This is a genomic window from Cupriavidus sp. PET2-C1 (genome assembly GCF_054515855.1).
In genome coordinates this window covers 2958238-3015908 of record NZ_CM137260.1, presented here as the reverse complement: position 1 = coordinate 3015908, position 57671 = coordinate 2958238, and the positions used below count along the sequence as shown (strand labels likewise).

36 protein-coding genes and 7 pseudogenes (1 of these 43 running past the window's edge) are annotated in these 57671 nt (G+C 58.3%); 15 read left to right on the top strand and 28 right to left on the bottom strand.

From position 1 onward, the window contains the following. Positions 1-22 precede the first annotated feature (22 nt). Together ACX12D_RS33395 and ACX12D_RS33390 are read right to left on the bottom strand one after the other, a co-directional pair. Positions 23-3334: a DEAD/DEAH box helicase gene (locus ACX12D_RS33395; protein ID WP_459375219.1), complete on the bottom strand. Its 3312-nt coding sequence runs from the start codon at positions 3332-3334 to the stop codon at positions 23-25. Between the two features lie 141 nt (positions 3335-3475). Next, on the bottom strand, positions 3476-10063 hold the full coding sequence (locus tag ACX12D_RS33390) for a DUF3320 domain-containing protein (protein ID WP_459375218.1): 6588 nt from the start codon (positions 10061-10063) through the stop codon (positions 3476-3478). Positions 10064-10510: 447 nt separating this feature from the next. On the opposite strand from ACX12D_RS33390, the gene ACX12D_RS33385 reads away from it, so the two are divergent. Next, complete coding sequence (locus ACX12D_RS33385) at positions 10511-10885, top strand: hypothetical protein (protein ID WP_459375217.1); 375 nt, start codon at positions 10511-10513, stop codon at positions 10883-10885. Between the two features lie 44 nt (positions 10886-10929). Here ACX12D_RS33385 and ACX12D_RS33380 read toward each other — a convergent pair whose 3' ends face one another. After that, positions 10930-12114, bottom strand: coding sequence for an FRG domain-containing protein (locus ACX12D_RS33380; RefSeq protein ID WP_459375216.1), 1185 nt, complete (start codon positions 12112-12114; stop codon positions 10930-10932). Positions 12115-12677: 563 nt separating this feature from the next. Here ACX12D_RS33380 and ACX12D_RS33375 point away from each other — a divergent pair. The 7 genes and pseudogenes from ACX12D_RS33375 (at position 12678) to ACX12D_RS33345 (ending at position 17079) form a co-directional block, all read left to right on the top strand. Next, entirely contained in the window at positions 12678-13064 is a 387-nt protein-coding gene (locus tag ACX12D_RS33375) for a hypothetical protein (RefSeq protein ID WP_459375215.1), read from the top strand. Positions 13065-13069: 5 nt separating this feature from the next. Beyond that, positions 13070-13411, top strand: coding sequence for a hypothetical protein (locus tag ACX12D_RS33370; RefSeq protein WP_459375214.1), 342 nt, complete (start codon positions 13070-13072; stop codon positions 13409-13411). 26 nt (positions 13412-13437) lie between these two features. Continuing rightward, positions 13438-13908 carry a hypothetical protein gene (locus tag ACX12D_RS33365; RefSeq protein ID WP_459375213.1) on the top strand — a complete coding sequence of 157 codons (471 nt, stop codon included), beginning with the start codon at positions 13438-13440 and terminating at the stop codon, positions 13906-13908. Positions 13909-13921: 13 nt separating this feature from the next. Further along, positions 13922-14558 (top strand): annotated as a pseudogene (locus tag ACX12D_RS33360) (SOS response-associated peptidase). Beyond that, positions 14551-15369 carry a DUF5677 domain-containing protein gene (locus tag ACX12D_RS33355; RefSeq protein ID WP_459375212.1) on the top strand — a complete coding sequence of 273 codons (819 nt, stop codon included), beginning with the start codon at positions 14551-14553 and terminating at the stop codon, positions 15367-15369. Before ACX12D_RS33360 ends, ACX12D_RS33355 begins: the two are co-directional and overlap by 8 nt. Positions 15370-15748: 379 nt before the next feature. Continuing rightward, positions 15749-16615, top strand: coding sequence for a hypothetical protein (locus tag ACX12D_RS33350; RefSeq protein WP_459375211.1), 867 nt, complete (start codon positions 15749-15751; stop codon positions 16613-16615). A gap of 98 nt (positions 16616-16713) precedes the next feature. Further along, a complete protein-coding gene (locus ACX12D_RS33345) occupies positions 16714-17079 on the top strand; it encodes an ATP-dependent DNA ligase (protein ID WP_459376607.1) in 366 nt (121 codons plus the stop codon). Positions 17080-17225: 146 nt separating this feature from the next. Here ACX12D_RS33345 and ACX12D_RS33340 read toward each other — a convergent pair. The 15 genes and pseudogenes from ACX12D_RS33340 to ACX12D_RS33270 form a co-directional block, all read right to left on the bottom strand. After that, positions 17226-17300, bottom strand: a pseudogene (locus ACX12D_RS33340) (HU family DNA-binding protein); the annotation flags it as partial. 271 nt (positions 17301-17571) lie between these two features. Next, a pseudogene (locus ACX12D_RS33335) lies at positions 17572-17730 on the bottom strand (LuxR C-terminal-related transcriptional regulator); the annotation flags it as partial. Positions 17731-17901: 171 nt separating this feature from the next. Further along, positions 17902-18099 (bottom strand): annotated as a pseudogene (locus ACX12D_RS33330) (response regulator transcription factor); the annotation flags it as partial. Positions 18100-18264: 165 nt separating this feature from the next. Further along, positions 18265-18444 (bottom strand): annotated as a pseudogene (locus ACX12D_RS33325) (hypothetical protein); the annotation flags it as partial. 619 nt (positions 18445-19063) lie between these two features. After that, positions 19064-19495: a hypothetical protein gene (locus ACX12D_RS33320; protein WP_459375210.1), complete on the bottom strand. Its 432-nt coding sequence runs from the start codon at positions 19493-19495 to the stop codon at positions 19064-19066. 954 nt (positions 19496-20449) lie between these two features. Then, positions 20450-22225 (bottom strand): dihydrolipoyl dehydrogenase, encoded by a 1776-nt coding sequence (gene lpdA / locus ACX12D_RS33315; protein WP_459375209.1) that lies wholly within the window; start codon positions 22223-22225, stop codon positions 20450-20452. A 277-nt stretch (positions 22226-22502) separates the two neighbouring features. Further along, positions 22503-24131 (bottom strand): dihydrolipoyllysine-residue acetyltransferase, encoded by a 1629-nt coding sequence (gene aceF, locus ACX12D_RS33310; RefSeq protein WP_459375208.1) that lies wholly within the window; start codon positions 24129-24131, stop codon positions 22503-22505. Between the two features lie 532 nt (positions 24132-24663). Then, positions 24664-26262 (bottom strand): IS66 family transposase, encoded by a 1599-nt coding sequence (tnpC, locus tag ACX12D_RS33305; RefSeq protein ID WP_276288187.1) that lies wholly within the window; start codon positions 26260-26262, stop codon positions 24664-24666. A gap of 70 nt (positions 26263-26332) precedes the next feature. Beyond that, complete coding sequence (tnpB, locus tag ACX12D_RS33300; protein ID WP_276288186.1) at positions 26333-26671, bottom strand: IS66 family insertion sequence element accessory protein TnpB; 339 nt, start codon at positions 26669-26671, stop codon at positions 26333-26335. Beyond that, positions 26668-27063: an IS66-like element accessory protein TnpA gene (gene tnpA / locus ACX12D_RS33295; protein WP_459375207.1), complete on the bottom strand. Its 396-nt coding sequence runs from the start codon at positions 27061-27063 to the stop codon at positions 26668-26670. The genes tnpB and tnpA overlap by 4 nt, the downstream gene beginning before the upstream one ends. 315 nt (positions 27064-27378) lie before the next feature. Further along, a complete protein-coding gene (locus ACX12D_RS33290) occupies positions 27379-30813 on the bottom strand; it encodes an adenylate/guanylate cyclase domain-containing protein (protein WP_459376606.1) in 3435 nt (1144 codons plus the stop codon). A gap of 308 nt (positions 30814-31121) precedes the next feature. Further along, the gene (locus ACX12D_RS33285) at positions 31122-32240 is read right to left on the bottom strand and encodes a porin (protein ID WP_459375206.1); all 1119 of its coding nucleotides are present in this window, start codon (positions 32238-32240) and stop codon (positions 31122-31124) included. Between the two features lie 223 nt (positions 32241-32463). Beyond that, positions 32464-33828 (bottom strand): MmgE/PrpD family protein, encoded by a 1365-nt coding sequence (locus tag ACX12D_RS33280; RefSeq protein WP_459375205.1) that lies wholly within the window; start codon positions 33826-33828, stop codon positions 32464-32466. A gap of 212 nt (positions 33829-34040) precedes the next feature. Then, positions 34041-34997, bottom strand: a complete 957-nt coding sequence (locus tag ACX12D_RS33275; RefSeq protein ID WP_459375204.1) for a tripartite tricarboxylate transporter substrate binding protein — start codon at positions 34995-34997, stop codon at positions 34041-34043. 775 nt (positions 34998-35772) lie between these two features. Continuing rightward, complete coding sequence (locus ACX12D_RS33270; protein WP_459375203.1) at positions 35773-37524, bottom strand: hypothetical protein; 1752 nt, start codon at positions 37522-37524, stop codon at positions 35773-35775. Between the two features lie 245 nt (positions 37525-37769). On the opposite strand from ACX12D_RS33270, the pseudogene ACX12D_RS33265 reads away from it, so the two are divergent. From ACX12D_RS33265 to ACX12D_RS33255, 3 genes and pseudogenes are all read left to right on the top strand, one after another. After that, positions 37770-38149, top strand: a pseudogene (locus tag ACX12D_RS33265) (IS3 family transposase); the annotation flags it as partial. Between the two features lie 203 nt (positions 38150-38352). After that, complete coding sequence (locus ACX12D_RS33260) at positions 38353-39828, top strand: pyridoxal-phosphate dependent enzyme (RefSeq protein WP_459375202.1); 1476 nt, start codon at positions 38353-38355, stop codon at positions 39826-39828. A gap of 112 nt (positions 39829-39940) precedes the next feature. Beyond that, entirely contained in the window at positions 39941-40438 is a 498-nt protein-coding gene (locus ACX12D_RS33255) for a DUF3830 family protein (protein WP_459375201.1), read from the top strand. 320 nt (positions 40439-40758) lie between these two features. Here ACX12D_RS33255 and ACX12D_RS33250 read toward each other — a convergent pair whose 3' ends face one another. Next, positions 40759-40947: a transposase gene (locus ACX12D_RS33250; protein WP_459376605.1), complete on the bottom strand. Its 189-nt coding sequence runs from the start codon at positions 40945-40947 to the stop codon at positions 40759-40761. A gap of 197 nt (positions 40948-41144) precedes the next feature. Here ACX12D_RS33250 and ACX12D_RS33245 point away from each other — a divergent pair. From ACX12D_RS33245 to ACX12D_RS33235, 3 genes and pseudogenes are all read left to right on the top strand, one after another. After that, positions 41145-42104, top strand: a pseudogene (locus tag ACX12D_RS33245) (Tn3 family transposase); the annotation flags it as partial. A 610-nt stretch (positions 42105-42714) separates the two neighbouring features. Then, the gene (locus tag ACX12D_RS33240) at positions 42715-42978 is read left to right on the top strand and encodes a hypothetical protein (protein WP_459375200.1); all 264 of its coding nucleotides are present in this window, start codon (positions 42715-42717) and stop codon (positions 42976-42978) included. A 178-nt stretch (positions 42979-43156) separates the two neighbouring features. Continuing rightward, positions 43157-44551, top strand: a complete 1395-nt coding sequence (locus ACX12D_RS33235) for an MFS transporter (protein WP_459375199.1) — start codon at positions 43157-43159, stop codon at positions 44549-44551. A 354-nt stretch (positions 44552-44905) separates the two neighbouring features. Here the strand turns inward: ACX12D_RS33235 and ACX12D_RS33230 are convergent, their stop codons facing one another. The 8 genes from ACX12D_RS33230 to mdeB all read right to left on the bottom strand — a co-directional run bounded on the left by ACX12D_RS33230 (position 44906) and on the right by mdeB (position 54270). Then, positions 44906-45124: a hypothetical protein gene (locus tag ACX12D_RS33230; protein ID WP_459375198.1), complete on the bottom strand. Its 219-nt coding sequence runs from the start codon at positions 45122-45124 to the stop codon at positions 44906-44908. Between the two features lie 117 nt (positions 45125-45241). Then, positions 45242-45490 (bottom strand): hypothetical protein, encoded by a 249-nt coding sequence (locus ACX12D_RS33225; protein ID WP_459375197.1) that lies wholly within the window; start codon positions 45488-45490, stop codon positions 45242-45244. Positions 45491-45814: 324 nt separating this feature from the next. Further along, positions 45815-46291 carry an Lrp/AsnC family transcriptional regulator gene (locus ACX12D_RS33220; protein WP_459375196.1) on the bottom strand — a complete coding sequence of 159 codons (477 nt, stop codon included), beginning with the start codon at positions 46289-46291 and terminating at the stop codon, positions 45815-45817. Positions 46292-46888: 597 nt separating this feature from the next. Further along, a complete protein-coding gene (locus ACX12D_RS33215; protein WP_459376604.1) occupies positions 46889-47362 on the bottom strand; it encodes an Lrp/AsnC family transcriptional regulator in 474 nt (157 codons plus the stop codon). Positions 47363-47637: 275 nt separating this feature from the next. After that, positions 47638-48921, bottom strand: coding sequence for a pyridoxal-phosphate dependent enzyme (locus ACX12D_RS33210; RefSeq protein ID WP_459375195.1), 1284 nt, complete (start codon positions 48919-48921; stop codon positions 47638-47640). Then, on the bottom strand, positions 48918-50114 hold the full coding sequence (locus ACX12D_RS33205) for a M24 family metallopeptidase (protein WP_459375194.1): 1197 nt from the start codon (positions 50112-50114) through the stop codon (positions 48918-48920). The genes ACX12D_RS33210 and ACX12D_RS33205 overlap by 4 nt, the downstream gene beginning before the upstream one ends. A 22-nt stretch (positions 50115-50136) precedes the next feature. Continuing rightward, a complete protein-coding gene (locus tag ACX12D_RS33200; protein ID WP_459375193.1) occupies positions 50137-50946 on the bottom strand; it encodes an IclR family transcriptional regulator in 810 nt (269 codons plus the stop codon). A gap of 696 nt (positions 50947-51642) precedes the next feature. Beyond that, positions 51643-54270, bottom strand: a complete 2628-nt coding sequence (mdeB, locus tag ACX12D_RS33195; RefSeq protein WP_459375192.1) for an alpha-ketoglutarate dehydrogenase — start codon at positions 54268-54270, stop codon at positions 51643-51645. A gap of 447 nt (positions 54271-54717) precedes the next feature. Between mdeB and ilvB the strand changes: the two genes are divergently transcribed. Next, complete coding sequence (ilvB, locus tag ACX12D_RS33190) at positions 54718-56475, top strand: biosynthetic-type acetolactate synthase large subunit (protein ID WP_459375191.1); 1758 nt, start codon at positions 54718-54720, stop codon at positions 56473-56475. A gap of 766 nt (positions 56476-57241) precedes the next feature. Here ilvB and ACX12D_RS33185 read toward each other — a convergent pair. Beyond that, positions 57242-57671, bottom strand: partial view of an Ldh family oxidoreductase gene (locus tag ACX12D_RS33185; protein ID WP_459376602.1) — the end only. Its footprint extends 530 nt past the window's final position; only the last 430 of its 960 coding nucleotides appear in the window; its start codon lies off the right edge, out of view; its stop codon occupies positions 57242-57244.

Sequence of the window (57671 nt, the reverse complement as noted above, 5' to 3'; positions counted from 1 at the left end):
TCGCGCAAATCCATGATCTGGTTCAAGCAGTCGTCATATGCTCTCTGACTTCAACCTCCGCTCTCACGTCACCGCAATAAACATGCAACGGAACCTGATATGTTTCCATCAGGAACTTTTCCGTAACGCCCAGCAGGGCAAGCTGATGTTCAGCCGCTCTGGACTTCGCAAGCCCAGGTTGAACGATGAAAACCCTGAGCTTTATGGCACATGTTCGACTTATCTCGCGCAGCTGCACAAGTCTTTCCCGGGTGCCAAGTTCTATACGCGTTGGCTTGCCCGCCTCCACCCTTGCAGCTTCTCGCTTCAGTAGATGAGCGAATAGGTCTGTTCGCCGGTCCTTGTTGTGCAGCCACATGACGCTCCTCTGCGCTTGTCCACAGACGACGTACATATCGTCGATCCGAGCTCCGGGAGTGTCGCCTTCAGAGTATTTGCAGTGAACAAGGTCAACGGTTATGACTCGCGGCAGGTCGGCGTTGTCCAGACGAATACCGACAATGTCAGCCGCCTCACCAGCGCCATCGTCATCGACGAGTACGTCGTACGCAAACGCTGCCTTAAGCGTCTCAATGGCGCGAAACTGTACAGAATCTTGGTGACGCTCCTCACGCTGCGACTCCTTGCGGATATTGACGCCGTCCCATTCAATGGCTTCCAAACGCTCCCGTGAGAACAGTGGCGCGGTCACCCTGAGCTCCGTGTGCATGTTTCCTTCGAGCTTGGAACCGTCAGCGAACCAAAACGTTGGTGGGAACTCGGTAAAGAACTCACACAGGTCGCTCGGCTTCCCTCGGTGAATTTCTGCCTTATTTGTACCTTCGTAGGTAAACGAGAAGTCCGCCTGAGCGCCTTGTCCGACGAAGTTCAGACGCACTCGAACTTCACTCGCCTCAGAGAAAACTCGAACCGCCAACGGTGCCGTCCCGGAATTCTCCACCAGTTCAATTCCGACGTTCGTGAGGTGTTCCCTTTGCGTGAAGCCGAACGAGATTGTAGTCGCGGACTCCACATGACTGAGCAGCTCGACAGGCCAATCCACTCCGATGACGACCGCCGCCGGCCGGCCTGCAACCATTTTTGGAATTAGGGTGCCGCGAAGCACCTCTTCCGGATCGATGCCGTCGTCCGAAATCTTTTCTCCCGCTCGCTTGCACCAATCGGCAAATGTGTTCATTCGCAATCGCAGGTTCGACCAGACACGCCCTCGCTTACCAGCACCCATGCTCGTTTGCTCGCCTCGTTCGAAGCCCACACCCGCCAGCACCGCCTTTGTTGTTGTGCCTAGCGTAGCTTCCGAAATCCGTGCGCCAACATCGGGGCCCATGCGTCCCGTGTATCGTATTTGCCGTCCAAGTTGCTCATCCAGACCGACATTCGTCAGCATAAGCCGGTTGATACCTCCGAATACACGGAACACGTCCGGGGCCGTTACTAGCGAAACATCATTCCCACACAGGGCCTTTGCGAATTCGCCGTAGTTGCCATTGTTCGTTGAGCCGTGGATGTACAGTAACGCTCGTGGCCGATCCCAGACCGCGATGCATAGCTCCCAAATTGTGCTTTCAACCGCCGCAATGTCCGTCCACGGGACGCCTTGCCGCCTCGCCGCGACGACAACGAGCGTCCGCTCAGCGTTGTTAAGAATCGGATAGATTCCTTCCGCATTGGAACTACCGCGGAATGCCTTGTGATAATTGTTCGGCTCCCACTCTGTGCAACGGGTTCGATACACCACCATGCTTGCAGCCGGGTGGATTTCAGCCAGGGGAATCTCTTCAAGTTCGCCCACGAACCCCTGTAAGAACTCTTGCGCCTCGACTTCCTGTCCGATTGCACCTTCACTCAGGTCCGGCAGCAAGAGATTCCAGTCAGGGTCTTGGGCATATAGGGCTCTCAGTTCCTCTCGCAGATTCACATCGGCTGTATTCGCGATAAAGACGGGGTCACCAAGATCCGTTCTAGCTCGTGTGAAACGGCCAGCGAGCTGCAGCGTAACTGCCAAGCTCTTTCGAAGGTCGTGGAAAGCTGCAATCTTCAGCTCGGGCATGTCGAAACCTTCGCCCAGCATGTCGACGCAAACGACGATTCTTGCTTGGCCACTCTCCAGCGTGTGACGCGCACGCTCCAGCTCCCGCAGTGGCATGGAGCTGTGAAGCATAACCGGGTTGTACTGACCCAGCTCTCGATAGATTTCCAGAATCTCCGCGGCACGAGCTTTCGTCGAAACACGAGCCATTGCTACGTGCTTCCCGGTCTGATCTGCGTGGAGTTCCTGAACAACCCTCGTTGCGATGTCCCGGTCAGCACGCGCGGAATTGAAAGCGTAGACGGGCCTGAATTGGATGGGACGGAAGTAGCCATCTTGCTGCGCCATCCTCAGCGGGTAGACGTACACAATCTTTCCGTCTAAGGGCGCTCCGTCTTCACGAAAGGGGGTCGCGGTGAATTGCAGTATCGGGCGACCTCGCAACTTGAAGGGCGATTTGAATTGCTTCCATGTCGGGGCCTCAACGTGATGAGCTTCATCTATGAAAAGATGCGAGCACAATTCAGCCATTCGCCCCTGAACCTCGTCAGAGCAGCCGCCTGCAAGCGCGCTGGTCGTAACGATGACGTTGCAGCGATCGAAGAGCTCATCCACTTCCGCCATTGTGGTTGGCCTCCGCGTCAGCGTCGCGACAACCGGCCTCGCGACGGCAGAGTCAAGCACAACACAATCTGGATGCTTCAGGATCCCGAGGGTGATGAATTTCTCTGCAACCTGACGACGCAGCGCGTCGGTGGGAACTAGAACCAATAGCCGCGAGCACATTGCTGTCACCAATGTCGCTAGCATCGTCTCGGTCTTGCCAGTTCCGGTGGGCATGACGACCGTTGCAACGCTAGCACTGGTGGACCAATGCGCATGAATCGCGTGAAGCGCCCCGATCTGAGGCTTGCGAAGGCCGATTCGCCCTTCCCCTGCCTCGGTCTCTCCAACATACTTGAACGAAGTGCGCCAACTTGCTCTGGCTGCGTCTCGGGGACTTGCGAGTACGGTTTGTTGCACCGGTAGCCATTTGGCATTGCGAAGATCGACTTCGCCTGCTTCGCCTGGTATCTTTCCAATAATTGTGGCGCCATCGCTCGGAACGTGGTCTGGCAAGGGTGCGCGTGGGAACACATAGAAAACCTTACCGCTATCCGCTTCAAACATCCATCCCGCCGCCGACGGGACGGTGAACCTTGCCATGCGTGCTTCTACTTCTTCAGGCGGCCGTATAAGTTGCTGGATAACGCCGTTCGAACATTTTTCATCCACACCCAGTACTGGCGGCAACAGCAACCTCATATTTTCCCCGGCATCTTGATTTTCTAGTGACAAACGTTCTGGCAAGATTGAGCAGCGGCGACCGCGAGAAACTAACGATACCTCCGCGATCGTAGATAGCAGCAAGGCGTCATTGGACCTACCTTGCTGCGTGAGCCAGTCTTATTGAGCATTCCCGCTCTGGCTCCAAGCGATTTGCAGGCGTTCTCGACTAGCAATCCGCAGCTTCAACAGACCCAACTCCCGGGCCATAAGCGTCAACGCCGACTCCTCATCGTGCCCCTCCCTTCGAAACTTTGAAGCAAGAGACGTCAACTCCGAAAGGGAGATTTCGTCTACTGAGCGCGCATTCCCCACTGGAGAGCGCCGGAAACCAATGACCTCCGCACCGCCGCTCCCCTTCGCCCAGAAAAAGACTCCGACATCCTCCTTCTTAGCGATGAAATGCCTTTCGGCAAGTCGAACGACTCGATCCTGAATACGGGAACCGGTCCGTGACCAGCTATGTGCCCGAGCAATTCGGCGGGCAAGCACTTCATCTTTTACCGGTCCCTCCACTCGAATGACGTGCTCGATCATCCCAAGCAGCGTCGCGTCATAACCCGAATCGAAGAAGTCATCTGGAGTAATCGCATAGCCGCCGGTTGCCAAATCTGCTTCCACAAAGATCTCGTCGTCGGCTGCGCTAGGCAAAGGTTCGACCGCGTAGTTCGAAGCATAGACTGGCTCCGCTACCTCGCAATTAGCGTCAACAACCATAATCGCATCCGCTGCTTCCGGAGGCTGGGGCGACCCCGAGGCAGGCTTTGCCATGGCCGCTTCGATTGCGGCTTTAGCTAGCTGCTCTGCCAGCTCTTGCTCCAAGGTACGAGCGGCACGCTTTGTCGACAACAGTGTTGAGAGTTGTTGGTGAATCTTCTCGGCGACACCATCGGCATCGATCCACCAGTCAGTGGACCATATGCGCACAATGTCCCATCCGAGCCCGCGAAGCACATGCTCGCGCAGCTTGTCGCGGTCACGCGCAGTGGCAGAGCGATGATAGGTCGCACCGTCGCATTCCACGCCAGCCAGATAGGCACCAGGCGCATCGGGATCCACAACGCCAAGGTCAATACGGAACGACGAAACACCTACCTGCGTATGAAGGTTCCATCCCTTCGCCGTCAGAGCGGCATGGACTGCCTGCTCGAAAGGACTATCGAAACCACCCAAGCTCCCCGCCACTGCCTCACCAAGTGCCCGAACACCCCGCTCGGCAAACTCCATGAAGTGCTTGAGATCGCGGACGCCCGCCGCTTGAGTGCGTGAGAGGTCCAGTTGTTCTGGGCGCAAGCTGGAAAATACCCGAAGTTCGTGCCGAGCACGCGTAACGGCCACATTAAGTCGGCGTTCCCCACCCTGCTTGTTCATCGGGCCGAAGTTCATCGAGGGCTCGCCATTTACCGTGGGGCCGTAAGTGAGCGAGAAGTACATGATGTCTCGCTCGTCGCCCTGAACGCTCTCGAGGTTCTTGACGAAAATTGGTTCCAGCTCGGTCTCCATGAAGAACGGCTCGATGCTGGCGTCCTTACGGCGCTCTTCGTCCAAAAGGTCTAGGATGAGCGTCTGCTGCTCGGTGTTGAAAGTGACAACGCCTATCGTTAGCCCAGATTCGCGGAATCCTGGCTGCTTCAATCGAGCGACAAGGTCCGCAACCAGGGCTTTCGCTTCTGGCTTGTTGATGCGCGCGCCACCCTTCTCATACAAGCCTTCCTTGATGATGTGGAAGCTGACGGCTCGATCGTTCGTAACCGGTGATGGGAACGTTACAAGACCACCCTCATAGTAGCGATGATTCGAGAACGCTATGAGGCTTTCATGGCGGCTACGGTAGTGCCACGACAGATTCCTAGTGGGTAGATTTGCCGCAATACACTCGTCGAGGATGCTTTCGAGGTCGCTTTCCACGTCGATGTCTTCTGAATCCGACTCTGCGCGGTCAAAGAAGCTGGTCGGGGGAAGCTGCTTCGGATCCCCGACCATCACGACCTGCTTGCCGCGGGCGATTGCTCCAATAGCGTCCCACACCGGAATCTGCGATGCTTCGTCGAAAACGACCAGGTCGAAATCCGCCGACTCCGACGAAAGGTATTGGGCGATGGACAGTGGGCTCATCAAGAGGCACGGAGTCAACGACAGCACCGCACTTGGAGCTTGGCTCATCAACTCGCGAAGAGGCAGATGCTTGCTCTTCTTGTTCATCTCGTAACGAAGAACGCCCCACTCCGAGTCGCGCGACACGCTCTTCTGTGTCGGAAGGCCGGAAGATAGTCGAGCCCTGACCCAAGCTTGTGTCAGCTTGGTGAAGCGCTCGTCAAGCTCACGGAAGTCCCGGATGCACTTTTCGTGCTCAGCCGACACGAAATTGCGAAGAACTTCATCGGCGTCCACGACGGCATTCAGCCACCAGCGAGCATATGCCGTATCAAACATCTCGCGAATGTTTCCGCCCGCAACAGCGCCATGCTCAACGGCCGCAACCAGCGATGCGAGGCCCAGCGAAATAGCCTGGCTGCGCGCCTTACGCCATGCGCACCAAGCATTCAAACGACCTTGAGAACGAATGACTTGTGATGCCTTCTCGCCAAACTCCGCCGGCGTCAGGTTGAGTATCGACGCATCGTCGCCAGCAAGGCCACTGGCGACCGCAAAGTCGTCAACTGCTGCATCGAGGGATGCCTTAGCTTCTCCATACTGGCGCCCCGCAGCAGCTACAGGACCCCCGGCTTCCAAAAGCATGTTTCCAGCGCCGAGCACGCGTCCGAGACTTTCTCTTACTGCCGCCACGCCTTCCGCCGTGTTGGCAAGCGGCGCCAGTGCAGCCAGCAGAGACGTATAGAAATCGTGTACCGCGGTAACGTCCGCGGCCTTCGTTCTGAGACCGGCCCAGAGATTCGACGTCTTCTGCGCCAGGTCCGCAATGCCATCGAGCTCCCGTTCCAGGCGAACCAGCTTCCGCATGCTAGCAAGGGTACGTGCAGGCAGTTCACCGCACTTTCCCATCTCTACGAAACTCAGGCCACTGTCCGTCCATTTGCTTCCACCCTTGGCTTCGTGGAGCGCCGACTGGTACACCGAAAACGATATGGCCGTAGTGAGGTCCGTCTGAAATCCTGTCCAAATGCCGGGCATATCCGACGCGACAGAGTCGAGGCGAGCCAGCTCAGCATCAAGATTCCGCAACTCCCGCATCCGCCCAAGGTCTGAACGGGCAACGTCGCCACAAATGCCTTGAGCTACTGCCTCGAGCCCGATGTCCTCCCATTGCGCACGAGTGCGAGCAGCTGCAAGGGCCTTCTGGAAAGAAATGGACGCGCGAGCTACATCTACATCCGTTTCCTGCGCGGTCCATACGCCACCAGTAGAGTGCTTGAGGTCAGTAATATCGATGACCTGCGTACGGAGGTCGTCAATCTTGGCCAAGCGCTGAACGTCGTTCTCGATGTTCGGCTCTCCGGGACCGTCGGCTGCCTCCTTCAGCTTTTTGTTGAGCGCCTTACGCTTCACCCAACTCATCGGCCACGCGGCCGCTTCTACCTCGTCCAGTTCGGACTTCAACTGTTTGATATAAGCGCTTGTCAGCTTCGACTTGTATGGCAGCGATAGCTGGCGTGTCTCATCCGCGATCGCGGAGACGAGTCCAACACCACGCCGCAATTTTTCGAGCACTGTGGCCGGCCAAGGCTCCCCCAACTGCTCAGTAAGCTCGCGATGTCGTGTGAGGGCAGCAATCGCTTGTCGGATGTTGTCTACGCGCTGGGCGTCCACCGGTGCGGGCAGCGCGGCATGGACTTCCGTGTGCTCCTGGACCAGTTGCACTGTTCGATGCAGGCCCTCAAAAATTTGCTTCGCATCGGGCTTCAAGACAAATTGCCAATCCCGACCAGCAGCGTCCGGAAGGATTTTGGCCAGCAAGCCGAGCGCGGAGCGAACCTTTCCGTTTAGTTCGACTTGAGGCAGACCAACCGCGCGAACGTACTCCGACGCAGCTGCTTGATACTGCTCCACCTCAGGTTGCAACGCTGCACTTTTAGATAGCAACGTCGCTTGCCAGCCGGGTGACCACTCGCTATGGGTTACATGAGCCAATGGTGAGGTTGTCAGATTGCGCTCGCCGATGGCTGTCACGTTCACATCGAGCAAGTCAGCTGCATTGCGCAGCTTGTCCAGTGCACTTCTATCATGCGACTGCGGGCCAGGCCAAGACAGCTCAACCAATGGCAGATCCCTTCCCGCAACAACCAACCCAATCGCGTTGTAGGCGCTCAATCCGTTTGAATAGCGAGCGTGGAGACGTTCGACATAGCGGTTCAGCTGCGCACGCACTGCACCCAAGCGTTCTGCTTCAGCGATCCAGTCCTCCGGCTCAATCGCATTGGCCGCGTCCCATGATTTACGGAGCTGTTCCAACACCTCGAATTTGCGAGCCTTACTGGAATGCAGCTCAAGGCAGAATCCACCGAGTCCAACATCTTTGAGACGGCGATAGACGACATCCAACGCCGCCATCTTTTCGGAAACAAACAGCACGCGCTTGCGCTCTGCCAGACATTGCGCAATGAGGTTCGCAATGGTCTGGCTCTTGCCAGTACCGGGAGGCCCAATAAGCACGAAGTCCTTGCCCTTGCTCGCGGCAGCGACCGCCGACAACTGAGATGAGTCAGCGGGGAGTGGGCAAAAGGTGTCCTGGGGTGGGAGTTCGCGGTCGAGGTTCCTTGCTTCCGGAAACTCTATGGAGCTCGGGTACACATCTCGCGGCGTGTCGATGAGATGCTTGACGACCGGACTCTGCTTCAATTGGTCTGTCCGCTCGACCAAGTCCTTCCACATCAGATACTTGGCGAACGAGAACGACGAGAGCACGACGTCGTCCACCACCTCCCAACCCTTGATGTCTTTGACAGCATCCGAAACCCTATTCCAGATAGCTGCCACATTGAGGCCGGAGTCATCCTTCGGAAGCTCACCTTCAGCAACATCCAACGTCAGGTCGAAGTCCTGGCGGAGCATCTCAATCAGCGTCGGATTGAAACGCGGCTCGTCGTCATGCAGCAGGATGCTGAATCCTGATCGAGCGTTTTTGCGCTCGAGGCTCACCGGCACCAGGATGAGCGGTGCTCGGAATCGCTTGTCATCTGTGTTTTCCCGAGTCCACGACAGAAAACCCAATGCCAGGAACAACGTGTTGGAGCCCCCCTCTTGGAGCGCAGCCCGAGACGACCGGTACAGCTCGGTCAAGCGAGCCTCCATGTCATCCGGCGAGATGCCGACGAAGACTTCCTTTCGTTTGAGGGCATCCAGGGCATGTTGGCGACGTACGTTCTCACGCTCCCGCGCCTCGTGGATCGCCTGGCTGCGCGGATCATTCCCGTCCATGAGCTCGGGCCGCGGAAGCAGCTTGATTGTGTGCCCCTCGGACAACAGGTCTTCAAGCTCGTTGGGGTCAAGCGCATCCAGCTTCACTGCCTTCTTCGTCGCTTTGAAGTTCAGCAGGTTGTTCCGCAGCGAGAGGTCAAGCAACTTGCGTTGCCAGCGCGTCAACCGGTCTTCCGGTCGCTCCGGCATTTCCTCATTTGAAGCCTGATGGATGTCCTCTGGTAGGTCCGGCGCATCCTCGAAGTCCGGCTCAACAGCGGCTTCCTGGGCGGGCACATCAGTACGGGCAGCCACCTCGCTACTTGCCAACGGCTTGATACGCTGGAGGCGTGCGCGCCGAATATCCACAGCAAGTCCGAATTTCTCTTCTTCAGCTTCCGAGATTTGCTCGGCGCCCTTCTCCACCGCATAACTGAACTTCGGCATCGGACGGTGGGTCACGAGCGTGGTTTCGAAGAGCACCAGTTCCTTGAGCCTAACCCGCTTACGCAAAGCGGTGACATCGTCGACGACCGCGGTTGTGAACTCCTCGGCCTTCAACCATGCACCTGCAAAGGCATGCCCATGTGTGAAGACGACGATAGGATGCAACCCAGCCTGCTCGAGCGCGGCGCAGAACAATAGTGTGAGGTCCAGACAGGTTGCCAAGCCTGACTCGGCAATTTGCGCCGGCCCACGTACTTTTTGGCCCGTCCGCTCAAAACTTGCTGGCGGGAGGGCATAGTCCAGCCCCATGGCTCCGACAGCAGTCCACACTGCCGAAGCGAGCTCCCATGCTCGTTTCGCTCCGCCCGAGTAGCCATCGATTGCACCGCTCTTCCCAGCTTTGCGGAGAACCTCCGATGTTTGCTTCAGGAGCCGTTCTACGGCCGGCTCGTTGGGCTGAACAAACGCAGCGACCATGTCCGGCAGGTACGATATTCCGCCCCATTGATTTCGGGGAAGCAACTCGACCGGCAGCTCGGCAGCTGCCAACTCCTCTGAGCCTTGGGTAAGCAGCCGGAACGTGACCACCGCCTTTTCGGCTTCCGTAAGCCGGCCCAGTAGCGGCCCATCCAGCGGAATATCGAGGTCGGAGACACGAATGGTCTGCTCCGCGCCAAGTCGGTCGATGTGCCAAATCTTCGTCTTGAGGAAAGCCGGCTCAGACGTCGCGACCAGGCGCAAAGATTGATAGTCGACCTTGGTATCGTTCAAGACAGTGAGGTCGCGGATGGCAGGTACGGCGTTCTGGAAGTCCGCCAGGTTGATCTTGCCCGCCAGTGTGGCGACGACCTTTACGCGCGGCTGCTCTTCTGCCGCCGGCGCCTGTTCGGGATTCGTGTTTTCCATCCGGCCCCGTCCAATGCTTCACCTGGCCCGCCCACGAACCAGGAAGCGAAAACTTGTTGAATCGGTCAAGCTGGATACTGCTCAGTTAATGCATTGAATCCAATACATTTCTTCTGCTCAGCAGTCGCTCGCCGAGTTATGAGGACCCCCCAATCGGGGAGAATGTTTGCACATTTTTGATGCGCGTTCCATACCACGTTCGGAGTGTGCAACAAGCGCTCTAGCGCTGGCGCAGCAGGCTCCACGTGCCGCCATGAGTACTAAGGACTCGCAATTGTCTTGCTTGAATCACTTATATCATTTTGTCGGTGCACACAAAAGCAAATGAGGCGCAGCCTCCGGGATTCTGCGTAGTCCGTCGCAGAACGATGGGCCGCTTGGCGTCGAGTGCAAAGCGTTTTATCCCAAGGGATAGGTCGGTCTGACAGCCGTCTCTCGGACGGCCACATGAAGGTGGGTGCGAAGAATGTCTACAAGACCAAGCGCGTCATCGTCGGGCTTGCCGGCGATCTCAGCTTGCTTGCCCCGCTGCGGAGGCTGGTGAACGGCGACTTGGACGCTGGTGCCCTGCTCGTGAAAGAGGACTTTGAGGGGTTCGCCCTGTACCCGACGGGGCGGCTAATGCTGTACGGCCTGTCGCCCCACCCGGTCGAGGTGACGGATCAGTACATCGCGATCTTCAGCGGCGGCATGGCTGCCATGGCCTCGATCGAGACTCAGGTGCGGCAAGGCGCCGAACCCGACTTGGAGCTTGCGTTGAAGGTGGCTTGTGCCATCGACCAAGCAACTGGCGAGCCGATCGCGAGAATCGGCTTTGCTTGAGGACTGGTCCGAGAGGTGCGCGCCATATGGAGGTACCCAGGCATTCAGATTTCGGCGCCACCTTCTTCCAAATGAGCCGCCGGGGACCCCTGCGGAGCGGTGGCCTCTAACGAAGCAGTTTCAGAGCCAGTGCTGCTCGGCGCTGGCTGCCCGGGTTGCATGCCAGTAACACGCTTAAATGACATCCCGTGCTTCATCATACGGCAGACTCCATCGAGGCCAGGAAACATCGTGGCAGCCGTAACGCCCATGAATGCCAAGTCTTCCAGCGCCACAATTGCCTGCGAGACGGGTATGTCTACAGCGATTAGGTACTTTTTGTCCAGGCTCCGCTCTCTATTGCAAATGAAGGTCTCAAGATCACCGACATTCGTTGCAAGAAATAGCCCCTGCTGAGCGTACAGTCTTGGATTTCCTCGCGGCGAAACTTCCAGTGAAGTGGCATAAGGAACCAAGGAAGGCAGGGTAACAAGGTGCGCCCAATGGTCATTAAAAAATGCCTCAGTCAACCCGTACACGCGGACATACTTGACGCCGGGGCGACTTGCACGCCACTCAAGGGCATCGGTGATCGCGAAGAACGCAGCGACATAAGGGGAGCGGGTCCAATCAAGCAGCGGTGTCGGTAAACCATGGTGCTGCGCCAGCCCCAGCAACCGCGAAATATCGCTAGGGTTCGCCATGTCGATTTCAGTTCCCAGCACGGCTTCGACGTGCATGCGAAAAGCTGGGATCGTCTGATTCCAGTAGCGAGGTAGGTTTGCTCTACCTTGCCGGAAAAGCGTTGTTTCCAACCGAAATCCGTTGCTTCCGTGCCCTCGGAACGCTGTGGCTCCATGCTCGTCGCGGACCGTCTCAACCCATTTCTTGAACTGCCCCCACGTCCGGCACTGCTTAACGTGCGCGATACCGCCGTTGCGAACTAGAGGCTTCAGTGCGATATCGCCCCCAATATGCCCCGCTCGCCACTTTCCTATAACTCCGTCCCCCTCAGGGCGAAGCCAGACGCGAAGCGCTTTGGCTAGCTCAACTTGCTCCGCATTCAAACTAGCGGCTACCGTCGCTCCATTTGCCGTACTCGTCAGGATCTCGATCGCGGAAAGCTCCATAACCCCATCCTCACCCAATGCGACTGCGGCACGCATCGCGAACGGGCTCGGCTTCGGCAAGTTTACAGTCGGCACGACGATCCAGTGAAGCAATGCCTCAGTCGGCAGGTCATCGTCCATGCACAGCATGCCTTGGGCTAGTCCATCCGGCGTCTCAACCGTGCCAAAGAGTTGCCTTTTCATAGATCCCCGTGTTCGAACAAAAAGGATCAAATCATATAGGGATGCAGTTTCGCTGGGCACCCCGCCGTTGTATTAGGTCCCACCAGTAGAAAGTACCGTACGGTGAGTGACGAGGACATTTGTGGGATTGCGCGTTGGTACCGCCGATGCCGATGCAGTGCGAGTTGCTCGCTTCCCGAACGCCAAGGGGCGGGCTATACTGTATATTCATACAGTACTTTGCCACCCTATGCAGCCCGAACTAGTAGACTGCCCGGTCTGCCACGCCGCCGCCGAACGCTCGCGCCAGCGCGGCGGCCGGGGGTTCACGTACACATGCCCAACCTGCGGATCCTATGAGGTGACATCCGCCCTTCTGGGCTGTGGCACCCGGTTGCCTGCATCGGCCCGGGACGATCTTGTCCGTCTGCGTGCCTACGGCTACCAGCCGCTCGTGGAATTCAACATCCACGACGGCATCCGGATCGGTCCGTCCAAGTCGGCCGGGGACTGAACCTGCCATGCCGCCCAACACCCCCGAGAACTGGGTACACGCCTTGCGCCACGCCGTGCGCGGCGGCACTCCGGATTTCTATGGCGACCGGTTCCTGACGCGGCTATTCATTCTTGGCCCTTCCGGAGACCCCGTAGAGGAACTTGTGCCGGATATTCACCAGGACTTCCTGACGGGCTGGTTCAAACGGTTTGTGCTGCGGACGGATCTGCTGGACCAGGGTACCCACGTCTGGACATGCTTCTGCCCATGGGACACGCCAGTTTTCCTGACCCACCTGATTGCGCCCAGCGTCGACAAGATCTTCACGTCAGCCAACTGGGAGGAAGCACAGGACAGGCATCAACGCGTCGCGGAAAAGGCCGAGCGCGTGCTGCCGCGCGTGGCGAAGTGAGCACCATGGCCCCCAAGTTCCCTATCGGCCCGGACGGCCGGTACCAGTACCCAAAACGCACGGCCGCCGAGCTGCGCGCCATCTATGAGCGCAACCCGTGCCCCGAGGTCCGGGACCTGCTGTGGGAAATCCACCGTCTGCAGGTCTTACTGCTGAGGGCCAACCAGCTGCAGAAGGCATACGGTGGCGGCAGCCATACCGGGTACACCCAGATCCTGGAAACGTTCCGAGCCGAGATCCGTGGCGAACCCTGCATCGAGGAACGGGAGGCTTGGGAAAAAGAGTTCTTCGGACCACCCATGCAGAGCGTTTACACTCGACAGCGGACCCAGAACCGCGGCGGATAGCGCACGCAGAGCCAACAGGAGGCACCGTGGACGTAGTTGCAGCATTCACACTAGCAAAAACAGCCATTGACCTGGCGAAAGGGATGTCGTCGCTGACCAAGCAGGCTGAAATCGCCGCAACGGCGATCGAGTTGCAGCAAATCATTATGAATCTGCAGCAAAAGTTCGCCGAAGCCGCCTCGGCCAACGACCAGATGGCGAGGGAGATCAGAGACCTGAAGGACGAGTTGAAGGCAAAGGCAGACTTGAAAAGGTACCAACTGGTTGGCTTGCCCGGGGGTGCCAAGGTGTATGGTCTGCCTCAAACTCAACTAGACGCAACTGGTGAACTCAGTCATTTCCTGTGCCCCACGTGCTATGCCCAAGGAAAGAAGCTCGTGCTGCAGGGAAGCGCTGAATCGGAATTTCTCAATTGCAATGACTGCAAGAATTTTTACAGGCAACGGCCGGCAACGCCGCTCTCCAAGCGCAGAAGGACTATTTCGACGGTCATATAGTGAGTCAAAAACTATGTGCAATAACTACGCTCCGGTCCAGCGGCAGCTCCTGCGCGATGTCTATGGCGTAGAGCCGCCGCCCCTCGAATATCCGCCGGAGACTTGGCCGGACTATGCCGCACCGCTCATCGTGGGCAACGTCGACGGCAGCCGCCAGGCGCTGGTGGGCACCGAAGAGCCGTATCCCGCCGGGCGTGGCTAAGTTCGACACGACCAACGCTAGATCGGAGACGGTTGGGGAGAAGCGATCGTTTTCCGGCCCCTGGAAGAAGGGCCAGCTCTGCTTGGTGCCGGCCACCAGCTTCTACGAACCCAACTACGAGGCCGGGCCTAAGTCAGTCCGCTGGCGGATCTGGCTAAAGGACGAGCCCGAGTTCGCAATCGCGGGTCTGTGGCGGGATTGGCCGGATGGCGCCCTCTCGTTCACCATGCTGACTATCAACTCGGACAAGCACCCATTGATGAGCCGCTTCCATGCGCCGGGCAAAGAGAAGCGGATGATCATCATCGTGCCACGCGCGGAATGGAATGACTGGTTGACCTGCCGGGATACGGAGCGGGCGCGCAGTTTTATGCGTCCCTACCCACCCGAGTTGATGGCGGCCGAACCGGCGCCGCGCGACCCAAAGCAAGCAAAATTCAATGAATGAAAATCTTGAGCCAGAAGATGACTTCGCTTCCAAGGGTTTCTTGGGAAGCATCATGCCGCACGTGGAGCGAGCAATCAGGCTGGAGCACGACGTGGACTTTGCATGGTCCGACCGGCTAAACGAATTCCTAATGCTTCTGGTTAGCAAGCCAATCAGCGCGGACACTGTCGTCAAACTCACTGCAAATGCACTCCTGGTGAGATCAATTCAAACCTACCAGGCGTCAGTCCTTCTGTGTCAGCGGGGCATGCTGGGCGAGGCCCGAACGTTGGAGCGATCGGTGACAGAGTCTGCAATCGCCATGGCTGCACTACTGCGGATAGATGGCTTTGTCGAAGAACTTGTCGCCGACCATCGGCAACACCGGAAGGCTCTTGCAAACGCCTTTGTTGAACAGTTACCTAAAACTGAGAACGTCGGTGAAGCATTGCGTCTGTCGCGTGCGGTGAAGGAAGAAGCAAAAGCCGAAGAAGTCCAAGGCATTGTGCAGAAGTCGATCAAGTGGGCAGACGTCGCGCAGCGGGCAGATGTGGTGGATCTTTACAACTGCTTCTATAGGGGCGCGTCGGGAGACGCCGCCCATGTGTCCCTTGGCGCGATAGACCGCCATATCATTTCGAAGGACGGCAGTATCCCTGACGAGCTCAGGCTGCACCCGCACACGGAAGGCATGACACAGCAGTTGAGAGGCTTGGCGACGGTAATGATCAACTTAGTCGCCTACTACGCAGGACTGGTGGACATCGAGGAACGCAAAGCGCTCTTCGATGACATTGTCGCCGAATGGCACCGTCTTCCCATGGCCGAATAGTCCAGACGATAGTAAGACCCACCGGAGGCCGACATGCCGCCGCACGTGCCCTCCCCTACCCTGGCCGAGCTGTCGCCGATGCTGCTCACCGAGAGGAAGTCGCTACCGGCGACGGAGCATTGGCGCTGGGAGATCAAGGTCATATGCGTATCCCGGCCCGTTGATTTTCTTTCAACGTTGCCGGCATGTGGCAGGTGTTGCATTTGGAAAGCGAGCTGTTGCGATTGAGCAAAGGAAGGCTTCAGCAGGCGTCGGGCGCTTGCGCATGGCAGTTCCACAGACTTACATCTCCTAGCGAAGATGCACGCGGCAGATCTTTGTCGTTCGCCTGGAGCGTAGGTTAGGATAGAAGGCTAACAAACCGCCTACCGAAGAAATCATGAAGCGACTTCGCGAAAAGATCGAGAACGACAAGCTCACCGCATTGCAAAGAATTGCCCCAGTCAACCGTACATCAGTCCGGCGTAGCTTCTCCGTCGACCCCGACTATGACTTCAACACTTACGAGGGGTTTACTGAGAAGGAGTATTTCATTCGCGATGCGGCAGATCTCAAGGACGAATTCAAATACGTCTTCGATGTGGAGCTTGAAGACTACGGGTACGACTTTGATGGCGAATTGCTCAAAGAGAAGAACAACGAAGGTACGGGTAGACTTTCGTTGCAATTGAATCGACGGAGCCTTCGATCACTAGCGATCGAACTTGAGGGTAGCATTTTCGGGAGCGGTGCAGACTTTGGGGGCATGCATGACGACCCTGTTGCCGAACTGGTCGTCATAGGTGTGGATAGCCAGCAGAGACTGGAGTTATTTGAGGAACTGCTGCTAGAAGCCTATAGCCTTGAGCTTGAGGTCAACCACAGGGTGAGCTTCTTCACCTATTTCACCGCGATTGAAGCGTTCGCCACCGCCCTGCTAAAACCCGTACAAGATTCCATTCCCGCTGAACTTCACGACGCCCTGGAGCGGCTTCAACTCGACGACAAGCTAAGAATCGTTGCCAAAGAGGCCTTCAACACGGTTGATCTCGCTTCTATCAAGATTTGGGGCGATTTCTGCGGACTATTCCGAAGCCTGAAGGAGAAGCGAAACCAGATCGCGCACGGTCAGGGTATCGTCTCCGTAAATCAGTCGGATGTGGACGATGTCTTTCTGATGGCTTGCACGTTGATTTGCTTCGCGAAGCACAAGCTTGGAAGCTACGATGACGTGCGGAAATTCCTTTACCCCAAGCAGGCGCGCTAAGTATTGGCGCAGGTGACAAGAGGATTCAGCCCCTACGATTGGCACTTAGCCCAACGCAACTCTTGTCGAGGTACTTATAAAAGTACGACGGGTACCGTCTGCTGGCGTCGACCGGGCCGGAGGCGCGGCTCAGGACCAAGGGCGCTGACGCCACGGCTTGGTTCCCTGAGGTCGTCGCTGCCCTCTCCAAGTTGCCGGCCGGCTGCATCGTGGACGGCGAGGTGTGCGTGATGAACGACCTCGGCATCAGCGACTTCGAGCGGACCCATGCCCGGGCAAAACGCCGCGGCGGGTATGCGGGTGCAGACCCGGTCGCCTTCTGCGTCTTCGACCTGATCGTCGCACGCGGCAGGGACATGCGAGACCAGCCACTGGAGAAGCGCAGGGCGGCGCTGCGCAAGCTCCTGAGCGGCCCGCAGCCACTTAGCCTGCTCTACGTCCAGGACGATGAAGATGGCACGTGACTGTTCGAGGCGGCGCCGGAACTGAATTTGGAAGGGGGCATTGGAAAGCGCGTCGGCAGTCTCTAACGCGACGGCACTCGCTCCACCGACTGCATCAAGGTCAAACGTCAGCGCGCATTGCTGCCAGTGTCAGGGTTCAAGCGCTCAGCGCTGATGATGGTGTTTTCAAGATGGGCCAGGACAGTCTGCACAGCCCTCTTGTCCAGCTCCGTCTGGGCGATCCACCGCCGACTACTAGCATGTGGAGCATATTGTTCGCTATGGAGACGCCTACGGCAACACGTCGGATGACAGAGGCCACATCCCTGACTGGCTACAGCGAGCGGAAAATTCGGGACTTGTATCTGACCCGCGAACTGCAGCAAGCGCAGATCGTGCGCCCGCCGATGACCGGAACCGCCGTCAAGCCGGTATAACTCGATCGAGGCATGATGACATGTGCGGCAAGGTAGGACGCTTCAAGCGAAGCCGGCAACCGTGCGTGCATATCGTCTAAGGCGTGCTCTCGGTTTCGATCTGTTGCACGTGGAAGGACTTCATTCGCAACATCGCCTCGGTGCGCGTGCGCACTTCCAGACGCTGCAGGATGCCGGATACATGGTCCTTGACCGTGCCCTCGGTTAAGCCCAGCCGCCGCGCGATGATCTTATTCGACAACCCTTCGAGCAGCAAAATTAGGACTGAGCCCTGGCGTTGGGTCAGCCCCAAGGCTTCTGGTGTAATCGGTGCACGCTGCGCCAACTCAATCGTGCCATCCTGCTCGGCGGTCGCTGCTGTCGCGAGGGGGGCGCTGTCTCCCGCCCGCGCCGCCGCGACGTGCGGGTCCATCCGCGAGATCACCTCAGCACGGGAGCGCAGGTCAAGCCGCAGCAGGATGGCTGACACGTGTTCCTTCACCGTGTTTACTGTCAGACCGAGCTGACGCGCGATGAGCTTATTGGACAACCCCTCGAGGAGCAGATTGAGTACCGATCGTTGGCGTTGAGTAAGATCGAGCCCAGTGGACGGGGCGGAAGGAATCGTCCCGGCCTTCCGAGTTGGGCCATTGTGGTGTCGTGCGCCGGGGTCGGTACGCGAGCGCTTGGAGCCCAGGACCTCTACTTTCCATTGACGTTTTACAATCGGGATGACTTGCTTGCGATTGGTCACGCCAAGGCGCCCAAGGATCTCCTTCACGTGATCCTGCACCGCCCTTTCGGTCATGGCCAACCGTTGCGCGAGAACCTTGTTCGGCAATCCGTCAAGCAGCAGGACAAGGACGGTGCGTTGCTGGTCGGTGAACGCACTTGGATCCGCCACGGCGTTGGAATGCTGTATGGAACCGATTCCTGGCGTTCCCGCAACGACTATTGGGTCGTCGGCCATTTCCACCTTCACTACTGCAGCGAGCGCATTGGCAACATGAGGATCGTTGGCGGTCGCTGCGCGTGAGCAATCCGCGCTACCTAGCACGGTCACGAAATAGGAGCTTTCCTTTGCGGTGGAATTGGGGTCGGTTGGCCTACATAGATGGATGCGTCCAGGGATCCCGATTTCCCCGCTCTCCCCGGAGCGACGTTCCATCGTTGCCTGCAACTCCTCGAACTGTGTCGTGGTCAGCTCGGCCACGCCGCGCAACATGTTCCTAAACTGCCTTGAGAGCATCGTCTTGCTAGAGAAAAGCTGAAATCAGTCTGAACGTCATCGTTGAGTGGCTCGTGAGCGTTGTCATGTGTGTGCCCGGAAATGAGTCAAAGATGAAGCGACAGATCAGGTTGCGGAGGCGGAACGTCAAGGCAAGAAGCGCGTAACCCGTCGCCAACGAGTGGTACAGACTGTTGGCACAACTGTTCAGCCTGTTCGGGCTCGTCAACTTGGTGCCGGCGAAAAATCCGTTGCTGTCGTCTGCGGGGAACAATCCGTCCTAAGCGCGTAAAACGCGCCAAGAAGTGCATGAGATTGCGCTCAGAATGTCTTCGCTTCCCACATTGCGGAAGTCGAAGGCCTAGCGGTCGAGCGGTGTTGGTATTGGTCGAGGAGAGCCGGAGGTGAATTCTGTCGCGCACTGCATTGCGACGCCTCTTACCACGTCATTGAATGGATCTGGGGTGGCAGGCGATACCCTACTATCGTTCGGCACCTCTGTGATTGAAGTGGCACAGAGCCGATGCCGTTCAGCGCTTTCGAGCGCTCGGTGATAGCTCTCACTGGCAATCGCTAACGTCTGCGTAAAATTCGCCTGGGCATTCGAGATCGCTTGCAGATCCATCGGTTCTGTGTTTCTGAGTGCTTTGAAGAAAACTAAATTCGCGTGCTCTTGCTCCCGCTTTAGTTTGTTTCTGGCGGCCATAGCCGCGAGCTCAAACTCTTTCTCCACGTCTTTTCTCTTGGCAGCCGATGAATCGATTGAGCAATTGCCATAAATCGAGTTATTCACTGATATCTCCTTCTAGTGAAGATCCAGGTGATCAACTGGCCTTCGACCGCAAGCAGAGCTACCGCTGTAAACATGATGCCAATTGCTCTGGCCTGTGCCCTGACAAAGGTATCCACCTTCACGTGAGCGAGGGGACTTAATTACCCTTGCCTGACTGCTCGGTGCCGGATGCTGAATGTCAGACATCGACACGGCGGCTGGTGGATCACGGGCGCCACATATGTTAGTTGGCAGTTGGAGCCGTGTTTTCTTAATGCTGGCCCCTGTGTGGCAGGATTTGTGCGATTGAACGACAAAATGCGGAGCTTTCACGCGATGAAGCAGCCCAGCTTCTGGTCAGAGACCGGAAATCGAGGAAGGTCGGTTTTCGGCCTCTTCCGGCCGGCGTACCGATTGCTTTGACCCAAGGCGCGATAAGCCCTGGCCTGAAGGCCGAGGCTTTCCGCGCGTCTCACAAAGCGATTCTCGAATGCCAGGGAACTGTTCAAGCAACCGCTCCAGATTTTCGCGAGCTTTGATGAGTTGTCTATTGAGATACCAACTGTGGGCAAGCCACAAGACGGTTGCTGCACCAAGAATGACTCGCTCAAGTCCGCTTTCAAACAATCGGCACTCCCTCTAAGGTTTCAGACCAGGCGAGGCGAAGTCTGTGTTTCGTCCATATCGCCACGTGCGTTCCGGGCAGTCAAAGCGACGATTCAGCATGCAAGAGAATGGTTTCCCCGCTGACGTTTCAACGGTAGTCCCTACTTTTTAGATGCTGGCCTGAGGCAGGCCCTGAGGGAAACCTCAGAACCTCCACTCGTCATAGGGATAACGCCAAATCGCACCTCCAACAACCCCTTCAACTCGCGATGGAGTGGGCCATTTTCAGCAATTTTGGCCGACTTCTTTCTTAACTCAGTTCGGGCACCGAGCGCAAACGGCCGTCGGGGCCCGCTACCCCAAGCAGAATTAGCGCTTGCGCGGCGGTGGCACGTCCGTGCAGACGCCTTCGTAGATCTCGGCAGCCATGCCCATCGACTCGCCCAGCGTCGGGTGCGGGTGGATCGTCTTGCCGATATCCACGGCATCTGCGCCCATCTCGATGGCCAGGCACACTTCGCTGATCAAGTCACCCGCATGGGTGCCGACGATACCGCCGCCGACAATGCGGTGCGTTTCCTCGTCAAAGATCAGCTTGGTGAAGCCCTCATCGCGTCCGTTGGCAATAGCGCGGCCCGAAGCGGCCCACGGGAACACGCCCTTGCTGTACTTGATGCCCTGCTCCTTGCACTGGTCCTCGGTCAGGCCGGCCCAGGCCACCTCCGGATCGGTGAACGCCACAGACGGGATCTGCTTGGCATCGAAGTAGACCTTCTCGCCGTGCGCGGCTTCCGCGGCCACGTGGGCCTCGTGCACCACCTTATGAGCCAGCATTGGCTGGCCCACCACGTCGCCGATTGCGAAGATGTGCGGCACATTGGTGCGCATCTGCTGGTCGACGTTGATGAAGCCGCGATCGGTCACGGCCACGCCAGCCTTCTCGGCACCGATGCGCTTGCCGTTGGGCGAACGGCCCACCGACACCAGCACTAGGTCATAGCGCTGCGGCTCGGCCGGTGCCTGCTCGCCTTCGAACTTGACGTAAATTCCGTCCGGCTTGGCTTCCACTGCGACGGTCTTTGTGTTCAGCATTAACTTGCCGAAGCGGTCCTTGTTCTTCTTCTCCCAGACCTTGACCAGATCGCGGTCAGCGCCGCCCATCAGGCCCGGGAGCATTTCTACGACGTCAATATCGGCACCCAGCGTGCTGTACACCGTGGCCATTTCCAGGCCGATGATGCCGCCGCCGATGACCAGCATTTTGTTGGGCACCTCGGGCAATTCCAGCGCGCCGGTCGAATCGACGATGCGCGGGTCTCCCGGGATGAATGGCAGCTTCACCGCCTGGCTGCCGGCTGCGATGATGGCCTTCTCGAAGCGGATCACGGTCTTCTTACCGGTGGCCTGCTTGCCCTCGCCTTCAGTCACTTCCACTTCCACGTGGTGCGGATCGAGGAAGGTGCCGATGCCGCGCACCACCTGCACCTTGCGCGTATTGGCCATGCCAGCTAGGCCGCTGGTCAGCTTGCCGACCACTTGGTTCTTGTAGTGGCGCAGGCCGTCCAGGTCGATCTTGGCTTCTCCGAACTGGATGCCGTGCGCGGCCAGTGCCTTGGCCTCGTCGATCACCGCGGCGTTGTGCAGCAGCGCCTTGGACGGGATGCAGCCGACGTTCAGGCAGACGCCACCGAGCGTGCCGTAGCGCTCGACCAGCACGGTATTCATGCCGAGGTCGGCGCTGCGGAAGGCTGCCGAATAGCCACCGGGGCCGGCGCCCAGCACCAGTATGTCGCACTGGATATCGGCGCCGCCCGCGTGGCTGGCGGCTGCCGGTGCCGGAGCCGGGGCTGCCGACGGGGCCGGTGCCGCAGCGGCGGACGCTGGGGCCGGAGCCGGCGCGGCTGCGGCTTGCGCCGCCACCGTGCAGACCACCGTGCCCTGCCCGATCTTGTCGCCCACCTTCACGCGCACGTCGACTACCTTGCCGGCAGCCGACGACGGCACTTCCATACTGGCCTTGTCCGACTCGAGCACGATCAGCGACTGCTCCTGTTCGACCACGTCGCCCGGCTTGACCAGGACCTCAATCACTTCCACCGCGTCGAAATCGCCGATATCCGGCACTTTGACTTCGATCACACTCATGTTTGCTCCTCAATGCGCGCCGGCCCGCGTGGCTCAGGGCGCGCCGTCGTTGTTGGTTGCCGCTACGCCGGGCACCGGCATCACGCAGTCCTCCAGCATGGCCTTCCATCGGACCTGCCGAATACTTGTAGAACTTGATGCCGGCGTTGATACCGCTGCGCGCAATGGTGGCCCCATCCATGTCGTCCCTTCTTGACGACGACACAGGTAGTCATGGCCCGCCTTCCTGGGCTATAGGTGCGATGACCATGCCCTCACGGACATGGCCTCGGCCGCCTTACAGCAGGATGCGGCGGAAGTCGGCTAGCAATTGCGCGAAATAGGTGTTGAAGCGGCCGGCCTCAGCGCCATCGATCACGCGGTGGTCCCACGACAGCGACAACGGCAGCGTCAGCCGCGGTACGAACTGCTTGCCATCCCAAACCGGCCTCTGATACGACTTGCACACGCCCATGATGGCCACTTCCGGCGCGTTGATAATCGGCGTAAAGTACGTGCCGCCGATGCCGCCCAGCGACGAAATCGAGAAGCAACCGCCCTGCATCTGGTCGGGCTTGAGCTTGCCGTCGCGCGCGAGTTTGGCCAGCTCGCTCATTTCCTGGCTGATCTCGAGCACACCCTTCTTGTCGGCGACCTTGATGACCGGCACTACCAGGCCGTTCGGCGTATCGGCCGCGAAGCCGATGTTGAAGTACCTCTTCAGCACCAGGTTGTCGCCGTCGAGCGAGGCGTTGAAGTTCGGGAACTTCTTGAGCGCCGCCACGGTGGCTTTGATCATGAACGCCAGCATCGTCACCTTGACGCCGGACTTCTCGTTTTCCTTGTTCAGTTGCAGGCGGAAGGCCTCCAGGTCGGTGATGTCCGCTTCGTCATGGTTGGTGACGTGCGGGATCATGACCCAGTTGCGGTGCAGGTTGGCACCTGAGATCTTCTTGATGCGCGACAGCGCCCTGCTTTCGACCCCGCCGAAGCGGGTGAAATCGACCTTCGGCCACGGCAGCAGGCCGAGCTCGCCACCGCTGGCCCCAGCCGCGGCAGCCTGCGCCGGCGCGGCGGCCTGGCCGGTCATCACGCCCTTGACGTAGCTCTCCACGTCTTCCTGGGTGATGCGGCCCTTGGGGCCGGTGCCCGGCACGCGCGAAACGTCCACGCCCAGCTCGCGCGCGAACTTGCGCACCGAGGGGCTGGCGTGGGCGGCCTTGCCGGTTACGCCGGCGGCGACGGGCGCGGCAGCAGGAGCTGCGGCCGCTGGCGCTGGTGCAGGCGCGGGCGCGCTGGTAGCGGCCGGAGCCGGGGCCGCGGCACCAGCGGACGGAGCCGGGGCGCCAGCCGTGGCCGCGCCTTCCAGGATCAGCAGCAGCGTGCCTTCGGATACGTTGTCGCCGACCTTGACCTTGACTTCCTTGACCACGCCGCCCTGCGGCGCCGGCACGTCCATGGTGGCTTTGTCGGATTCCAGTGTCACGACGGCATCTTCGGCGTTGATGGTATCACCGGCCTTGACGTGGACTTCGATGACGGGGACGGCGTCATAGTCGCCGATATCAGGCACCTTCACTTCGATGGTGCCGCCACCGCCGGCAGGGGCGGCCGCGGCAGGCGCGGGAGCGGGCGCAGCCGGGGCGGGTCTGGGAGCGGCGGGAGCCGGAGCGGCTGCGGCCTGGCCGGCCGGCGCGAGCATCACCAGCACCGAGCCCTCGGACACGCTGTCGCCCACCTTGATGTGAACTTCCTTGACCACGCCGGCCTGTGGCGAGGGCACGTCCATGGTGGCCTTGTCCGATTCCAGCGTCACCAGCGCGTCGTCCACGTTAATTTGATCTCCTGGCTCCACGTGAACTTCAATGACAGGCACTGCACCAAAGTCGCCAATGTCGGGCAATCTAATTTCGCAAACTTGACTCATCTTTTTCTCTCGTGATCATTGCCCGTCCTCGGGCCAGCGCGTGGTCACATCATGAAGGCTGTGGAGCCAACGTCTGCAGCCGCCAGTCTATGCCGCGGCTTGCGCAGTTCCTTTGCTCGAACTCACGACGCTGTTCGTGGTTCAGTACATACTCACGCGCCGCGCGTCACCAACTGACCGAGACGATTTTAGGTTTCTAGCTACGACATTTGCCGCTGAATTCGGCTAGCTTCGTTGACCATCACGGCACAAGATGCTGCGCTCTCGGGCTTGGCAACAGAAAGTTCTGATGATTTTTCCCCGGCATTGACAACGGCATCGACACCCGCGACCTGACTAGAGTGTTGCGCTGTTCCCTACTGTTGCCGCAAGGCAAGGGAAGTGCTGTCTTGTAGCGGACCGGCTTGAGAAGGAGGCCGGCTCGACACTCAAGCCTTTCCACCGCTTGTAGCGCACGGAGATAGCGGGTCTATCGTAAGCGTCCCGCCGTCCCACCTTGCCGTCGACGACGTTTGTGAGAGAGCGGACGCGCTCAGGACGCGGAATGCCAGTTGTGGGGGAGCAGCTCGTCGATGCGGCTGTTCAGATGGGTGGGCAGGCGGGTCAGCACATCGTTGAGGTAGGCCCACGGATCGTGCCCGTTGAGTTTGGCTGATTGCACCAGGCTCATCACGATCGCGGCGCGCTGACCGGCCAGTTCGCTGCCTGCGAACAACCACGAGCGCCTTCCCAGGGCCCAGGGACGGATCAGGTTCTCCAGACTGTTGTTATCCACGCTTACCTCTCCATCGAGGAGGTGGTGCGTCAGCGTCGGCCAGTTCTTGAGGCTGTAGTCGAGTGCCTTGGCTGTGATGCCGCCATCGGGCACACGTGACCGCTCCAGTTGCAGCCAGGCATGCAGTTGCTCCCACAGTGGCTTGGCGTCGCTGTGCCTTCTGGCCAGACGTTGCTCGCTGCTCAGGGTGGCGAACTCCCGCTCAAGACGGTAGATCTGCGCAATGCGACGCAGTGCCTCTGGCGCGACCGTGCTGCCGCCCTGGTTTCGTAGCAGTTCGTCATACCGACGTCGGGCATGGGCGAGACATCCTGCGGCTATGCGGCCGGGGTAGGCTTGCAACACGCTGTCATAGGCGGCGTATTCGTCGCGCACCAGGGTACCTTGCCAACATCGCTCGTTGCCGTCTTCGCGGGTACCTCCCAGGAAGGCAATTGGGTACTGCGAGCCTCGACCAACACAGAAGTCGTAGATCACGCCAGGTTGTGGATCGAAGGTGCCGCGCGAATAGGCCCAGATGTAGGCCCGCTTGGTTTTACCGGCTCCCGGATCGAGCATCGCCACCGGTGTCTCGTCGGCATGCAGCACCCTTGATGCAAGTATGAAGCGCTTGTGCGCTTCGTAGAGCGGTTCCAGTGCGGCACCGGCACGCCCGGACCATGCAGCCAATGTTGAGCGCGGCGTGTGCACGCCCGAGCGGGCATTGATCGTCTCCTGCCGGTAGTACGGCAGGTGGTCGACGAAGCGGCTGATTAGCGTGTGCGCGACCAAGCCGGCTGCTGGCAGGCCACCGTCGATGATTTGCGGTTCAACAGGCTCTTGCACCAAGCGCTGGCAGCATCGGCAGGCCCACTTGCCATAGATGTGGCGGTGCACGAAGAACTCCGCCGGCACGATATCCAGCTTCTCGCTAACGTCCTCGCCCACGCGTACCATGGCTCTTCCACAGCCCGGTGTCGGGCAGTTGGTGTCCTCGGGTTCGTGGTGATGCTCGACTCGGCGCAGGTGGGCCGGCAGGGGCTGGCGACGGGGCGTGCGCTTGGAATTGGTGTTGGCTTCAGCAGAGGGCTCGCCCTTGGCCTGCTGCAACTGCGCTTGCAGACTGGCTTCGTCTTCGGCCAGGGTCTCCTCGAACAGCCGGCGCTGCTCGGCGCTCATCGCCTCGGTCTTGGCCCCGAACTTCCAGGCCCTGAGTCGCGCCAGCTCGAAGGTGATCTTCTCGATCTTGACGTCCTTGAGCTTGATCTCGCGTTCCTGCTGCTGGATGTGTGCGAGCATCTGCTGCGCCAGTGCCAGGACGTCCTCGGGCGCGAGGTCCTGAAGGCCTTGGTCTTGTAGTTGGCGCAGGTTCAGCATGGAACGATCGTGCCAGCCACCGGGTACTACCACCATCCGGATTTATGCTGTCAACGCACCGTGAACATCGTCATATGCGCGTAATGGCGCGCAGGTCCTCCAGGCGCTGCCAGGGCAGGCCGAGCACCAAGGCGTCGAATTGCGCCTGCGTCAGTTGTGCGCCGGTGGCGCCGGCCTGTATGGCAGGCCAGGCAAAGCGTCCCTGGTTGAGGCGGCGCGCCGCGCACCACACGCCAAAGCCGTCATGTATCAATAGCTTGATGCGGGTGTGGCGGGCGTTCGCAAACAGGTAGGCGTGATGAGACTGGGCTGCGCCGAAGACCTGCACCACGCGCGCCAGCAGCCGCTCGGTGCCGGCACGCATGTCGATGGGCTCGACGGCCAACCACAGCGCGTCAATGCGGATCATCGCAGCCAGTCCAGGAGCAGTTGGGCACATTGCTGTGCCGCTGACAGAGGCCAGTGCACAACCAGCGTGCCGCCCGGGCGCTGGATCTCGATGCGGATGGCGTCGGGTGCTACTGAAGGTGGCGTCTCGCATGGCACCGCCTCGGCCGGCTGCATGGTCGCTGTCACAGGCTGAACATGCAGTGGGATAAACGCTCGGCCCTCGCGCTGCGCTGCCAGCATCTGGCGTTCATGTTCCTCTCTGACCCATCTGTGCACCATGTTCGGGTGCAGCCCGTGGCTGAGCGCCACGCCGGCCACCGATGCCCCAGACTGGCGAGCTTGCTCCAGTACCATCGCCTTGAACTCGGCGCTGTACTCTCTGCGGCGTGGCCGCTCGATAGTTGTCGACACTCGATCCATCGTCCCCACGATCCTCCATCGTGGGGACGATGCAGGATCCCGTGGATCGATTCAAGGCGGAAGAACTGGACGCTTACGGTCTATCGCTCGCGGATTAGCCTCATTCGCCTTCGCCCAGCGACCCTCTGCACAGCGAGGAGGGTACGCGGCACGCTGCGACGCAGGAGCGGCATCGGATTGGGTAGATCCGAACGAAGTAAAGGCCGAGAGCATCCAATTTCATGATAATGAATATACATGCGGACGGACATGCCGGCGCACCGAATCCCCTACACGGTGCATAGTTTGCCGGGTTCCATACTTGCTTTATCCCAGATCGTCCAACAATGCTTTAGCCTCTTGCCAGTCGACAGTAGCAAACCCCTCGGCGAAGCTGCCATGGACCTCCGCTAGCATCAAGCGCGCGGCATCTGCCTTACCTTGTCGTTGCCATAACCGAGCTAGGCTCATGGCAATTTGCAACTCGACGGATTTGGCTCCCTGGCGATGAGCTAAGGTAATCGCATCCTGAAAACAGACTTCGGCTTCTTTGGCTTGTGCGGAGAGGCCGGATTTGGAGTCCGACGACAGCTGAATCAGGTTTCCCTTGAGCCGGAGTAACATCGGCACATCGAAGCATTCGCCCGTCGTGTTCACCAGAGCGAATGCATCGCTCAGCACTCTAAATCCCGCTTCAGCTTCACCAGTCTTTCCATAAGCATCCGCGAGGAGTGCTAAAAGTGTCGGCCGCCCCAGTACTGCTCCGGTAGCTTCGTAGGCGCCGAGACCTTCCTTTATTTGATCGATTCCGTCCTCATGACTACCCTGCTCCGCGAGCGCAGCGCCGCGCAGGATCGTTCCCCACGCCAGATAAAGTGGGTATCCCTGGTCGCTTGAAAGCGCGATGGCGGCATCCGCATAATCCCGTGCGAGTTGCGCCTCGCGCCGGCATCGGTGCAGTTCCGCAGCGAAAATGAGGCTAAGGGCAAGAGCGAATGGATCAGAGACCTGCCTGGCCAGCGCCATCGCCTCATCGCAGTGCGCACGGGCCTGGTCCGGCAAGCCCAAATACCACAGTATCCTGCTCAGCGTGCTACGCAAATGAACGGCGGGATTCTGTGCATAGCGCAACAGATTACTGTACGACTGCTGAACGGCTCGATGCAGCGCCAGCGCCTCCTCCACGTGGGTATGGGCCACTTTAATCTCGCCCATACGGAACACAGTGGTGGCAAGAACCCGGTGTGCCTCCGCGAGCTCCTCCGGCTCTTTTGTGTCCAGCGCGAATTCAAGCAGCCGATCCGCCAAAGCGCGAGCCGTACTGAATTGTGCGCGCAAATAATAGAATGACCACAGCCCATACTGTACCGAAAATTGCTGCGGTGTTTTCGCACCTTGCTCACACAAGGCTAGCGCACGCATGTATGTCGCTTCCACCTCTGGTGAACCATGGCCTCGGGCAGCCACCCAAGCCGGGCCCAGGGTCAGCAGTATCGTGAGTTCCTCGCGTGCGCGTTCCGGGGTATCAGGCACGGACTTAAGCAGTTCGAGGGCTGCGCTGAGATGATGGATAGCTTCAAGCTGCGCGGAACGCTGCAAAGCCTGCTGGCCAGCCAAGTGCAGGTATTCGATCGCCTTCTGGGCGTTACCGCTCTTGCAGTAATGGTGAGCCAACTCACTGCAATAGTCCTTCAGCCGTCCCGGGAACAATGACTCAATCGCCCAGGCCGTGCGCTCGTGCAGAGCACTGCGCTGACTCGTCAGCAAGGAATTGCCTGCTACCTCCTGTGTGAGTGCGTGTTTGAACACGTACTCGACCTCGGGGAAAGCGGGACGTTCATAAATAAAATCCCCCGCTTCGAGGTCGCCCAGGAGGGAGCGCAATGCCTCTACCGGCAGCGCAGTAACATGTTCAATCAGGGTTAAGGGAAACTCTTTTCCGATAATCGCAAGAGTCTGCAGCAATTCCTTCTGCGCCACAGATAGCCGATCAATACGGGCCGCCAACACGCCTTGCACTGTCGTCGGAATATGAAGGTCCAAGGGAGCCTTCTCGATCTGGTAGCTTCCGGCTTGGCCAAGTAAAACGCTCTCCTCCTTCAGCGTCTTGACGACTTCCTCCATAAAGAACGGGTTGCCTTCGGTCTTCGCCAGGATAAGTAGTTTCAAGGGCACGAGAGACGGGTGGTCCCCCAACAATGACGTCAGTAGCCCTTGTGCCACCGCTTGCTCTAGAGGTTCCAGATACAGTTGGGTGTAGCAGCGCTTGGGATCCCAGTTACGCACGTACTCCGGCCGGTAATTGACGAGCAAGAGTATCTTGGCGCCCGGCACATGTTCAATGAGGATACTGAGAAACGCCTCAGTCTCACCGTCCAGCCATTGCAAGTCTTCGAACAAGACGATGAGAGGCTGATTCAAGCTCTCGCGCAACAGCAGACGTGCAATGGCTTCGAAAGTGCGCTGGCGCCGAACGGCGGAGTCCACTGAGGGAATTGTCGAGCCGGGCTCACTGATGCCTAGCAGATACAAGAGATAGGGCAACTGAGCTTCCAATGCCCGATCCAGCGCCAGCAACCTACCTGTGACCTTCTCACGATACATCCGTTCATCATCTCGAGCAGAGATCTGAAAGTAGCCTTTCAACATATCAATCAGAGGTAGATAGGGAAATGCCTTGCCATGCGAGACTGAGAAGGTCTCGAGCACCATGCAGCCTTGTCGCGAGCGCACCTTGAACTCATGGAACAGGCGCGACTTTCCGACTCCCGCTTCCCCCACGACGCCGACGATCTGGCCCTGCCCTGCCTTGGCCAGTTCCAGCGCCTCACCCAGGCGCTCCAGCTCGGCCTCGCGACCAACAAACCGCGCGAGCCCCCGGTGCGCCCCCACCTGCAGCCGCGTACGCAAGGCGCCCGGCCTCAACACCTCATATACCGCTAGCGGCTCGCGCAGCCCTTTGATCTGTGTGCGCCCCAGGGCCTTGAACTCGAAATACCCCTCGGTCAGCCTGTGGGTCGATTCGCTGACGAGGATGGATGACGGTGTCGCGACCCCTTCCATCCGCGCCGCGATATGGATCGTGTGGCCCACTGGGTCGTAGTCGGTGCGCAAGTCGTCCTTGCGGATCGAGCGGACCACCACTTCCCCGGTATGAACGCCGACCCGGATCTGCAGCGCGATGCCCTGCTCCAGCCGAACCCGGTCACTGTGATGGCGCATGGCCTGCCGCATACGAAGTGCGGCAAACAGCGCACGAAGCGCATGATCTTCGTGGGCAATCGGCGCGCCAAACAGGGCGAGGATGCCGTCGCCAAGAGATTTGGCCACAAACCCTTCATAGTGATGGACGGAATCCATCATCAGCGCCACGACCGGGTCGATCAGGCTGCGGGCTTCCTCCGGGTCCAGGTCCTGGATCAACGCCGTCGAGCCAGCTATGTCAGCAAACAACGCGGTAATGGTCTTGCGTTCGCCGGCGGCCTGTCCTCGGTCCTCCATCGCAGCCTGCTCGGCGAGGATTCGTTCAGCGAGATGGGGCGGCGTGTATAGAACGGGAGCCGGCACAGCGGGTGTTGTCGTTGATGCGGGAATCGCAGTTGCCGAGGAAGTACCCAAAGCGCCACCACATGAGCCGCAGAATTTCGCTGTCGGACTGGCCTCGTTGCCACATTGCGGACAGATCTGAGCAAACTTGTGCCCGCATTCTTCGCAGAAGTTTCTTTGTGCGAGGCTCTCGAACCCGCATTTTTTGCAGCGCATTTTGCCCTCTGCCGCCTTCGTCTGCCATGCAACCATTAGAAGCAGAACAACCTGGCCGTAGCAAGAGACTAGCTACAAAAATTTGGCGACTCCCTTAGGCGACACTAATGCTCCGGGGTGACTGTCGCTACGCGCCCTCAATCAAAAAAAGGCGGCTGGATCTCTCCCTCCGCCAAACCCCAGTTGACGCCGGATTAAGTGCCGTATTAACCGCAAAAACCAAACTGTTCCTTGCTTGGCCAAAGACCAAGCAAGGAAGTGACCACAACGCGGTTTAGGCAGTACCTAGAAAGAACGCTCTGCGGCGCTCAGAAACGAGTGCGCATTCCCAGCGCGACGCCGGTACGCGTGCTGGCGCTACCAAGGTTCAGCGGACTGTTGGGATCCGTTACAGACGCCCCACCCAACCAGCTCCTATCCGCCTCCAGATAGACGTCCGTACGCGCGGACAGGCTATACATCGCAACAAGGTAGGCCGATTGAATAATGCCGGATGCGCCTCTTGAAGCGCCCGCGACATTGTCCCGCATATAGCCCGCGACGAAACGCCATGCTGACGAAGGTTGATAGGTCAAGCCGACCACTCCAGCGCGATCGTGCCGTAGAGAGGTTTGCGTGTTCTCTCCCGCCACGGTGTTTGCATTGCTACCGATGCTCGTGTTGGCCAGCGGCGCAGTGGTACCGTTGGTGCCGACGATAAAGCCAGCGTCACGGCGCGAGTCGACGTAGTAACCATGCATCGTAAAGTCGCCGATCTTGTATTTCGCGCCGGTGGTCCAAAGCGTTAGATCACGGCCGTTGGCATCTCTAGATTGTTGACCCGCGCCACCCACTACGAGCCCGCCACTCGAGTAGGTCGATGCAAACTGCATGGTTCGCCCTCTGGAAGCATTCCCAGCCTGCTCACCCAGTGAGTACTGGGCGTTCACCGTCAATCCTCCCCACTGATTCGTGTATTCGACCGTATTATCGTAACGCAGACCGAAAAGGGAAGTCTCCCAGGTTATCTCTGACGTGTTTGCAGTACCGAGGGGATCGACCTGTGCGACGAACGTGTAGGCGGAACCGTACTGCCGGCCGACCTTGACCGTGCCCAACGCGCTATTTGACATCCCGACCCAGGCTTGGCGGCCAAACAACTGTCCTTGCTGGCCGCTCTTTCCCGTATCGTAGCTAAAGCCGCTTTCGAGCGCGAAGATTGCCTTATTGCCGGCTCCCAGGTCTTCTGTGCCGCGCAGCCCCCACCGTCCGCCATTGAAAACGCCTTCATTGAGCGCCACCAACTTCTTGGGGCCATTGGCTGAAGGCTGATTGGTCGAGAAGCGAACTGCAGCGTCGATAACACCATACAGGGTGACGCTAGATTGCGAGTAGGCATTTCCTGCAGCCAGGGCTGCGACTGCCATAAAACTGACCTTATATTTCACTTTCTCCTCCTGCTTTCCTGTGCCCAGGATATTTCTTGCAAATACAAAAATTACAATTTCTTTGTTTTTTCACCCCAACAAAGAAAATATACCGGCCAATTCCTCAATCCAATCTATTTGAATAAACTCGTCTCCTTTATTAAAAAATCATAAAAAACTTGCCTATCCTCGGTCGGTTTCCGAGGATTTTCAACGAAGTACAGTCGAGTGATTTCTGTTTTTCTTAGATTCTGCAGATCGGCCGCTTCAGAAAACTAAGCAACGGCGAGATATCTCCGTTGCCGAGAGATTCAACAGCACTGACGAGGCTACGCCGATGGACATCCGAAAAGACAGCGGCGGTGGCAACCCGAAACTTGTCAACAAGATCCCCCCAAGACATGGGATTGGTTGCCTCGCCGCGTGGCGGTGTGACCGGCGACTCGAAGGTCTGCCCTCTTCCTTCAACTACCACCCGAGCAAGCGTCTCACCAGGGCAGCGCGCTTCCAGCTGAGGATCCAGCACCAGTTCCACTTTTTTTGCGAGCGCGACTACATCTGGCCGCCCCAGGACGACTTCGGTAATTGGCAACATGCATGCGCTTCCTGCGAGCGCCGAAAGAGCAATACAGTAGGGGATGCTATATTGGACTTCTGTCAGGTTGCGCGGATCTGTACGATTGTCGATATCAAGCGCCCACTGGAAGGTGTGGATCCTGACGGCCTGTATTTCTTCGGCTACAAGCTTGTTCTCCTGCACGACGAACTCGAAACCTGCAAGCGCTGGATGTACATACCGGCAACTGGAATAGGGCTTGAAATAGACGCCTTTGATGGCATGCGTGGCGCCTAGATCCCTCAAGACAATCTCTCGGTTGTAATGCGGCAGGTGATCAAGAATGTCCGCTGGTCCACTCAGTCCGTACCGCGCTAACTCGACGGCAGCGGCCGCCGTGACCGCTGACCAGGGGATCGCCTCCTTGACGTCGTTCCCCATCAGATCCGAGTAGCCCGCGCTACCGTTCGCTGTCAGGTTGGGGCTCTGTACCCCAGCGACGGCAAAAGCCTGGCAGACCTGGTCAGCCGGCAGTTTGAGCAGTCGGCCCAACGCGGCGACAACGCCGTAGCCAGTCCAACGGCCAGACCCATAGCCATAGCCCATCCGCGCCGGAGCCGAAGCCGCTGCCACCCTTACTGCAACCTCGTACCCGGCGACGACCGAAGCCAGGAACTCGTCGGCTCCTGCTCCGATACTTTCAGCGGCCGCCAGCGCTGCTGGAATGACTGCCGCACCCGGGTGACCACGCGCGGCTCGGTGACCGTCATCCAGATCGAGCACGGAAGCGGCGGTTGAATTGGCAAGGATCGCTCCCGTTAGGCTGGTCGATTCTCCTTGGAACCAGATCGCGCACTGGCCCGGTCCGAACTGACTCTTGGTAAGCTGTTGAGCGCCCTTGGACACGTAGTAATCCATGCCCGCCGCAGCAGCCCCAAGCAAATCGAGGACACACTTTAGAGCCGCTTCTCGCAAAACAGGCTCATTAATGTCGATGTGGCCATCTTCCACATACTGAGCAAGTCGGTACGTAGCGAAGTTGTTGCGTTCCATGATTGGCAACTCATCTTCCGTGATCGATGGACGGCCGACTCCAAGCCGCGTCACCAGTTTTTTTATCGCGAGCTAATCGAGAGCCTTGCCGATGGCAATATATCTAGTTGAAGATTTGGCGGTTCCTATACCGATGCGGTAGCAACCCCTTTCTGTGCCGCGCGTTGATAGCGAACCAACTAAACAACGGCAGCACCAGTCTCCAACAGAGCTTAATTGTCAGCATTTAATCCGAGCGTTTTGATGGCGGCCCCAACGTTGGCATAGTTTTCCGTCACGTAGCGTGTGGCGACGGAAGACGACCCATAGATCGCCATGCCGTATTGCTTGCTGGCGAACTCCTTATAGGCGGGCGATTCAGAGAATTCCTTAAGTAACGAATTCCACCAATTCACAACCTCTGGCGAAAGACCTGCCGGACCGATTACACCGTATTTGAGAGAAACCGCCAGGGGATACCCAAGATCCTTCAACGTAGGGACTTGCGGCTGGGCGCGGAGCTCGCCAGTCTCTACAATGAGCCGAACCTTTCCGGATGCAAGCATTGGCCCAAAGTCGCTAGATACTACGGCGTCGATGTGCCCTCCCAACAGACCGGATATTGCGTCCGCTCCACCTTTGAAAGGAACGGTCGTGGTGTCCAATCGATCGCGTGCGAATGCCGACTGAACAAGGATCTGCCCCAGCGTATTCGCCCCTGCCGTGCCCCACTTGAACTTCCCAGGATTGGCTCTCGCATATGCCAGAACATCAGCCCATGTATGAAGAGGGCTATTCGCGAGAACGAACATGGGATATGGCTGCGCCATAACCAATCCCAGATAACTAAAATCCTTCGTCGGGTTATAAGACAATTTTTGAAAGTGCGGTACAACAAACATTGCACTCGGACTCATCAGCGACAGCGTATAACCATCAGCCGGTGCGCGCTTGGTCGCTGCCGCAGCGATCGTGCTGGCCGCGCCCGGCTTGTAATCGACCACAATCGTTGCACCTCTGCGGTCATGAGCGAACTGGGCGAGTTGACGAGCGATACCGTCTCCAATCCCTCCCGCGGAATAGCCAAGGATCAACATGACAGGTCGATTCGGGTACCGTTCCTGGGCACTTACAGTCGTTCCTGCGATACAGAAGACTAAAAGAAAGACGAATCTAAACATGGTCATCATTTTCACTCCTTAATAGTGGATGTGTCGGGATCGCTCTATTTTTGAACCGCTGGCTTAGTAGGCCCGAGATGGACTGGCGGAGATTTGAATCCAGAATGATTCTTTACGGCAAACGGAACGCTGCTAAGTGCGCGTACCCCTTGGCGAATACCCTAAGCATGAAGAATGGGCTGGATAAAAGACTGTCGCCTGACCTTTCTGCGGGGTCACCCCGGAAATTTGACAATTTGAGCCGATGGCCGCCAAAGCTCATTTGGCGAGGTCCCGCTCACGCTTAGGAATCCCTTGCATAGAGCCATTCGCCTCTCCATCGCCTGAGGAACCCCCAGATTCAGGAACAGACTGCTTGACTCGTGTTCCGATAATCGGTACAGTGTTCCTATATGCAAAATATTACGCGGCCCCCTTCTCTATGTCAATGAAAGAGGGGGGCTGTACGTACTTCCCCTGAGCCAAATCGAGCTGAAGTGGCGCCCTAGATTCATCGAGGCGGACTGGTCTCTGGCAGCATTGCATGGAGGACTTGGTCAGGGAGGTTCCCCTGTTCGCGCCGCTGCGGTTCCCCGAGCCTTGAGAATCTCAATGCGAATGCGGTCCGGTGATTACGCAAGCTCGCCTGCGGATCCACGACACGCACGATGAACTGCTGTGTAGCTATGCCCGCCGCAGGGTCAGGTGCGCAAACCGACCCCGCGTTCGTCAAGCATCGATGGGTGCCATTGCCCCTGCGGTTCGGCGCGAGGCACGCCTGCAGCTGGGGCGGCCCCGTGCGGCATCAAAAACGAACAATCGTGCGATTAGAGAAAGCGGGTACGTCAGCGAGCAACCATTCAACGCCCTCGCCAGCATTAGATGCGACGTGAAGCTTAAGGGGCACTTCGGCACTGCCGCCAAATACAATGGAGGAGGCTCCTGCGTCTTTCCGAATTTCAGCTTGTTCTATGTATGTATGGTGCCGACTTCGCGCATAGACGCAGATGTCATCATAGCCGACATTGATTTTCGTGAGACGAGACGTGAGCTTCTCATAGCGGTCAAGCACTGATTCCCACTCGCCTAGCGACAGTTCGGATGAGAAGTGGGAATGACTGATCGATCCTCCAAAGAATAAACTGTTGAGACCGAGCCGCGTATGATCGGCAAGACGGTTGGAAATCGACTCCAGATCATTCCTTCCTAGGGTTTTTTTGGTCAGGCCATTAAGGAAATCCCATTTATATGGACCGAACCCGCCGTCGCGATTGAGCAGAAACTGCTTTCCACCGATTCCGACACGCGCATAGTCAAAAGTTGGATAGTGGTTAAAGACCACGAATAGCGGATTCGGACCCGGGATGTAGTCGAGTGCATAACTCATCGAACCATATGGCGCAGGCTCCCAATCCAGATGTGTCCCGGCCCAGGTTTCGCCAGGTATAGTGATATTCATCTTGAATTCGATACCCAACTCATGAAGCAACGGCATGACTCGTTCGCTGCATTCATGGTCGTGATCACTCAGAATTTTGCTCGGTGCAATGCCATGAGCATCCATCATCTTCTTTGTTTCCGTAATCAGAGAGCGAAGCTTTTTCTCGCAATATTCGCCTTCATGGTCACCATAGAAGAGACCGACCCCACCACCCCACGTGTGAGGCGCCACCTCGACTTGTCCGGCATCGTATAAAGACTTGAGGAATGCCCATCCATCTTCCTGCAACGCATTCATGGACACGCACATGTTCGGCTTATGGCCAGCTTTGTTAAACACTTTAAGAAATGAGAGATCTTCAGCCGTTCGATAGAGGCCGCTGCAATCGTCAAATCGAAAGCGGACGAACGGAGGCATCGGCAACATCGCAAATGGCTTGCGCGCCGCCCAAACGATTCCTTTCCAGTACATGTCGTCTAGTCCATGGGCATGTCCGAAGAATTGCAACGTCCAAAGACGTGGCGAGATCAGCCATTGGACGACGCGCCCTGACCCGAACTGGCGAGCCATGACGGCAGGCCCCTCCTCGGTAGTGGCGAATATCTGCCAGTCTCGCGAATACTTGAATGGCCTGACGGATGGAGTCGGCATCCGCGTCGCATGAACATCACCAGATTTCTGAGTATAGGAAACGTAATGGGAATTATCGTGAACTCGAATCGCCGTGGTGCCGTAAGTCTCAGCAACTGGGGACTTTTCGGAAGCGAGACCGAGTGTATCAGCCCATCCGCCGTCATATCGGTAAAAATAGGGATCCAAGCTTATGAGGCCTGCTCCCTGCCTAACCTCGCTCAGTATCGATGCAATATCCACTGACGTGAGGCCAAGTCCGAGATTTTCCTGTCCGATGAATATCGCCGCGACGTTCCTTAGGATTTCCGAGGAAAGCGGCTCACGGCCGATATCGTGGATCCGATATGGAATCCTAAAGTGGCCTAGGGCAGACAAGACGCTGCGCTGCACGAGGTAAAACTCGCTGCGGCGGCTGTCGACAAGAACTAGAACGACTCCGTTTCCGATGCTCGGACCGGGCTGCTTGGTCTTTCTTTCGATCATTGGTATCTACCTTGGTATTTACGGGCCTAATGCAATACGCGCTGTCGCTTTACTTTGTCCAGAGTGCAATTCCCAGCGTAGGATCGGCGGCGCAGCAAGTACACTCTTCGGAGGTAGCCTTGTCTTTCTGCACCCTCACTACGCAAAAATGTACGGGGGGGCGCACGCGAAACGACAGCGTAAACTGCCCAGGATCGGCGAAATCCTGCAAAAATGAGGTGGTTTTATACCGATTTGTCTGCTCTTTCGTCCTCGACGCTGTGGAGCAGACCCTGTATGAGTGCGAACCGAGCGACGCGGTCTAGTCCATCACTCCGACCTCGGCTCGCATTACGTCAGCATTCGGTACGTGGAAAGGCTTCCCGAAGCTGGGACCGTGCCATCGGTTGGCGGCGCCGGTGACGCTTATGACAAGGCGCTGGGAGATTGGACCAAGGGCCTCTACAAGGCCGAACCATTTCACTAGCGCGTACCGTGGAAGACCGCAGAGCGTGGAACTGGCTACGCTTGAATGGGTCGCCTGGTTCAATCACCACCGACTGCTGAAGCCTTCAGCAACATCCCGCCCGCGGAAGCCAAGGCCAACCACTATCGCGCGCCCGCCGAGTCGGACACGACCTGCTGACTCACATCACGGAGTCTCCGAATTTCCCGGGGCGGTTCAACGAGCGGCTCTAGCTCAACTTCAGGGCTACTGTGATCGCCATTTGGGGAATTTCTGCGTCAAACGCTCAGACATTGCAGAAACCCGGCAACTCAATGACGAAAACGTCGGAGTGCGAAGGCTAATACCACGCAAACTCCTCAGACCGAAAAGGAGGAATTCCTATGCCAAATGTTCTGCCTATCTTGATCGATGGTGATCCCCGATTGCGCGTGCGCTCAATGGAAGTCGAACACTTCGACGCGAGCGTTCGCAGCGCCGTCGACGACCTGGTCGCATCTCTTCTGAATTGTCGTGCATCAATAGGCTTTGGACGTGCGATCGCAGCGCCGCAGATTGGCATCAACCGCCGCATCATTGCAATGCACCTCGGCGCCAGACCGTTTGCCCTGATCAACCCAGAGATCACTTGGCGGAGCGCGGACAGATCTGAAGTCTGGGATGCTTGCTTGAGTATGCCCAACAAGCTGGTACAAGTGCAGCGGCACCGCAGCATCAGCCTGCGATACATGGATGAAGACGGCCACACGCGTACCTGGGAACGTCTGCCGAGCGAGTTGGCTGAACTCGTACAACATGAGATCGACCACCTCGACGGTGTCTTAATGACCGAGCGAGCCAACGGCGTCGATCCAGTGCGCCCAATGTCCGAGCGCGCCAATCTTATCGGGCCCATGCGTCCTGCACACCGTCTCGACTTGGATGGCATCCTCGAAGCCAGCCGGTCCGTCGATCCGATATTTCTGCATACACCGCAATTCATCAGCGAGCCGATGGCTGCAGCTGTGGGCTGCACCCTGACAACCAAGATTGAAGTTCTTAATCCAATAAGATCTTTCAAAGGCCGGGGTGCGGACTATTTCCTGCGTAAGGTGCAGGCTCGTGGCGACGGGCGCGCGCTGGTCTGTGCCAGTGCCGGCAACTGGGGCCAAGCTATGGCATATGTCTGCCGAGCACACGGTGTACCTCTGGAGATCTTTGCCGCGAAGAATGTGAACCCTCTCAAAGCTCAACGCATGCGTGAGCTCGGGGCCACCTTGCATCTTGTCGGGAATGACTTTGATGAAGCCAAGGACATTGCGCGCAGATATTGCCTGGAACGTAGTGCATGGTTGGTCGAAGACGGGATGGAGCGTGAGATCAGTGAGGGCGCGGGCAGCATGGCGGTGGAACTGCTGGACGGTGGCGTCACGTTCGATGCCGTGGTCATCCCGTTGGGAAATGGAGCCATGCTCAATGGCATGGCCCGCTGGATCAAAGCGGCATCACCATCGACCCGCGTAATAGGTGTGGCTGCACACGGCGCTCCCGCAATGGCTAACAGCTGGCGAGAGCGAACTGTGATCTGTGAACAAGAAGTGAACACGATAGCCGATGGCGTCGCCGTTCGCAATCCTGTGCCGGAAGCAGTTGCGGACATGGAAGGTATTGTGGACGACGTCATGCTGGTTCGTGACGCCACAATTGTGGACGCCATGAGACTAGTCCACTGTCACTTGGGCTTGGTTCTCGAGCCTGCGGGTGCGCTGGGAATCGCTGCATTGCTCGCGCAGCCCGAGTGGTTCGCGCGTACCAGCGTTGCTACGGTCCTGTGCGGGGGAAATCTAGCGGCCGATGCAATCGGCAAATACTTGGGCTGATGCGCCGGACCGTTCACTTAATAAGGGAAGAGACAACCTACGTTATCATCGCGCCACGCTGGGTTCTGACAGGCGCAACTGTCCCGCGTGGCGATAACGGTCCGAGAATTCCATGGCTAAGCACATTCTGCTGACTTTCACTGAAAATGGCGTCACGGCTCGCGCACAGTTGCTCGAGAATAGCGCACCCAAAACGTGCGCCGCGATCTGGAACGGCCTCTCAATTCCCGCACTCAACAACGGGATACATAGTATGTATGTCGGGCGCGGAGTGGCATTCAATTTACCGCCCCCCAATCAGACCTTCTCGCCAGAAGAAATCCCGCCGGAAAACCAGATCATTCTACCGATGCCTGGCGATATCTGCTTCACCTACTTCAGGCCTTATGAATTGAATTCTCCAGGTCACGATTCGGGTTCCACCGATGCCGTCTTTGATATCACCATCTTCTACGGGCGGAATGCGCGCCTGTTTGCAAGCCAGGGGTGGCTGCCTTGCAATCTGTTCGCGAGAATTGTCGGAGACATTGCGCCGCTCGCCGAAATGTGCACGCGATTGCGGAATGAAGGTCAAAAAGAAATCAGGATTACGCGCGCTCCCGCACCGTGACCATTGCAGTCATTCCGACGTCGCCAGAGATCGAGTTAGAAGATAGGCAAGCTCAGGCCGCTTTCTTTTCGGATTTCATCCCGATACTTTTCTTAAGAGACCAGCTACTAAAGAACCACAGGGGCTGGTAAGAAGCGTTCACGCAGGAGATAGGTAGCACCTGGCAGCCGAGGTCGGCAATTCGTTTAAGGAGGCGCTGAATGGTTTTGTTTGCGTCCTGTTGACTGAAGTAGTTGGGGCCGAGGTCCGCATACTCAACGCCGTTACAGAGCATGTGCCCAGGTAGCTGTAAGCAATGAGGCAGCGGCTGCCAGGATAGTCTATTTTAGGCCGCGTCTTGCCTTTATGCGCAGGAATCCGGTATGTAGATCAGTATCTTCCACGCGTATGGCGGCCCATGCGGCGGTGAGCAGCGTGGTCTTCAGCCATGTGCCGCTCTTGCGCACGCGGGTGCTGCAGCGCTTGCCGGCGCTCTCGTCGTTACGTAGGCAAAGGTCCGCCCAGGATATTAAGTGGGCAGCATAGGGGAAAGCGCGTCATGTCGGCGCCGATTTCGGCCAGAATGATTTTGGCCAGAATTACTTGGGCGGCTCGTCACTAACCCCGGGAATGGTCGTCAGCAGGCGAACATGCTGCCGGATCGGCGCGAGTGCTTTTCCCCGGTGGCGTCCAATTCCGCGAGCGTGTGCTCGAGCGCATTGATTACCTGCCGGCCACGGCCGACGAGTACGTCGAGCAGCTGCTGGCCAACCTGCAGGTCGGCGTGGCCGCGGTCGCCGAGGCCTACGCCAAGGGCAAGGTCGAGATCGGCGCCGACGGCATGCTGCACCTGCCGCGGCTCATGGCGCTACCCGACGGCGACCAGCAGCGCACGCGTGAGGCCATCTACCGTCCCCCGATCGGCTGCTGGACATCGACGCGGTGTGCAACTTCAGCGAGGTGCTCCTTGGGCACCGCGCGGAGTCGGTGGCCAAACTGCTGGCCCTCTACGCTGCCTTGCTCGCCCATGTCACCGACATCGACGCCAAGGGCGTAGCTGCGATGATCCTGGGCCGGCGAAGTTTGCCGTGCTCGAAGGCATCCAGACCACCACGACCAAGCGGATCCCGCTGCGCGCCATCCGCCTAGGCTGGGACGATTTCCTGTGCGTGGTCGGCTCGGTGCGCCTGGGGCGCATCAGCGCCGAATAGACCCTGCTGCGGTGGCTGGGCAGCTGCGCGCAAGTACCCGGCGCACAAAGCCGCCGACCATCTGGGACGCCTACTGCGCAGCATATTCCTGTGCGACTACATCGCCATCGATGACTTCCGGCGCGAGATCCATACCCCTCTCAGCCGCGGCGAGTCAGTGCACCAGCTGCAGCGCGCCGTCCACAGCGGCAAGGTGTCCGGCGATCGCGGGCGGCGGCGCGACGATGTGACGGCGATCTCCGGCGCGCACGCGCTGCTGACCAACCGTGCTGGCCTGGAACACCTACCGCATGAACGAGGTCGTCCAGCGGCTGCGCCAGGATGGCATCCCCATCGACGACGCCTGACTGCGGCGCATCGGGCCGGCGAACTTCGGGCACATCAACTTCCGCGGCACGTTCAGTTTCCGGATCGACAAGTACGCCGAGGTCGTGCTGCGCAGGGTGGAGTCGCGGCGGCGCACTGCCGCGGATTGATCTTGCCGGCGCCAGTTACCATAGTTCCACACCGGCTTTTGGCAAGACGGGCATCACAGTCACGCGACTGGGGAGCATCATGAAGCGACGCTTCTCGGAAGCGGCCGACTTGATCCAGGACTACAGCGACGACCGTTGAGAAGCTGAGGCGTGCCAGCCCGCACTGGATGCGCCACTATCTGCTGTTCCCGGCTATGTCGGGTGATATGGATCAGCGCCGGCGACGATCCAAAGATTCCCGGTCGCGGGGCAGACAAGCCCAACCCATCACCCAACATAATTTCGCGACCCTATAGGCCGTTTAGGAAACTGAGGAGTTGGCCTGTCGGCAGGTAGCTGACTTTCCGTATGGCGGGGACATTTTTCGGCCGGAAATCAACTCCGTGGTCGGCTAGGCTAGGCGCTTGCTGGTGGTCGCCGCGGCGCAATGCCAAGCGAAGGGGCGCCGAGACTTCCTCTGAGCGGGGTACATAGACAAATGCGTACCAATCTGCACGAAAAAGTTGAACACTCCCACATGGGCGCTGCTGGAACACTAAGCGGACCATCTTTCACCCAGGGGTCCGCAGCAGTGGAGCGAATGATCGGAAGATCCGTGCAGACGGGGGCCATGATTGATGGACTGCTGCGTCAGGCCGGCCTGTCAAGACAAAACCTTCAGCTCGAAGAGCTCGATCTGTCCGCCCTATGCCACGAAATCGACGCCAACTTGAGAACCGTAGATGAGCGACGCGAGCTCGAACTTGTGATCCAGCTGCAGACGATGGTCAGGCCGACAAGACGCTGCTGGGCTTGCGCTGAACAACCTGCTGAGCAACGCTTCACCGCCACGCAGGCCCGCGCGGGCATCGAAGTGGGCACGCTCACCCTCTAGAGCTTTGGCGACACCTTCATCGTCAAAAACAACGGCGCAGGATTTGATGCCGAAGCGGGCACATCACGACGGAAAAAATCATTTTATCCCTGCGATATGAAGAAATCCGACATGATCGGGCCATAAGATAGCATTCAGCTGCCACGAGCAGTGATATGAAATCAACAGGAGACAATTCGTGAAAACTCAATCAAACAGCGGCACGTCGGCTGCTGCACGCCTAGACCGGCTGCCTATACTTCCATTCCATCGCAGGCTCCTCGGCCTCGTGGGCGGTGGGCTGTTCATCGACAACTTCGACATCTTCATTGCAGGCGCCATCATGGTGGTGTTACTCAATTCCGGCTGGTCGACGCTCGAGTTGAACGCAACATTTATCTCCGCCACATTCGCTGGCATGTTGATCGGAACCATCAGTGGCGGCATCATCGCGGACCGTTTCGGCCGAAAGCTTACCTTCCAACTCAATCTGGCGATTTTTGGACTTGGTTCGCTCGCTTGCGCAGTCGCGCCTGACGCACACCTGCTCATTGCGGCGCGATTCGTCTGTGGAATCGGTCTGGGCACCGAGATCGTGGTGGGGTACAGCACGTTGGCAGAGTTCGTGCCGCCTCGCAATCGAGGCCGCTGGCTGGCGCTGTTGTCCATGACATCATCTTTTGGACTGCTGGCTGCCACTCTTCTGAGTTTCCTTCTGATTCCTGCGTTCGGTTGGAGAGTGATGTTCGTCCTGCCCGGCGTGGCGGCGCTCATCATCCTCTGGTTGCGAAAGTCCATTCCAGAGTCTCCGCGATGGCTGGAACTCAAGGGTCGTCATGCTGAGGCCGATGCCATCGTCAGTGCAGTAGAAGATGAAGCACGTGAGAGAGGCGTGCGGTTGGCGGAGCCGCAAATCTCGCCGGTCCGCATTGCCCAGCCGCTATTCCAGCGCAAGTACATCCGACCGCTCATCCTTGGCAGCGTGATGCAAGTCGTGCTGTTCACCGCACTTTACGGGCTTGTCAGTTGGCTCCCTACTTTCTTGACCAAGCAAGGCATGTCGATCAACCAGTCCCTCGGCCAGTCTGCATTCATTGCACTGGGCAGTCCCACCGGCGCATTCATCGCCCAGTTCCTCGCAGATCGACTGGGCCGACGCCGGGCAATTATCGGGGGATCAATCCTCGCTGCAGTTATGGCCTTCATGTTCGGTCAGATGACCTCTCAGGGAGGAGCGGCTCTCGTCGGATTCGCAACGTTCTGCACTGTCTTCTTCCTGATCGCCACCGTGCAAGCCGTATATCTGCCGGAGATTTTTCCAACTGAGGTCCGAATTCGTTGCAACGCGATCTGCGTTGGCATCGCTCGGATCAGCTCTATCGGCGTCCCGTTTGTGGTGGTCTTCCTTTTCGATCGCGGCGGAGTCACCGCTGTCGTTACTGCCATCGCGATCTTGTTTGTGGTGCAAGCCTTGGTTATGACATGGCTCGGCACCGAGACCGCCCAAAAGTCGCTTGACAATGTTTCGGACGAACCGCCCGAAACTCGAGGTGACATTGACCAAGTAGAAATGCGCACCGGACACACGTCATGAAACCAGTTCATGCCCATAGCACTTTGACTCCGCAAGCGCTCCGAAAGTAGATCTGCTCCGGCCGTCACACCGGCTATACCGCGGGACGCGTACTCGGATTCGTGCAGGCCAACGGGAGTGTCTGATTTTTCGGTGCCGATGGGCCGCAGTAGCCCCCCATGTGAGAGCGCGTGACGAGAAAACGTGCACGCGAAGTCTGCTAGCACAGTAAATGATGGTCGGCTATGGTACGGTCCGTCGGCAATGTTGCCGGTCATTGGGTGATGCTGATGGACGTGGGGAACAAGATCGACGCTGGATGCGCAGCGGTAGCACCGATGGAACAAGGGGCTCGGCGAGCCTCTTGTGGCTGAATCAGAAGTCGTTTTCGCCGAGATCATCGTCAAGACCATCCGGATGCCCCTGTCGATCTTTGGCCAACCACTCAGTCAAATCCAATTGATAGTGAGCATGCAGACGGTCGCGCAGATCGTCGAGCAACCCGATAACAGCCCAGGCCTGCGGGGGCGTCCAGTTGGCGGCGCTGAGCAAGAACAGCCCCCGGGTGATGCCGGATGGCTGGTGGAAGGTCATGGTGATGTCGTGGTTGTGTTGATGGACGTGGCGGCGATGGCCAACGGCGCCACTCACCGCCTGGTGCGGCGGTTCTGGGTTGCACTTGTAGGTTTCCAGATAGAGCTTCTCGTCGATCTACGGCAGCTTCCGTTGCGCGGCCTGGGCCGGAAGCTCACCCTGCAGGTGGTCCGGGCATGCCTGCAGCTCTTCGATGCTCGCGCTCTCCAGCGCCAGGCGGCAGCGGATGCGGCTGCCCAGCGGGATCAGGTCCTCGCGGCTGAACTTCTCCGGCAGGCGGGCGTCGCCGGCAAGCACCACGCACAGCAGCAATTGCGAGTCGAAGCGTGCCTGCGCGAGCAGGCGCAGCTCCGAGAGGACCGGCACAGCCATCTCCTGGGCTTTGTCAATTGAGCAGCACGCAGCGGCGGCTGGCCTCCATGTGGGCGAGCCAACGCTCGCGCAGCGCTTTGAAGCCGCCCCAGCGGTTGTGGAGCTTGAGGGGTACGGTAAAGATGTCGCTGAGCTCGCGGTAGAAGTCCGCCAGATTGCCCTGCGGTGGCGGTGGCGGTGGCGGTGGCGGTGGCGGTGGCGGTGGCGGTGGCGGTGGCGGTGGCGGTGGCGGTGGCGGTGGCGGTGGCGGTGGATTATGGTGCTCGCGAGCCTCCGGCACCATCCGTCGTTGCACTGTCTGGCATTCCTGCCGTTGAGCTACTTGAACCGTTCCACATCTATCGGTAGCGCGAAGCTTGTCTTCACCCGATCTATTACAACCATGGTTTTGAACCACTTGATGTCCGGGTTCCCGTGGAAGAAGTTCTGAGTGAACAACTCGTATCGCTCCATATCTTCCATGGTGACGATCAGCACGAAGTCTGCATCTCCCGTCACGTAGTAACCGGCCATAATTTGCGGCACCGCACGGATCGCCTTCTTGAAACGATCGACGATGTCCGAACGCTCTCGTTCCAAGCCCACTTGCACGACCATCGCCACGTTTTGCCCGATCGCCTTCGGATTCACTATCGCGACGTCTCCCTCGATAATGCCTTCGGCGCGCAGCCTCTTCAACCTGCGCTGCACAGCTGTGGGAGAAAGACCTACGGCCTCACCCAGTGCCTCGCTGGGTGTCCTGTTGTTCCGCTGAACTTCTTCGATAAGGCGAGCGTCGAGTCGGTCGAGATCCATCCTGTTGCCAGACAATTCGTGATAGGAGTTAACGTTGCAGGATAACAGATGAGGAGGCGCTCTTATATGCACGGGGGGTGTGCTCTAGGTTCGGCCCCCGGTTCCGCTGGTACGTCAACCCCTATAGTCACCGGCCTCGTCGAGCTTCGCCTGCAGCCAATTGCGCGCCGTGGTGAAGGTGCCCGGCACCACGCCAGTCACAGGTCCAGCATGACTAATAGGAAGTTATCCATGGGCTCTGTGATGCACTTCTTCCCCATTGTGATGTCCGTATGGATTCATGGATCGGCCTCGTTGTGGATAGAGATTTATCGCTGCGCCGCTACCCCGCGAGACCGCCGCATTCGCTGGCATGTTAATCGGAACCACCGGCGGCGGCATCATCGCGGACCGTTTCGGCCGAAACTTCACCTTCCAACTCGATCCGGCGATTTTTGGGCTTGCTTCGCTCGCTTGCGCAGTCGCGCCTTGCTCAAATCCCCACGCCATCAAGAAAGCTGCTTATGCACAGCAGCTACCCAACCAACTACTCCATGAAGGCCGACCGCCGTACCCCATGCCTGCCGGCAACGTGAGACGAAAATCGGCATTGGCGAACTACCGCTGCCTCACAGGAAGCGGAAGCGCTGTCTTATAGCGTACCTGCTTGAGAGCGAAGCTGGACCTTATCTTTTCGATACCCGTGATCGGAGTAAGTTGCTCGAGGATAAATCTCTCCAGGGCAGCCATGTCGGCGACCGCGATTCGAATCAAGTAGTCACTATCCCCCGTCATGAGATAGCACTCCATCACCTCATCGTGCTCTGCGATTCGTCGCTCAAACTCCGTCAGCGACGTCTTGCTTTGGTCCTTCAAGCTAATCGAGATGAAGACGTTAAGCCCAAGCCCCAAGGCGGAAGCGCTTGCAAGGGCCACATAGCGCTCAATAACTCCTGCTGCCTCCAAAGCCTTTACTCGGGCGAGACAGGGCGATGGCGATAGATGAACACGCCGCGCCAGTTCTACGTTCGTCAAAGCGCTATCCTGCTGAAGCTCATCCAGGATGCGAAAATCCGTGGCGTCGAGGTTCATCATCGATGTCCCTGCAAAGAGGCCGCAATGCCGGCCAATAAGTAAATCTAAAACACGCGGGCTACAGAAACGCTGTCGGCACCGTGTAATCCCCTGGTTGCCCGACTGCTCTATTCCTGATCACCCTCCCCCAAGCGCCGTAGCAGTTCTTGGGTTGCGTAGGGGCCAAGTCGCCGGTGGAAGGTAGTCGCCGACAACTTGTCCGCGGCTACCTTCCACCTACCTAGGCTAGTCCTACACCATCGCCCTCCCAGTGCGGCCTACAGCCCTCCTGTTCATTGAACAGACTCCACTCGGATCTCTGAAGAACGATGATGTAGGGCCTCCACGGTGGCCTCCAATAGCTCGTCAATGCCCAACGTAGTGACAGGGATGTCGGTCCATGCAGCCGTAGACTTGTCCACGTCTTTGAGACCAGAACCAGTCGCTAAGCACACGACGAGGTCCTTTGCGGAGATGATGTTTGCCTCGCGGAGTCGACGAACCGCGATGAATGGCATCACGCTGGCCAGTTCAAGAAGCATCCCTTCCTGGGAGGCAATGTGCTCTTGCATCTCTACTAGACCATCATTGTTCACAGGAACGGCCACACCATTCGACTGGCGCAGTGCATACAGGGCCTGGAATGCGCTCTGGGCTGCTCCCACGGAAGCGGAAAGTGCGTCGTATTTGACGGTCGCGGCAGGAACCGTGTCTGAGCCATTATCAAGGGCTTGCTTCAGCGATCCATGCGCCTCGGCTGCTACGAACCGAGGAATACTTTGGATTACGCCGGCGCTCTTCAGGTCCATGAAGCCCTGATAGATGCCAGACAGCGCATCGCCATAGCAAACCGGCATCGCCATCCAATCCGGCGCGCGACCCAGATCCTGAACTATCTCGTATGCGATTGTCTTATAGCCCTCAATGCCGATTGGCGTGCTACCGACCACCGGCGCTGAATAAGGCGAGGTCACAAACCAGTTGTGGCGTTTCACCCCAGCCGCGAGCAACGGCCAGCGCTGGGACTTGTCGGCCATCATAATGAGATGCGCGCCTAACTTGCGTATTTGCGCCATCATCGGACCGGCCGCGCCTTTCATCGAGACCACGACACAGGGCATCCCAGCACGCGCGGCATAGGCTGCCAACGAAGCGCCAGCATTCCCTGACGATGCTGTAGCGACCACGGGCGCGCCAAGCTGTTTGGCATATGAAACCGCGACGGTGCTCACACGATCCTTGTAAGACTGCGTGGGATTGCGCGTCTCGTCTTTGACGTACAGGTTTTCGATGCCAACGTGTGTGGCCAGGCGTTCTGTGGCCACGAGGGGCGTGCCGCCCTCGCCCAGCGAGACAGCGCAGTCACCGTCGACCGGCAACATATCTGCGAATTGCCAGAGGCTGCCAGTACGGCGCTCTCCGGTGTTGAATGCCCATTTCCGGACGTCGTCAGCATCGTATTGCACGCGCAAGTTGCTCGCCAACTCACCCGTACAGGCGGCACAACCCAAACCACGGTAGTCCGGCGCATAGTGTGTGCCGCAACGCAGGCACTGAAGTGAGGCAACTTTACTCATGCCAGCACCCGCAGCCCGCCGTCAGTGTCGTGCAGCAGTTCGATGCCGTGCTCGCGTACGACCACTGTGTTTTCCACCTGGAGCCCACACCAACCAAACTCGTAGTACGGCGTCTCGACGCACATGACCATTCCTTCCTCGATGACTTGGTCATTGCTGGGCGTCAGGTCCGGCATGTCATATCCGTCCAGTCCAATACCATGGCCAACGTGACTTCTGGAGTAGTGAGGAATCCCGGCCTTGCGCGTTGCCTCCATTGCGATCTCGAAGACGCGAGACGCCTTGACACCGGGACGGATCGCGTCAAATGCAGCCAGTACCCCGTCATGTAGCGCTTTATGGTATCGGACAATCTTCGGCTCGGGCTCCCCCAACACAGCGATTCGAGCGATATCGGCGCGGTAATGCCGGTAGCGGCCACCAACGTCGAATCGGATGACATCGCCCATGCGCAGGGCAGTATTCGTGGGGTGTACATTGGGCATTGCAGAGCGCGCGCCAAAGCCGAGACAGCCTAGGACCGGGGTCGCGTCATGCTGGACCGTTGTTGCATGGAAAGTTCGCGCCATCTCAAGTTCCGTGATGCCGGGACGCGCCACTTTCAATGCGGCATCCACCGAGCGCTCCGCGATGGTAGCCACCATGCGCAGTCGCTCGATTTCCACGGGCGTCTTAACGGCTCGAATCTCGCGGAACAGCTTCGTTGCCGGCACGATCGTGGCCTGCGGCAGCTCTTGCTGGAGACGCTCCCATTGTCCCGGCATCAGGCCCATTTCGTCGATCGCGAGGGTCGCTTTGTCCAATCCCTCATTTCGCAAGCTCTTGAGCAGCGCGCTGAGACCATCCTTTTCGTCGGGAAGGGCAAACAGGTCTAGCAGCCGGCTGTCGGCATCAGTGATCGGGCCTTCCGTCTTGTCAACGTGGAAGAAGCCGAAGCGGGTAATGTTCTTAATCCACACGTCCTCCTGGTCCACAAGCTGGTCGAGCAGCGATGTGGGGGCAATGACGCGCGAGCCCTCCAGATCCTTTGCCGGTAGCACGACAAACACTTGCGGCCCGCGCCGAATCCATTGCGAAAGCGCCCAGTAGCCGCTTGAGTAGGTAACATTCTCAGGCGACGTGGCGATAAAGGCGTCTACGCCTTTCTCCTTGGCCATTTGGACCAGACGCGGTTTGTTCAGAAGGCTTTCCATTACTTGCTCACTCCGTTTGAGTTTATTTAGCTGCCTCGAAACTTCTGTCGACAGCAGTGCTTTGGTCAAAGGTATTGGACGAATAGCCGAGTGCCTTGGAACACCTCAGAGCAGCACTGACTACAAGCTGTGCGATGGCCGGCCATTCCTCAGCATCCCGCTGGGCCTTCAGGAAGGCAACACTAATGGCCGCGACGGCAATTCCGTCCTTGTTGCGGATCACCGTCCCAATGGATACGACGCCGACCTCGTTCTCCTCGTCGGCAATCGCGTACCCACGCTTACGAATATTGTCGAACTCGCTCTGCAAAGCTCGCGCGCCGGTGATGGAGTGCTTGGTGCGTGCAGCGTAGGGACTCGGACCGAGAACAAGCGAGGCGCGCTCGGCGGACAATTCTGCGACCAGACACTTGCCCATGGCAGTTGTGTGAGCCGCAATACGCTGCCCCGCTTCCGCGCGGATAGCGATGGGACCGCTACTTTGAACGGTATGAAGGTAGACCACTGAGTTTTGCTGGATCGCGCCCAGGTAACCGTTGAGTTGATGGGCTTCAGCCAAAACTTTCAACTCAGCAGACGCAGTTATATGGAGCGCGTCGCTACGTGCAGTGGCCGAACCAAGAGCCAACGCGCGGTACCCCAGACGGTACTTGCGCGACTCGGTGACTTGATGAAGGTATCCTGCGTCGACAAGGGTATTGGCCAGCCGTTGGGCAATAGATGGGCTGATGTCAAGTATGCGAGCGAGTTCCCGTATGCCTAACGGCTCCCCACTTTCGTCAACCGCACTCAGAATTTCCAGGCCGCGAGCGAGTGATTGGTTCGTTGTCATATGTTCCTATAATAGGCACAGTGTTCCTATACATAAAACTATACGGCGCACCACCCCTCCTGTCAACGAATCTCGGCAGGGTTGAAACATGGTGTCGGATGCCGCACTTTGGTTCGCCGCTACAGAATGGATATCGCTCCCAGCACTTTCCACAGTCCTATGCCCTGCGGTCGAATCGGCATTAACTTATCGCGCTTGTACGCGTTCAGGCGGTGGCTTGCGATGCACACTCGTGGGGGAAAAAGCGCGATGAAATACTGCGCCTCAGCACGGGATATGTCTCGTGCGAGATTGAGCGCTACGCCGCGTAGCGCAGTTGGCGACAAGGCAATGACGTACAGTTCGGGGCCGCCAGCCATCCGACCTTGCCTGTGCCCTGTAAGGCGCCTGCACGGCCCGCAGGATTGGCTTGGGGAGGGTGCACGGAATGAACTAAAACACGCCAGATGCGGAAGTTCAGCGGCAGCCAGTGACTCGCGATGACGGATGACCCGCCGGCGTATGATCAGCCAGCCGCCGAGACGCCGGCTCCAACCCTTGGCAACATCATTGCCGCGCCACAACTCGAGTCGGAGCTGAGAACCACAGAAGTGCGCCGGGCAGCGGACGCTCCCGCAGTTGCGCGGGGCGTTCGCTGCCCGTCTACCGGCAATATGTCGGGGATCGCTGCGCTTGCCCCCCCCCAATAGTTCGGAGCTAGTCCAGCGCGTGCTTAGCCGCCCGGACAATCGATGCCGCATCAACGCCGAAGTACTCGCGAAGAGCACCGCGCGTATCACTTCGGCCAAAGCCGTCGGTTCCCAAAGTCAGGTACCGGCGACCCGCGGGGACATATTCCCGGACGCTTTCTGGCACAGCGCGGACATAGTCTGTTGCCACGATAATCGGGCCGTCGCTCTGCTCCAGTTGCAGTTGGAGGAACGGAATTTCGTTGCTCGTCTCGCCCAGGAGCTCCCGTTTGCGATGCAAAGCGCCCTCACGGGCAAGCTCACTCCAGCTAGTCACGCTGTAGACCGAGACATCGATGCCTTCACTTGCCAGTTGCTGAGCCGCCCTAATGACTTCGGTCAGGATTGCACCTGAGCCCATTAGCGTGACCCGATTAGTCGAGGCTTTCGAAGCCGTTACTTCGGGGCGCTGCCAATCATCGAACTTGTAGCATCCCTTCAAGATCGCAGACTCAACGTTGCTGGGCAGATTCGGTTGCGCATAGTTCTCATTCATCAGAGTGACGTAGTAGAAGACGTCCTGCTGCTCTATCATCATTTCCCGAATGCCTGCATCAACGATCACGGCCATCTCCGCGGCAAACGCGGGGTCGTACGCCTTGCAATTGGGAATAGTTGCAGCGACCAGGTGGCTGGTTCCATCCTGGTGCTGTAACCCTTCTCCTCCCAACGTGGTACGCCCAGAGGTAGCGCCAAGCAGGAATCCGCGAGCTCGCTGGTCCGCAGCTGCCCAGATGGCATCTCCGATGCGCTGGAAGCCGAACATGGAGTAGTAAATGTAAAACGGCAGCATAGCGAGGCCGTGAACGCTATAGCTTGTCGCTGCAGCCGTCCAGCTGGCAATTGCGCCAGCCTCGCTAATCCCCTCCTCGAGGATTTGGCCGTTGAACGCCTCTCGGTACGCCAATACAGATCCGATATCTTCTGGGTCGTACCGTTGGCCCACACTACTGTAGATGCCAACCTGCTTGAAGAGGTTGGCCATGCCAAAGGTACGGGCCTCATCAGCGACGATTGGCACGATACGGGGACCCAACTCCTTGTCTTTCAGCAACTGCCCGAGCAACCGCACGAACGCCATCGTGGTACTCATCTCTTTGCCGTTAGCCTCAATCGCAAAGCGCGCGTAGGAAGCCAGTGCAGGTTTTGCAACGACACTACAGTGTGTATTGCGCTTCGGCAAAGCACCGCCCAATACCGCCCGTCGCGACTGCATGTACTGCATCTCATCGCTTTCCGCGCCGGGTTTTAGGAAAGTCAGAGAAGTTGCTTGGTCGTCTGTCAGAGGTAGATTGAACCGGTTCCTGAACTCAATCAGCTGGGAGTCATCGAGTTTCTTCTGCGAATGAGTGGTCATGCGGCCTTGGCCTGCCGCTCCCATGCCATACCCTTTCTTCGTATGCGCCAGGATGACTGTCGGCCGACCATTGCGTTCAGCTGCTTTAGCATACGCGGAGTAGATCTTGACCAAATCATGGCCGCCTCTCTTAAGGCGATCTATCTGCTCGTCGGTCATACCCTGCGCCAACAACGCAAGCTGCGGATTCTGCCCGAAGAAGTGCTCACGGTTGAAACGTCCATCCTTTGCAGCGAAGGTCTGCATCTGACCGTCGACCGTGTCGCCCAAGGCCTGAGCCAAGGCACCGCTGGTGTCCCGAGCAAAGAGGCCATCCCAGTCGCTACCCCACAGCAGCTTGATGACATTCCAACCGGCACCGGAAAACAGCCGCTCGAGTTCGTCAATGATCCGGCCATTACCTCGAACGGGGCCATCTAGGCGCTGCAGGTTACAGTTGACGACCCACACAAGATTGTCCAACCGCTCACGAGCTGCCAATGTCAGCGCACTCATGGATTCCGGCTCATCCATTTCCCCATCGCCGAAAACGCCCCACACCGTCCGGTTTTCGCACTGCAGTAAGCCGCGATGCGAAAGATACCGCATAAAGCGTGCATGATAGATAGAACTGATGGGGCCGATCCCCATCGAGCCAGTGGGAAACTGCCAGAAGTCCGGCATCAGCCACGGATGCGGATAGCTGGACAAGCCACGGGCGCCATTGCGTGGACCAACGATCTCCTGTCGATAGTGCGCGAGGTCGGCCTCAGATAGCCTTCCTTCAAGGAAGGCACGTGCATAGACGCCAGGCGCACTATGTGCTTGAAAGAACACCAGGTCGTCCGCGCGGAAAAAGTGATTGAAGCCGGTCTCAAACAGATCAGCGGCGCTCGCATAGCTAGCGATATGCCCTCCCAATTCGCCGTATGCCTGGTTGGCGCGAACGACCATTGCCAGTGCATTCCAGCGCATCAAGGATCCCAGTCGCTCTTCGATGGCCAAGTCACCTGGGAACCGCGGCTGATCGTCAACGCCGATAGTGTTCACATATGGCGTAGTTAGATTGGGCTGCCAACCGACACGGTGGTCGCGGGCCAAGCGAGCAAGCTCGTCAAGCATGTACTTCCCGCGTTCGGGGCCGTATGCCCGAATCAGTCCATAGAACGCGTCGCGCCATTCGGCGGTTTCGATGGGATCCGGGTCGACATGCTGTGCAGCGCCCGTTTCCTGGAGCAGGGGGGTAATTGGCGTATTCATAGTCAAAATTCTAGGTTGTAAGCCCCGGCATGTCGTGCCGTACTAGCCCGCAAGGCACCATCGGTCCGGCACAATCTGCCGCAAGATAACTTCCAGGCAGGCGGCAACGATGAGCCTCGACACCATCGATCTACGGAATGGTTGAGCTTCTGAAGCAAGTTCCGCTTTAAGACGGCGCTTCCACTGCTTTCGGACCAGTGATATGCCTAATTGAAGGCTCTCACTACGAGCCTAAGTGTCGCCCTTCCTGTGACCGCGGCGCTACCTGCCTCGCGTAGCACGTATGCAAATCGGAATTTGCTACTGCCCAGCCTAGGATCCACAGCATGACGCGCTGAGACGCTATGCATTCACTAGCGAATTCAGCGACCAATACCGCAAGGAGCAACCTAGAATCTACCGGACTAGGCATTGCCTCGCCCTGAATTCAAAAGACACATTCCCGAGATGAACCGTCCCGCTCCTGATTTCCACTCCCGCACTTTCGCACCGTCTCGCAAAATGAGTGGTGCCGAAATGATTGTAGAAGCGTTGCTGGCGGAGGGCGTGCGAAGCGTTTGGGGCTATCCCGGCGGCGCCGTCCTACCGATCTACGACGCCATCGCACAGCAACCAAGCCTCCAGCATTTGCTCGTGCGTCATGAGCAAGCCGCGGTCCATGCCGCGGATGGCTACGCTCGTGCAACCGGAGAAGTTGGAGTCGCTCTCGTGACGTCTGGCCCTGGCATTACCAATGCTGTGACCGGCATAGCAACGGCCTACTTTGATTCGATACCGCTGGTGATCCTGTCAGGGAATGTACCAACCTCCATGATTGGTGAGGACGCTTTTCAAGAATGCGATGCGGTCGGCATTACGCGTCCCATCGTGAAGCACAATTTCCTTGTGACAGACGTGGCCAGCCTTCCTCAAATCTTGAAGAAGGCTTTTTACCTCGCGCGCACTGGCCGCCCAGGCCCGGTGCTAGTTGACATTCCGAAGGATGTAGCCATCAGCACAGGACCGTTTCAGTATCCTGAGCGAGCCGACATCCGCTCATATCGCCCTACAGTCGATGGACATGAAGGGCAAATTCGCCAAGCCGCTCGCTTGCTGAGGCGCGCTGCGCGGCCCTATCTTTATATCGGCGGCGGCGTCGTGTCTGCACAAGCGAGTGCTGAGGTAAGAAAACTGGCAGCCATGATTGACGCGCCGGTCACCACGACGCTTATGGCACTTGGCACGTTCCCCGGGAGGGATACGCGGTATCTTGGCATGCCAGGTATGCATGGCACCTATGAGGCTAACCGAGCCATGCAGGAGTGCGATGTCCTTCTCGCCATCGGTGCGCGATTCGATGACCGCGTCATTGGGAACGTCAAAGACTTCTGTTCGACCCAAAGACAGATTATCCACATTGACATCGACCCGACTAGTATCGGAAAGCGCGTCAAACCGACGGTGCCAATCGTTGGAGATGCCCGTCGCGTTTTGCAGCGCCTTATTGAGTCCTGGACGGAAACAGGAGAGCCATCCAACGACAAAACGGCTTGGTGGGAGAGCATTTCTGAATGGCGATCCAAGAACTGTTTGGCGTACACGCGGGACGGAAAGGCCATAAAGCCTCAGTATGTAATCGAAACGCTCTGCCGCATCGCGCCGGCAGACACTCTCGTTTGCTCGGATGTCGGCCAACATCAGATGTGGGCAGCGCAACACTATCAGTTCGGACAGCCCCGCCAATGGCTCAATTCCGGAGGACTCGGCACCATGGGCGTAGGTCTTCCTTACGCCATGGGAGCAAAACATGCCTTCCCTGATCGCGATGTCATTGCCATCACCGGGGATGGTTCCATTCAGATGTGTATTCAGGAACTATCCACTTGCAAGCAATATGAACTCCCAGTGAAGATTGTTTCACTAAACAATGGATATCTTGGAATGGTACGCCAGTTGCAACAGGTCGAGTATCAGCAGCGATACAGCCAATCGTACCTGGAAGCACTACCCGACTTCGCAGCCTTGGCCAGAGCCTATGGGCATATCGGACATACGGTGAGCAGGGAAGCCGACGTGGAACAGGCACTACGCGAGGCTATTTCTGAGAAGAAACGAACTGTCTTTCTCGATATTCAAGTAGATCCGGGTGAGAATGTATGGCCGATGATTCGAGGAGGAGACGGTCTCGATATGATGCTGCTAGGTGACCAGTCATTCAACGGCTAAGTAGTTCAAAGCAGAGAGCGCCCAACCGACGCCGTCATAAGTTATGGATACTACGGTGCCGACGTTGGCGGGCTGCTTCACGGGAGGGCTCGCTGTGGCAACAGCTGCACGCAGCACCTGTTTTGGCGCGTAGCGCTACCGGGGCCGTCGTCTCCCCGTCGGATCCCCGGACTTTTTTGCCTGGGTCAATGGGTATTTCAAAAAACTAATTTTTAGGAGTAGCGATGAATCTTGTCATCCCTTTTGGCTACGTGCCCGGCACTAACGCAGCTAATCGCCCCTCAGATAATTCGGTAAAGCGGCCAGCTTCGGCCAACTTGCAAACGAACGGTGTGTATAGGAGGCCCTCAGAAGTTCTTATGGAAAATTCGAGCGACCGACCCGATGTGGCGAACATTGCCTGGTTAGGTTACAACTGAGTGCCCTCGGTAAGTCGTTGGCCTCAATGACATACTTTCGTTGCTCGTCCAGTTTGCGCAGGGCTGATCCTGACGTCCTCCCTGCCCTCAACCTACGGCTGCCGCGCTGAGCGCAGAACGGACAGGGATTCCTGCTGCCAAACCCGCACGCCAGCGGGCGAGGATGTCTTTCGCGGCATTGACGTCGCGTTGTGACCGTTCCGCAGGGGCCGAAACTCCATCCTCTTATTCCAGGATCTGGAACACCTTTCCGGACCGTGCGCGTGCCGCGGCACAATCTGGTCTAGGACTACCATCTCTCGATGGTGGGCGGTGCGTTGGAGAGAGAGGTGCTTCGACAGGCTGGGCTATCGTAAGCGCGACTCCGTGAGAGCTAGAGCCCTCTCCCACATTGCGCAATCGACTGTCACGCATTCGTGTGCTCTCTGTTTCGTGCCTGGTAGTCGTGTTCCGGGCTGCGCAAGTATGGCGTCCTTCAATCTGTCAAGCTTGTACCCGAAATGACTCCCCGCGATCGCCGTTGGATCAAGCAATAGGCAGAAGACCCCTAACCCGTGAGGCGGTCCTGAGACTGCTTGCAAGCTCTCAGTGTCGAGTGACATCGCAGAATTGGTGAAGAATGACGCCAGAACCTCCGACATCAATCCAATGCCGAATCCTCTGCTACCGGCGGCCGGCAGAAGAGCACCCGCGAGAGCTTCGATCGGGTTAGTTGTCGGCTCCCCGCGCTGCGACACCGCCCATCCCTCCGGAATTGGCTCCGATCTTTGAGCGGCC

Coding starts and splice junctions, on each gene's coding strand:
- ACX12D_RS33395 (WP_459375219.1), bottom strand. CDS start 3,334: ATGAGGTTGCTGTTGCCGCCAGTACTGGGTGTGGATGAAAAATGTTCG.
- ACX12D_RS33390 (WP_459375218.1), bottom strand. CDS start 10,063: ATGGAAAACACGAATCCCGAACAGGCGCCGGCGGCAGAAGAGCAGCCG.
- ACX12D_RS33385 (WP_459375217.1), top strand. CDS start 10,511: ATGAAGGTGGGTGCGAAGAATGTCTACAAGACCAAGCGCGTCATCGTC.
- ACX12D_RS33380 (WP_459375216.1), bottom strand. CDS start 12,114: ATGGACGATGACCTGCCGACTGAGGCATTGCTTCACTGGATCGTCGTG.
- ACX12D_RS33375 (WP_459375215.1), top strand. CDS start 12,678: ATGCCGCCCAACACCCCCGAGAACTGGGTACACGCCTTGCGCCACGCC.
- ACX12D_RS33370 (WP_459375214.1), top strand. CDS start 13,070: ATGGCCCCCAAGTTCCCTATCGGCCCGGACGGCCGGTACCAGTACCCA.
- ACX12D_RS33355 (WP_459375212.1), top strand. CDS start 14,551: ATGAATGAAAATCTTGAGCCAGAAGATGACTTCGCTTCCAAGGGTTTC.
- ACX12D_RS33350 (WP_459375211.1), top strand. CDS start 15,749: ATGAAGCGACTTCGCGAAAAGATCGAGAACGACAAGCTCACCGCATTG.
- lpdA (WP_459375209.1), bottom strand. CDS start 22,225: ATGAGTGTGATCGAAGTCAAAGTGCCGGATATCGGCGATTTCGACGCG.
- aceF (WP_459375208.1), bottom strand. CDS start 24,131: ATGAGTCAAGTTTGCGAAATTAGATTGCCCGACATTGGCGACTTTGGT.
- tnpC (WP_276288187.1), bottom strand. CDS start 26,262: ATGCTGAACCTGCGCCAACTACAAGACCAAGGCCTTCAGGACCTCGCG.
- tnpB (WP_276288186.1), bottom strand. CDS start 26,671: ATGATCCGCATTGACGCGCTGTGGTTGGCCGTCGAGCCCATCGACATG.
- ACX12D_RS33290 (WP_459376606.1), bottom strand. CDS start 30,813: ATGCGCTGCAAAAAATGCGGGTTCGAGAGCCTCGCACAAAGAAACTTC.
- ACX12D_RS33280 (WP_459375205.1), bottom strand. CDS start 33,828: ATGGAACGCAACAACTTCGCTACGTACCGACTTGCTCAGTATGTGGAA.
- ACX12D_RS33275 (WP_459375204.1), bottom strand. CDS start 34,997: ATGATGACCATGTTTAGATTCGTCTTTCTTTTAGTCTTCTGTATCGCA.
- ACX12D_RS33270 (WP_459375203.1), bottom strand. CDS start 37,524: ATGATCGAAAGAAAGACCAAGCAGCCCGGTCCGAGCATCGGAAACGGA.
- ACX12D_RS33260 (WP_459375202.1), top strand. CDS start 38,353: ATGCCAAATGTTCTGCCTATCTTGATCGATGGTGATCCCCGATTGCGC.
- ACX12D_RS33255 (WP_459375201.1), top strand. CDS start 39,941: ATGGCTAAGCACATTCTGCTGACTTTCACTGAAAATGGCGTCACGGCT.
- ACX12D_RS33240 (WP_459375200.1), top strand. CDS start 42,715: ATGATTGATGGACTGCTGCGTCAGGCCGGCCTGTCAAGACAAAACCTT.
- ACX12D_RS33230 (WP_459375198.1), bottom strand. CDS start 45,124: ATGACCTTCCACCAGCCATCCGGCATCACCCGGGGGCTGTTCTTGCTC.
- ACX12D_RS33220 (WP_459375196.1), bottom strand. CDS start 46,291: ATGGATCTCGACCGACTCGACGCTCGCCTTATCGAAGAAGTTCAGCGG.
- ACX12D_RS33215 (WP_459376604.1), bottom strand. CDS start 47,362: ATGAACCTCGACGCCACGGATTTTCGCATCCTGGATGAGCTTCAGCAG.
- ACX12D_RS33210 (WP_459375195.1), bottom strand. CDS start 48,921: ATGAGTAAAGTTGCCTCACTTCAGTGCCTGCGTTGCGGCACACACTAT.
- ACX12D_RS33205 (WP_459375194.1), bottom strand. CDS start 50,114: ATGGAAAGCCTTCTGAACAAACCGCGTCTGGTCCAAATGGCCAAGGAG.
- ACX12D_RS33200 (WP_459375193.1), bottom strand. CDS start 50,946: ATGACAACGAACCAATCACTCGCTCGCGGCCTGGAAATTCTGAGTGCG.
- mdeB (WP_459375192.1), bottom strand. CDS start 54,270: ATGAATACGCCAATTACCCCCCTGCTCCAGGAAACGGGCGCTGCACAG.
- ilvB (WP_459375191.1), top strand. CDS start 54,718: ATGAACCGTCCCGCTCCTGATTTCCACTCCCGCACTTTCGCACCGTCT.